Annotated in this window: 53 protein-coding genes, 2 pseudogenes and 1 CRISPR repeat array (1 of these 56 only partly in view); of the genes and pseudogenes, 16 read left to right on the forward strand and 39 right to left on the reverse strand. The window is 56.8% G+C overall.

From position 1 onward, the window contains the following. Positions 1-259: 259 nt before the first annotated feature. Positions 260-1,321: a hypothetical protein gene (locus CH339_RS24360; RefSeq protein ID WP_146610186.1), complete on the forward strand. Its 1,062-nt coding sequence runs from the start codon at positions 260-262 to the stop codon at positions 1,319-1,321. A gap of 414 nt (positions 1,322-1,735) precedes the next feature. On the opposite strand, the pseudogene CH339_RS14780 reads toward CH339_RS24360, so the two are convergent. The 6 genes and pseudogenes from CH339_RS14780 to ybiA form a co-directional block, all read right to left on the reverse strand. Then, positions 1,736-2,728 (reverse strand): annotated as a pseudogene (locus tag CH339_RS14780) (IS481 family transposase). 57 nt (positions 2,729-2,785) lie between these two features. Then, a complete protein-coding gene (locus CH339_RS14785; protein ID WP_111435134.1) occupies positions 2,786-3,952 on the reverse strand; it encodes a hypothetical protein in 1,167 nt (388 codons plus the stop codon). Continuing rightward, positions 3,952-5,865, reverse strand: a complete 1,914-nt coding sequence (locus CH339_RS14790; protein ID WP_111435135.1) for an ORC-CDC6 family AAA ATPase — start codon at positions 5,863-5,865, stop codon at positions 3,952-3,954. Before CH339_RS14790 ends, CH339_RS14785 begins: the two co-directional genes overlap by 1 nt. Then, entirely contained in the window at positions 5,865-6,986 is a 1,122-nt protein-coding gene (locus CH339_RS14795) for a phosphoribosyltransferase-like protein (RefSeq protein WP_111435136.1), read from the reverse strand. The genes CH339_RS14790 and CH339_RS14795 overlap by 1 nt, the downstream gene beginning before the upstream one ends. Further along, on the reverse strand, positions 6,983-8,923 hold the full coding sequence (locus CH339_RS14800) for an HAD hydrolase family protein (protein ID WP_111435137.1): 1,941 nt from the start codon (positions 8,921-8,923) through the stop codon (positions 6,983-6,985). The genes CH339_RS14795 and CH339_RS14800 overlap by 4 nt, the downstream gene beginning before the upstream one ends. Positions 8,924-8,946: 23 nt before the next feature. Next, the gene (gene ybiA / locus CH339_RS14805) at positions 8,947-9,495 is read right to left on the reverse strand and encodes a riboflavin biosynthesis intermediates N-glycosidase (RefSeq protein WP_111435138.1); all 549 of its coding nucleotides are present in this window, start codon (positions 9,493-9,495) and stop codon (positions 8,947-8,949) included. A 97-nt stretch (positions 9,496-9,592) separates the two neighbouring features. Here ybiA and CH339_RS24365 point away from each other — a divergent pair, with 97 nt between their 5' ends. Continuing rightward, entirely contained in the window at positions 9,593-10,075 is a 483-nt protein-coding gene (locus CH339_RS24365) for a hypothetical protein (RefSeq protein ID WP_146610187.1), read from the forward strand. Between the two features lie 216 nt (positions 10,076-10,291). Here CH339_RS24365 and CH339_RS14810 read toward each other — a convergent pair whose 3' ends face one another. The 14 genes from CH339_RS14810 to CH339_RS14875 form a co-directional block, all read right to left on the reverse strand. Beyond that, entirely contained in the window at positions 10,292-10,837 is a 546-nt protein-coding gene (locus tag CH339_RS14810; protein WP_111435139.1) for a recombinase family protein, read from the reverse strand. Between the two features lie 143 nt (positions 10,838-10,980). Beyond that, a complete protein-coding gene (locus CH339_RS14815) occupies positions 10,981-11,898 on the reverse strand; it encodes a hypothetical protein (RefSeq protein ID WP_111435140.1) in 918 nt (305 codons plus the stop codon). Continuing rightward, positions 11,895-12,182 carry a CRISPR-associated endonuclease Cas2 gene (gene cas2, locus CH339_RS14820; RefSeq protein ID WP_111435141.1) on the reverse strand — a complete coding sequence of 96 codons (288 nt, stop codon included), beginning with the start codon at positions 12,180-12,182 and terminating at the stop codon, positions 11,895-11,897. The genes CH339_RS14815 and cas2 overlap by 4 nt, the downstream gene beginning before the upstream one ends. A 7-nt stretch (positions 12,183-12,189) precedes the next feature. Then, positions 12,190-14,262 carry a CRISPR-associated endonuclease Cas1 gene (cas1, locus tag CH339_RS14825; RefSeq protein ID WP_111435142.1) on the reverse strand — a complete coding sequence of 691 codons (2,073 nt, stop codon included), beginning with the start codon at positions 14,260-14,262 and terminating at the stop codon, positions 12,190-12,192. Between the two features lie 160 nt (positions 14,263-14,422). Further along, positions 14,423-14,803: direct repeats of the CRISPR family, unit length 37 nt; unit sequence GTCAGCTGACCCCCCAGCCACCGGCTGGGATAGAAAC. Positions 14,804-15,020: 217 nt separating this feature from the next. Beyond that, entirely contained in the window at positions 15,021-15,548 is a 528-nt protein-coding gene (locus tag CH339_RS14830) for a hypothetical protein (protein ID WP_111435143.1), read from the reverse strand. Continuing rightward, complete coding sequence (gene csx16, locus CH339_RS14835; RefSeq protein ID WP_111435144.1) at positions 15,545-15,838, reverse strand: CRISPR-associated protein Csx16; 294 nt, start codon at positions 15,836-15,838, stop codon at positions 15,545-15,547. The genes CH339_RS14830 and csx16 overlap by 4 nt, the downstream gene beginning before the upstream one ends. Continuing rightward, positions 15,835-16,941, reverse strand: coding sequence for a type III-B CRISPR module RAMP protein Cmr6 (gene cmr6, locus CH339_RS14840; protein ID WP_111435145.1), 1,107 nt, complete (start codon positions 16,939-16,941; stop codon positions 15,835-15,837). The genes csx16 and cmr6 overlap by 4 nt, the downstream gene beginning before the upstream one ends. A gap of 4 nt (positions 16,942-16,945) precedes the next feature. After that, a complete protein-coding gene (gene cmr5 / locus CH339_RS14845) occupies positions 16,946-17,428 on the reverse strand; it encodes a type III-B CRISPR module-associated protein Cmr5 (RefSeq protein ID WP_111435146.1) in 483 nt (160 codons plus the stop codon). After that, positions 17,421-18,374 (reverse strand): type III-B CRISPR module RAMP protein Cmr4, encoded by a 954-nt coding sequence (gene cmr4 / locus CH339_RS14850; protein ID WP_111435147.1) that lies wholly within the window; start codon positions 18,372-18,374, stop codon positions 17,421-17,423. The genes cmr5 and cmr4 overlap by 8 nt, the downstream gene beginning before the upstream one ends. 10 nt (positions 18,375-18,384) lie before the next feature. Further along, on the reverse strand, positions 18,385-19,464 hold the full coding sequence (gene cmr3 / locus CH339_RS14855) for a type III-B CRISPR module-associated protein Cmr3 (protein WP_170138533.1): 1,080 nt from the start codon (positions 19,462-19,464) through the stop codon (positions 18,385-18,387). Next, the gene (cas10, locus tag CH339_RS14860) at positions 19,457-21,595 is read right to left on the reverse strand and encodes a type III-B CRISPR-associated protein Cas10/Cmr2 (protein WP_111435149.1); all 2,139 of its coding nucleotides are present in this window, start codon (positions 21,593-21,595) and stop codon (positions 19,457-19,459) included. The genes cmr3 and cas10 overlap by 8 nt, the downstream gene beginning before the upstream one ends. Further along, the gene (locus tag CH339_RS14865; RefSeq protein WP_111435150.1) at positions 21,592-22,959 is read right to left on the reverse strand and encodes an RAMP superfamily CRISPR-associated protein; all 1,368 of its coding nucleotides are present in this window, start codon (positions 22,957-22,959) and stop codon (positions 21,592-21,594) included. Before CH339_RS14865 ends, cas10 begins: the two co-directional genes overlap by 4 nt. Positions 22,960-23,173: 214 nt before the next feature. Further along, complete coding sequence (locus CH339_RS14870; RefSeq protein WP_276329882.1) at positions 23,174-24,055, reverse strand: type IV secretory system conjugative DNA transfer family protein; 882 nt, start codon at positions 24,053-24,055, stop codon at positions 23,174-23,176. Beyond that, positions 24,052-24,294, reverse strand: a complete 243-nt coding sequence (locus tag CH339_RS14875) for a hypothetical protein (RefSeq protein ID WP_111435152.1) — start codon at positions 24,292-24,294, stop codon at positions 24,052-24,054. The genes CH339_RS14870 and CH339_RS14875 overlap by 4 nt, the downstream gene beginning before the upstream one ends. 44 nt (positions 24,295-24,338) lie before the next feature. Here CH339_RS14875 and CH339_RS25165 point away from each other — a divergent pair. Continuing rightward, positions 24,339-24,619, forward strand: a pseudogene (locus CH339_RS25165) (IS3 family transposase); the annotation flags it as partial. A gap of 116 nt (positions 24,620-24,735) precedes the next feature. On the opposite strand, the gene CH339_RS14885 reads toward CH339_RS25165, so the two are convergent. After that, positions 24,736-25,953 (reverse strand): site-specific integrase, encoded by a 1,218-nt coding sequence (locus tag CH339_RS14885; protein WP_111435154.1) that lies wholly within the window; start codon positions 25,951-25,953, stop codon positions 24,736-24,738. Positions 25,954-26,333: 380 nt separating this feature from the next. Here CH339_RS14885 and CH339_RS14890 point away from each other — a divergent pair, with 380 nt between their 5' ends. After that, positions 26,334-27,509: a tyrosine-type recombinase/integrase gene (locus CH339_RS14890; RefSeq protein WP_111435155.1), complete on the forward strand. Its 1,176-nt coding sequence runs from the start codon at positions 26,334-26,336 to the stop codon at positions 27,507-27,509. 85 nt (positions 27,510-27,594) lie between these two features. On the opposite strand, the gene CH339_RS24370 is transcribed toward CH339_RS14890, so the two are convergent. The 3 genes from CH339_RS24370 to CH339_RS14900 form a co-directional block, all read right to left on the reverse strand. After that, complete coding sequence (locus CH339_RS24370; RefSeq protein WP_146610188.1) at positions 27,595-29,046, reverse strand: SLC5/6 family protein; 1,452 nt, start codon at positions 29,044-29,046, stop codon at positions 27,595-27,597. A gap of 137 nt (positions 29,047-29,183) precedes the next feature. After that, positions 29,184-29,888: a hypothetical protein gene (locus tag CH339_RS14895; RefSeq protein ID WP_111435156.1), complete on the reverse strand. Its 705-nt coding sequence runs from the start codon at positions 29,886-29,888 to the stop codon at positions 29,184-29,186. A 137-nt stretch (positions 29,889-30,025) separates the two neighbouring features. Continuing rightward, complete coding sequence (locus CH339_RS14900) at positions 30,026-30,637, reverse strand: tyrosine-type recombinase/integrase (RefSeq protein ID WP_210207378.1); 612 nt, start codon at positions 30,635-30,637, stop codon at positions 30,026-30,028. A gap of 408 nt (positions 30,638-31,045) precedes the next feature. Between CH339_RS14900 and CH339_RS14905 the strand changes: the two genes are divergently transcribed. Beyond that, positions 31,046-31,867, forward strand: coding sequence for a hypothetical protein (locus CH339_RS14905; protein WP_111435157.1), 822 nt, complete (start codon positions 31,046-31,048; stop codon positions 31,865-31,867). A 68-nt stretch (positions 31,868-31,935) separates the two neighbouring features. After that, positions 31,936-32,322, forward strand: coding sequence for a hypothetical protein (locus CH339_RS14910; RefSeq protein WP_111435158.1), 387 nt, complete (start codon positions 31,936-31,938; stop codon positions 32,320-32,322). 42 nt (positions 32,323-32,364) lie between these two features. On the opposite strand, the gene CH339_RS14915 is transcribed toward CH339_RS14910, so the two are convergent. From CH339_RS14915 to CH339_RS14930, 4 genes are all read right to left on the reverse strand, one after another. Beyond that, on the reverse strand, positions 32,365-32,640 hold the full coding sequence (locus CH339_RS14915) for a type II toxin-antitoxin system RelE/ParE family toxin (RefSeq protein ID WP_111435159.1): 276 nt from the start codon (positions 32,638-32,640) through the stop codon (positions 32,365-32,367). 6 nt (positions 32,641-32,646) lie between these two features. After that, entirely contained in the window at positions 32,647-32,940 is a 294-nt protein-coding gene (locus CH339_RS14920; RefSeq protein WP_111435184.1) for a type II toxin-antitoxin system RelB/DinJ family antitoxin, read from the reverse strand. A gap of 294 nt (positions 32,941-33,234) precedes the next feature. Then, on the reverse strand, positions 33,235-33,684 hold the full coding sequence (locus tag CH339_RS14925) for a hypothetical protein (protein ID WP_146610189.1): 450 nt from the start codon (positions 33,682-33,684) through the stop codon (positions 33,235-33,237). A gap of 4 nt (positions 33,685-33,688) precedes the next feature. Next, entirely contained in the window at positions 33,689-34,042 is a 354-nt protein-coding gene (locus tag CH339_RS14930; RefSeq protein WP_111435161.1) for a helix-turn-helix transcriptional regulator, read from the reverse strand. Between the two features lie 480 nt (positions 34,043-34,522). On the opposite strand from CH339_RS14930, the gene CH339_RS14935 reads away from it, so the two are divergent. Further along, entirely contained in the window at positions 34,523-36,205 is a 1,683-nt protein-coding gene (locus tag CH339_RS14935) for a recombinase family protein (protein WP_111435162.1), read from the forward strand. Here the strand turns inward: CH339_RS14935 and CH339_RS24375 are convergent. Then, positions 36,163-36,381, reverse strand: coding sequence for a hypothetical protein (locus CH339_RS24375; protein WP_146610190.1), 219 nt, complete (start codon positions 36,379-36,381; stop codon positions 36,163-36,165). The two genes, CH339_RS14935 and CH339_RS24375, sit on opposite strands and share 43 nt — an antisense overlap. 51 nt (positions 36,382-36,432) lie before the next feature. Between CH339_RS24375 and CH339_RS14940 the strand changes: the two genes are divergently transcribed. Continuing rightward, on the forward strand, positions 36,433-37,632 hold the full coding sequence (locus tag CH339_RS14940) for a type IV secretory system conjugative DNA transfer family protein (RefSeq protein ID WP_111435163.1): 1,200 nt from the start codon (positions 36,433-36,435) through the stop codon (positions 37,630-37,632). Positions 37,633-37,659: 27 nt separating this feature from the next. Here CH339_RS14940 and CH339_RS14945 read toward each other — a convergent pair whose 3' ends face one another. The 7 genes from CH339_RS14945 to CH339_RS14975 all read right to left on the reverse strand — a co-directional run bounded on the left by CH339_RS14945 (position 37,660) and on the right by CH339_RS14975 (position 44,727). Continuing rightward, entirely contained in the window at positions 37,660-38,124 is a 465-nt protein-coding gene (locus CH339_RS14945; RefSeq protein WP_111435164.1) for a class I SAM-dependent methyltransferase, read from the reverse strand. Between the two features lie 59 nt (positions 38,125-38,183). After that, positions 38,184-39,203, reverse strand: a complete 1,020-nt coding sequence (locus tag CH339_RS14950; RefSeq protein WP_111435165.1) for a radical SAM/SPASM domain-containing protein — start codon at positions 39,201-39,203, stop codon at positions 38,184-38,186. 799 nt (positions 39,204-40,002) lie between these two features. Next, complete coding sequence (locus tag CH339_RS14955) at positions 40,003-40,347, reverse strand: DUF3768 domain-containing protein (protein WP_111435166.1); 345 nt, start codon at positions 40,345-40,347, stop codon at positions 40,003-40,005. 154 nt (positions 40,348-40,501) lie between these two features. Then, the gene (locus tag CH339_RS14960) at positions 40,502-41,488 is read right to left on the reverse strand and encodes a replication-relaxation family protein (RefSeq protein ID WP_111435167.1); all 987 of its coding nucleotides are present in this window, start codon (positions 41,486-41,488) and stop codon (positions 40,502-40,504) included. 10 nt (positions 41,489-41,498) lie between these two features. Then, entirely contained in the window at positions 41,499-43,643 is a 2,145-nt protein-coding gene (locus tag CH339_RS14965; RefSeq protein WP_111435168.1) for a type IV secretory system conjugative DNA transfer family protein, read from the reverse strand. Beyond that, a complete protein-coding gene (locus tag CH339_RS14970; protein WP_146610191.1) occupies positions 43,640-44,149 on the reverse strand; it encodes a hypothetical protein in 510 nt (169 codons plus the stop codon). Before CH339_RS14970 ends, CH339_RS14965 begins: the two co-directional genes overlap by 4 nt. A gap of 353 nt (positions 44,150-44,502) precedes the next feature. Further along, entirely contained in the window at positions 44,503-44,727 is a 225-nt protein-coding gene (locus tag CH339_RS14975; protein ID WP_306461181.1) for a helix-turn-helix transcriptional regulator, read from the reverse strand. Between the two features lie 420 nt (positions 44,728-45,147). Between CH339_RS14975 and CH339_RS14980 the strand changes: the two genes are divergently transcribed. From CH339_RS14980 to CH339_RS15000, 5 genes are read left to right on the forward strand one after another with little or no spacing between them, the layout of a single operon-like run. Continuing rightward, positions 45,148-46,455 (forward strand): metallophosphoesterase, encoded by a 1,308-nt coding sequence (locus CH339_RS14980; protein WP_111435170.1) that lies wholly within the window; start codon positions 45,148-45,150, stop codon positions 46,453-46,455. A 3-nt stretch (positions 46,456-46,458) separates the two neighbouring features. Beyond that, on the forward strand, positions 46,459-47,544 hold the full coding sequence (locus CH339_RS14985; RefSeq protein WP_111435171.1) for a GTPase-associated system all-helical protein GASH: 1,086 nt from the start codon (positions 46,459-46,461) through the stop codon (positions 47,542-47,544). 14 nt (positions 47,545-47,558) lie between these two features. Continuing rightward, positions 47,559-48,599 (forward strand): TRAFAC clade GTPase domain-containing protein, encoded by a 1,041-nt coding sequence (locus tag CH339_RS14990; RefSeq protein WP_146610192.1) that lies wholly within the window; start codon positions 47,559-47,561, stop codon positions 48,597-48,599. Then, positions 48,596-49,447, forward strand: a complete 852-nt coding sequence (locus tag CH339_RS14995) for a TRAFAC clade GTPase domain-containing protein (RefSeq protein ID WP_111435173.1) — start codon at positions 48,596-48,598, stop codon at positions 49,445-49,447. The genes CH339_RS14990 and CH339_RS14995 overlap by 4 nt, the downstream gene beginning before the upstream one ends. A 37-nt stretch (positions 49,448-49,484) precedes the next feature. Next, the gene (locus CH339_RS15000) at positions 49,485-51,416 is read left to right on the forward strand and encodes a GAP1-N1 domain-containing protein (RefSeq protein ID WP_146610193.1); all 1,932 of its coding nucleotides are present in this window, start codon (positions 49,485-49,487) and stop codon (positions 51,414-51,416) included. Between the two features lie 726 nt (positions 51,417-52,142). Here CH339_RS15000 and CH339_RS15005 read toward each other — a convergent pair. Next, positions 52,143-53,048, reverse strand: a complete 906-nt coding sequence (locus tag CH339_RS15005) for a LysR substrate-binding domain-containing protein (protein WP_111435175.1) — start codon at positions 53,046-53,048, stop codon at positions 52,143-52,145. Positions 53,049-53,159: 111 nt separating this feature from the next. On the opposite strand from CH339_RS15005, the gene CH339_RS15010 reads away from it, so the two are divergent. Together CH339_RS15010 and CH339_RS15015 are read left to right on the forward strand one after the other, a co-directional pair. Beyond that, entirely contained in the window at positions 53,160-53,912 is a 753-nt protein-coding gene (locus tag CH339_RS15010) for an SDR family NAD(P)-dependent oxidoreductase (RefSeq protein WP_111435176.1), read from the forward strand. Between the two features lie 90 nt (positions 53,913-54,002). Continuing rightward, entirely contained in the window at positions 54,003-54,173 is a 171-nt protein-coding gene (locus tag CH339_RS15015) for an NAD(P)-binding domain-containing protein (RefSeq protein WP_170138534.1), read from the forward strand. A gap of 110 nt (positions 54,174-54,283) precedes the next feature. On the opposite strand, the gene CH339_RS15020 is transcribed toward CH339_RS15015, so the two are convergent. Together CH339_RS15020 and CH339_RS15025 are read right to left on the reverse strand one after the other, a co-directional pair. Beyond that, positions 54,284-55,606 carry a diguanylate cyclase gene (locus tag CH339_RS15020; protein WP_111435178.1) on the reverse strand — a complete coding sequence of 441 codons (1,323 nt, stop codon included), beginning with the start codon at positions 55,604-55,606 and terminating at the stop codon, positions 54,284-54,286. Between the two features lie 407 nt (positions 55,607-56,013). Beyond that, positions 56,014-56,475 carry a DUF1236 domain-containing protein gene (locus tag CH339_RS15025; protein WP_111435179.1) on the reverse strand — a complete coding sequence of 154 codons (462 nt, stop codon included), beginning with the start codon at positions 56,473-56,475 and terminating at the stop codon, positions 56,014-56,016. Positions 56,476-56,845: 370 nt separating this feature from the next. Here CH339_RS15025 and metC point away from each other — a divergent pair, with 370 nt between their 5' ends. Beyond that, on the forward strand, positions 56,846-57,135 hold the 5' portion of the coding sequence (gene metC / locus CH339_RS15030) for a cystathionine beta-lyase (RefSeq protein WP_111435180.1). The gene runs 895 nt beyond the window's last position; the window shows 290 of its 1,185 coding nt (coding positions 1-290); it begins with the start codon at positions 56,846-56,848; its stop codon lies off the right edge, out of view.

Genomic DNA, 57,135 nt, shown 5'->3' on the forward strand with positions numbered 1-57,135 from the left:
TCCCAACCTCTTTCCTGATTGTGCCATCGCTTCCTCCCGTCAGTGAAATATAGCACGGAAAGAAGCTTAAGAAGACACGCTGTTCTTGCTTTTGCCGCGTCGCAAAGCGGAGAGTTCAGCGATCTGGCTATTTGGGCCTATGGCGGCATCATCCTTGCGATCTCTGCATTCTTTGCATGGCGTTCGACGCGCAAGAGCAAGGGCACCTCTCCAACATCAAGCAGAAACGATACCCCACCCCCAAACGATTGAGGGCGATATGTTTCAACAACAATTGAGAGAACCAATTCTTAGACAGAGGGTCGCGAGCAGTCTTGCGGCGTTCAGAGTAGGCCGTATCCCGGTTGGATCGGCGTTTGCGGTATTGGGAATTTTGTTTGCGGCTTTTACGAACAACACCGCACGCGCTGACAATTGCTTCCCGAATAGCCTTGCCCCCGTTGTAATGCAGGAATTGCGGTCGAGCTTAGAAAAGCACTTCCGCGGGCGGCAAAAGGTCCATTGGTACAGCACCAGCGATCCTCGGCAGGCAAAGGCGGTATTGGATGTCGTCCGAAATGCATTGCCCCCCAGCACGCCAATCGCCGAGATCAATCAGATTCACTTTCTTCGGGTGCCAGACGGGCGTTCGCTGCTGCTTTACAGCGATCACCAGCAAACGTGCGGTTTTGCCGATACTGTGCTTCTCGACGACGACACCACACGGATTGCGATCAGTGCAGCTCACCGAATCCTGGAAGACGAAAGGGATAAAGCCAGAGCTCAGGCGAGCGATCGTTACCCGGCACGAGAAAAGCTCCTGCTCCTAAGGAATCTGCTCGTTTCCCATGAGCTTCGCCAGAAAGCACCAGCGCATCTTTGCCAGGAACTGAAATATGATCCCGAAATTGGAGCCGTTCCTGAACTCCTGGAACTCGAAGAAAACGCCTCCTTTCGCCGAACGCCGGTTCGCTATCTCCACAACGATCGGACAGATAGCTCCGAAGTTGTCGACGACTTGTTTCGAAACGCTGCTGGCGACGAGAACTTCGGCTCGTTCTGGCCCGTAGAACACATCATCCTTATGCAGAATGGCGACTTCACCGACATTCTCTTCGCCAATAATACCTATGTCTGCGGCTTCGGGCCGTTCGCATCATTCCATGCCGACACCGTGGAATCCTGGTTCCAACCGTTCCAAAAACCTGACCGCACGACCCGGCCGGGTGATCCCCTTTTCAATATGAGCGAGGACGAGCGGAAAACCTTCCAGATGATGCAGGGCATCATTCAGGGCGAAAAACCCGTCGAAGGGCTGCGCCCGCTTTTTGGGAACAATTAGCAGTAGGAAAGCCCCTTAAACGTCGACATTGCAGACGTTCGTCTTGGTCCGCCCAATGGTTGGCCGAGCCGGCTCTTTGCCTTCCAATTCAGGGAAATTGGTTTCGGCTGTGATGGCACTTTCGGCTGCGCTTCGCCGCAGTCCACAAAAGCCTCATTGGCGACCGCAGCGGCGAAAGTAGCCTCAACCTCTCCGTAAACGACCCCGAACCGATGCGGATGCGCGTGCGGTAGCCCATTGGCGGAATGATCTAAAGCCCGCGATCAGTGCCCCGGCCAACTCAAAATGCGTACCTCACTTCCGAATGGAAGCGCGATTCACGAGGTCTCCTCCCGACAGATCTAGGCCCTATCAAGGCCGAAAGCTAACCGCTTCCATGGAATAATGCAGGATTGCCGACTGTCGAAACGCGCACTAGATGTTTAACCTCGGCATTTTCTGGAGCGGATTGAGCTTGAAGCGTTCCGGCTGTGAGGTCCATTCTTTGCAGATGAACTCGTAGGGGGTGAGGCCCTTGAGGGTCTTGAGCCTGCGAGCGAAGTTATAGGCCGAGACGAAGTCGGCGAGGTGTTGCTGGAGCTGATCGTGGCTCTCGTAATAGAAGCGCTTGACGGTGGCGTTCTTTATCGTGCGGTTCATCCTCTCGACCTGTCCATTGGTTCAGGGATGCTTGGCCTTTGTCGTGCGATGCTCGATATCGTTGGTGGCGCAGGCATATTCGAAGGCGTGCGCCCTGAAGATTTCTCCGTTGGCTATGGCCTCTTTGATCAACGGCACTGCTGAACCTCCGGCGCCGGGCGTGGTAAACTGGATCCCATTGTCGGTGAGCACGGTGTGGATCTTGTAGGGAACCGCCTCGATCAACCGGAGCAGGAACTCTCTGGAGATGGCTGTGGTCGCCTTCTCGTGCACCTCGACGAAGGCGAACTTCGAGGTGCGATCGATGGCGACGAACATGTGCAGCTTGCCCTGTTCAGTCCCGACCTCGGCAATATCAATGTGGAAGTAGCCGATCGGATAGCTTTTGAACTTCTTCTTGGAAGGTTTGTCCCCTTCAACATTAGGCAGCCGGCCGATGCCGTGGCGCTGCAGACAGCGGTGCAACGACGAGCGCGTCAGATGCGGGATCGTTGGCTAGAGAGCATAGAGGCAATCATCGAGCGGCAACAGCGTGTAGCGTCGAAAGGCGACAATGACGGCTTCCTCTTCCGGTGAAAGCACCGTCGATTGCGGCTCACTCGGACCGGTCGGCAGATCGGCCACCGAGGACCGCTTCTTCCACTTCGCCACAGTCTTCTGGTTGATCCCGTAGCGCTTCGCCAGAACTCTCAGGCTCTCTTGACTATGTTGTATCGCTCGACGGATCGCCGCAGTCGTTTTGGCGCTCCCATGGTGAACCTGGCCCATAGCGCATCCTTTGATTCGAGTGACAAGGATGCCCCATCAAAGCCTGGGATCAAACATCTAAGCCCGATACGGGTCGCCCGTTAGCACCAAGGCGCAAAGGTCCGGCCTGGTATTTCGCAGTACAACAGGGTCCGCGACATATCGTTTGGGTTCGGCATACGGAATTGCAACGCTTGAACCCTCGCCGGTGGAAGTGACTTTCGCCTCAAAGCAGGCCAATGCGCATCCAATTGTGATAAGCTTGCTTGAAAGCGGCGTCACGATTAGTCGACTATCTCCGATTACGCCCAGCGAATCTCGGTATCGCTGCATGGCCTCGAGGAGTTGCCTGTATGCTTCAAACGGATGGCCTTCGTGCGCATAGATGATATTGCCAATTGGCGTTTGCCGTTTCGAAAATAAAGCATCATCGTATTCTAGTAGCAACCGATCACCTCGACGTGGATCGCTTGATGGATGTGGAAGGACAGGACAGATTTCAGCCCACGTCGGTACTTTGCGCTCGATCCTTAGCACCTGCCCTAAGCGGTTTTCCCCCAGAATAGGAAACCATACCATCGGTAGGTCACTCAGCGTTTCCGACTGAAATGCTTCGGAATACCCTGGAACAAAAACGAGTTCATTGGCGGGATCTTCAGCGCTGATTTTCCCGTCGAGGGCAGGATCTTCTGCTACGAGAACCTGTACAGTAACTTCCGATGCAAGTGAGCAATCTCCGTTCTTGACGGGCACAACTCGGGCCAGAACGGAAAGGAGCACCGACAGATACACAATTCTCGGAAGAGAGCTTACGTCTATGACGAGATCAGTAATACATTCTAAAGAGTCCAACATCTGCCGCACACCTTGCGTAAGCGCCATGGTCGAGCTTATGTCATCGTCGACTTCGGGCGCTCCAACGCTGATGCTTCTAACCTTCCCAATGCTTTTAAATATTTCCTCAAAATTCGCCCCATTCTCCTGTGTTATTTCTTTTAATTCGTCGTCCAAATTGTAGTTTGGGAATTCAACTAACAAGAGTGTGGCGGTCTCAATAGGGATTTCTGACGCGGCCAGACGCTCAACAAACTTACGAAGGACATCAACTGCTCGCACATCGAAACCAAGTCCAGCTATGTAAAGCAGCTGAAACTTTGAATCATCCGACTTTTTGTCATTATAGATTTCGTCCCAAAGATCCTCAACGGCGGAACCTTTGCGGAAAACGTAGTTCTGCCAAATCATTATCCGAGCTCAAGCCTCCCCACCGGCTGATAGCCCCTTTCCATCCAACTAGACAGGCGTTGAACAGTAGCTTCCTGCCACCCCCCATACTGTAAAGGGAGATCATAGTATGCGCACATCGTGCGATTAAGATAGAATACGTAACCTCCTTCGCGGTTAGTGCTGGGAGAGCTTTCTCTCATTACCAACAGGTTTTCAGCCACACATTCGAAAAGTACTCGTTTCAACCTTTCTGAGGTCGCATCAGATCGAGTGTTTAGTTGTTCAAATTTCGAAAGCTCGGATGCCGGCAATCGGACGCCCGTTACCCCAGGAGCGTAGGGCGCGTTTATCTGAAAAGTTCGATCACGGCAGAAATACCCTATAGAGTCTAAGAGCCTCTGCGCTTTTGAGCCTTCCTTGTGGCTGCGAGTTATGAAGGACCTTTTACTCGTGGCAATGTCCTTCAAGCGCTTCTGCTGTTCGACTGGAAGAAGCTCAGGGTGGGTTTTTCTGCGCAGGACTTGCTTTGCTTTCATACCTTCATAGAGGGCTGCTGCGAGAGACAGCAATTCCTCGACGTTGTTGGTCGCCATGGCGCATACGCGTTCGAATCCGTAGTAATATGGCAGGTCAATTTCTTTGTGTGCGAAAATTTCCGCTGCCGACCTAATTGACGCATTTTCTCTATCTTCAAGTTCATAACTACTTAGTGGGCTCATATCGAACGATAGCTGTCGGCTAGCCTTATCTCGGGCTATAAGGATGCGAGTCGCGTATAGGGCGACTATCGCTTCGAGACCGGCACGCCGGTCCTTGGCTTCGCCAATCCACTCAGAGTATCGAAGGGTTTTCGACTGCTCATCCGTCACTTCGTTGAACCGACGCTTTGCCGCCTGGAAAAGCTCCTCAATTTCCTGTGAAAATAGTATTTCTTGGAGAAATTGAGAAAAAGACTGACCTGGAACAACAGATTGCATCTGAAAACGTCGATCTAAGACGTTATGAGCAAAACTAATGAATTGTTGTTTATTGCTGCCACCTCCCCAAATCTCCTCCAGCGGATACTCCCGAATATCGCGGCCTGTCCGCACGCCTTGAGATAAGAACCGGTCACCAAAAGCGATCGACCTACTGGCGAGCCAGATCGGAATTTGTGGCCGCAACTGAACAAGTTCATCCAACAACTGAGATCGCTGCCCTCTTCGTAACGCCTGAACGTCGTCGATCATAAGCAATCGAACAGTGGCAACCTCCCGGTCCCTATGAAGAAAACGCACTGATTGAAGCCAAAGCACTGCCTCGAACCGGGTATGAGCAGGAGGTGAATTGTCCGGTGTCTTTGGAGCGGATATATCGAGATATTCGTAGACGAGCCGCTCTTTCTCCCGGGCCCATCGAAGCATTTCGTGAGGGGAGGAAAGGCGCGGAATCGACTGGGATCCATGTACCTCTTCCACATAATCCAGCCTAACATCGCTAAGTGGGTCCGCTGCTAGGTGGCTCAGGAATTCTTCGAGGCTTCGAAGAGCCCGCATCACGATCCTGCAATCGAGAAGTGCGCGGAATACACCGTCGCCCGCGGCCGATGCCCCCGGAGGAAGATCAGCAAAACCGGAAGAGCACGACAGCATCACACCGAGCATCAATGGCCCTTCGGCCTCGCTGATCACGCCCCTGCCAACTAAGAAACGACTAGTTTCAACCTGGCTAGGGCCCGCGTTCCAGAACGCTCTTAATGCGCTTGGGGTAAAGGCACGCATGATCGTCGATTTTCCACCACCCGGAGGGCTCCGAAAAACATGCACAGCGCCCGCGAAACAATCCTCGTGAAGTTTTTCGAGAATCTTAGGTGAGAAAAGATGCGCAAAATCTTGATCGGAGGTCGTACGCTCGGACATCCGCTCAAGGAATGGATTAGAACGATAGGCCATCACGTCTCACGATGGCGGCTTACGCGTGGGAAAAGCCCAAAAAAGGCATACTCCTCTGGCCCCCACAAAAGATAAATGGAATTATTGGGTGTGTTGTGGGAAAGTACGAGAGGAAGCGCACAATCGGCGAATCCCATCATTGCATTTTCGGTTCCGCCGATTGCAATATGCCGATCACTAGCGCGTGTGTCATAGTATTTTTCTTTTTTGGCAATTTTTATTACGTCCGAGTCCTCTGGATCGGTGAGCGCATACTCCTTCTCGATAGGATGCAAAACCACTACTTTTGGGGGCTTGAAACCGTGCTCCCCCGCGAATCTCTCACTCCAATATTCAATGTGATCTATAGCCTGCCTTGTCGCAACATATAAAAGAATGTAAACTTCATAGTATTCTCGGCTAACAAGATCGCCTTCGTGTATTCTCTCGTATATCTTTTTTATTTTCCCTTTGTAACTTCTTTCTGTATTGTCATATCTTATATATGTGTTCCCACTTCCTGAAAAATCATCAATTAGCCATACAAGATTGAATCGCCCTTCTTCATCATCGCTCCTGTTAAAATCCGATCTGAATTTCCTAACATTTTTACGCAAGGCCTCAAGCATATCTCCCGTTTTCGCTTCACCTAGTTCATAGGCCTGCCATATTTGCTCATTGCTAATTGCCCCGTTACTTGCGCGCCTTAGTTCATTTGTGTGAGCGCCGTCGCTAAGCCCTAGATACAGCGATCGAATGCGCAATTCTTCAAAACGCCAATGTCTGGACAACGCTTCAACTTTATGTAGCGGTATCTCATCTTCCTCCGCAACAAGCCTCAGCCGTTCCTGAACAATCACGTCGGGATAGGAGATTTTCACAAGATGAGACATCTCCTTTTCGGAAATAAATATCAGTTTGTCCAATATTAGGGAGAGGGCGACAGGCCGATCAGGTTCCTCAAATTGATTCAGCCATAGAGCTAAGCTCTCAATAAACTGCTTTCCAGGCCCGTATCTTTGGTATTCATTATATTTATATTCGGACAGAAACTGCAGTCTTGTCGAGTTCTTCACCACTGTTTCGGAGTCGATCCAGCCCATTACTTGAGCCAGTATCTCTTGGGCATTCACCTCCTTCATGGCGCGTCCCCTGAAATATCGAAGCGAAAGGTACGATCACCGGAGATTTTAGTGCGGTCGAGATACCATATGGTGGCATCGACATCGCGCTTCAGTTTCGGCGCAAGCTTCCAACCCCTGTCCAGCCTTCGAGATGGAGAGTCTACACTGAGCGAGTATCTGTGTTGCAGCAATGCAGCATCATTGCCTGGCCACGCGCCCAGATCTCCCATCGTCACAATCTCGTAGGGATCAATACGGCATTCTTGAATGATATTGGCAATTAGGTGCGACTTACTGACGCCTTCAGACAGGATATCAATCGAGTGCTTACTACGCGAAATCGTCGCAGTTTCAAGGCCAGCATGTTTTAGAGCATCAGCAAAGACGAACCACATGTCTTCCGTGCTCACTCCGTTGCTAAAGCGAACGCTTAATTGATAAGGTGGGTTTTCGCGTATGTTCTGGATCGGGACACCACAGGATTTAAGATTAGTCACAATACGCTTGGCATGTATCAGGAAGTCGCTCGAAACAGAATGCGGGAGAATTGACGTTCCCATTGTCCCGATCCAGCCGCCGTTGTAAAGCCCGAGACGGATCTGCGGCCATATCGATTTATCAAAACGCTTTTCAAAACTCTCGGCTATTGACCCCCCACGGCCGGAAGCGATGCCTATGACAATGCCAGCTGCAGCGAGCTTTTCTATGTGCCTACAAACGGATTCGGAAGGAGGCTTGTCCCGCGCACTAGAGCTGCAAATTGTCCCATCGTAGTCGAATACTATCGCTTTGAACCTCTGTTTTTGAAGCGAATTTTCGGCTTCAATACGCGCCCTTCGAATCTTACCGCTCGATTTAGCGGATGGCCAATGGGCGCCAAGGACTTCGTATTTCGAATCTTCACCACGAATTGCCTCCTCAGCCGGTGGTGGTATAAGATCTTGAAGGTCGGCATAGTAGAGGTGTCTTCCAAGGTCTGATATCATTGGCTTCGCAATATTCTTACAAAGCGCATTCGCGGCCTCCGATACCAGATACATACCACCAATGAGTCCGGAGATAAGGTGCGAGGGCGAAGCCCCACCGACAGACATCTCAAACACAACCACTTGACTTGGTACACGCGTTTTCATGTCCTCCCAAAGCCCCTCGACGTTTGGCTCTGAAAGGATGAGTATTGCCGTGTCTTCAGGGCGCTCGGTAAGCCAGAGGTGTCTTCCATGCGCAAACGATCTAAAATCCGCGAGTTGAACGAAAAACAGAGCGGACTCAGAAAATCTTGACTCCAGATCCTCCGCTATCGGACGAAGTAAAGGTGAATAGATAATTATCAGGCCTCGCCGGCTCTGCGCTTCGGCCATAAAGCGGCGTGAACGATCAACCCATTCCTGAAGGCTTAACTGGCCAAACCTGATGCTTGATAGATCGGTGAGGTCGAGCTCCCCCTGCCCATCAAGCTCTTTGAAGGCGCGAGCGACCAAAGTTGCGCTATAGGCGAGACTGTTTGTCGCTAGATAGCCATCTTTCTCGACTAAACTGAAAACGTGAGAGGTAACATCGTTCAGTGCGTCGACTCGGCCCATTAAAGGGCTCGTTTCCCGGTTCGTAAGAACATGGACGGCGCGAGAGCTATGCTGACGTGCGCGCTGGAGCGCTTCGATAATATCCGGATTCTTGCCCTCAGCTGAGAAGAAGAAAAGCGGGCTGCCGGAGGCCAATGTTGGGTTGCATATCAACTCCAGTGGCGTAATGGGTCGAGAAATCCGGCCTGTATATGCCTCGTGCAGACTGCAAAGAAGTGAGGCCACAGTATAAGACCCGCCCGAGCCAACGCCAATCACACTCGATTGACTGGTCGCCGCAATCCCTTGCTTGAGATCATCGATGGGAGCTGCAATAGCTTTTCTGACGGTTTCATTCAGCTGCTCAAGCTCGGCCTCATATGGAGTGGTCATGCTGGTTCTGTGTCCCGCGGCTGTCAGCAATCGTCTTCAGCACGTCCCGTCGCGCGTATTTCAGCACGTAGTTCCATTAGCATTCGCCCCAGCATGTTTTCGCCCTTCCCATTGACTTCTCCCCAGAGCCGATTAACAGCGTTATTCGTGCGAGCAACTTCCACCAGTTGAGCGTCGCCGGTGGCCGCAAGCAACTGAGCTAAATCATTGTGCTGGGTAAATTTTGCTTTTAATACAGCTCGCATTCTATCGAACTTGATCTGCGACCAGTTCGGCACGACCTCCCAAGTGTAAAGGCCATGAGCTGCCATTGCAGCTAGCGCGGGTGTCGGGGCATTCAGAATCCATTCTCGCACCGCGGGCTTAGCTGCCTTGCCTGCCTGATAGGCATGTTCAGCGGTAGGGTATTTTGTTCCTTCGAATATGACCTCTCGACGATAGAGGTTACTGAAGGCTCCATAAGGCTTTTCGTTCGCTCGATAGAACTCTATTCTCAGCCGAAATTCAGAGTCGCAGCTGTCGCTGTGATCGAATGTTTGGTCTGAGGATTTGGCATAGTTATATCGGATCATATTGCACATTTCGCATGTTATTGGATACGCTACCCACGGCCCTACAGCGCCGCGCGTTCAGCACCAAGTTGCCACTCGTTCCGCATAAAGGCGAATCATGGAAAGTCCAAATGATCATTCATTGGAAGCAATCCACCGCGATCTCGCATTGGCCAATTCCTACCGCCTTGAATTCATTAAATCACTTTTGTTCATCGCGGGAGCACTGTTCGCGTTCTCTGTCTCTTTTCGGCCAAGCTTGGTTCACGTTGAGTTCGCGCTGGCATTTTGGTTGGGATGGATCGGACTGTCGTGTTCGATGTTTGGCGGGTTCGTGCAGCTTGCAGCTTGGGAGCGCATCTACGCGAGCTATCAACGCTATGAAAGGAAAGAGGCAGACGGCACCCGATACCGCAAGCGTATGGGAAAATGGAAGACCGCCTCATTAATTGTGCAACTCGCAGGATTCGTAGTCGGAGTATCCGCGCTTGGTGGGTTCACTGCTTTGAACTTGGAAAATATAGCTGCTCCAAGCCAACCCAGTTCGCTTGAAACCGAACCACTTTCGACTAGCACCTTAGTTAATCCGCAATTATATTGATGGCGATGGCGGATTTTACAACGTTGCTGCGCAAATGCAGTCAGTCCGCTAGTGGGTCCAACTTGGTCATTCGTGCAAGTCACAGCGCATTTCTGCTGCCCGCCCAATCTGGCAATTAGATGCGTTGCCGCAAGGGGCTGGGTCGTCCGCGGCGAGAGGCGCGCCGATGTCGACGTCAATAGGTAACGTCCTGGCCGGCCTCGAACTTGAAGCACGCTACGCAACGCTCAGAATCCGGTAGACTTGCATGCGGGAACACCCCAAGGTCTTGGCAATCTCTGTTGGCGACGTGCCGTCCTCATGCATTGCCAACACCTTGGCGCGATCGATCCGCTGTTTTCCACCCTTGTAGACCCCGTTTGCTTTCGCCCGCTCGATCCCTTCGCGCTGCCGCTCCTTGATGAAGCGGCGTTCCATCTGGGCGACCATACCGAGCACAGTCAGCACGACATGGCCCATCTCGCCGCGCGTTGACACATGCGGATCAAGAATGGTGACGAGCGCGCCTTTCTGCTCGCAATCGTGGATGATGTTCAATACATCGCGTGTGTCACGGCCGAGACGGTCCAGGCGAGTGACGATCAACTCGTCGCCGGTTCTCAGAAAGTCGATGATGGTTTTGAGTTCTTGACGGCCGTCGAGCGTGGCGCCTGAAATTTTCTCCGAGCGGATGATCTCGCACCCTTCCGATTTCAACCGGGCCCGTTGAACCTCAAGGTCTTGGTCGGTGGTGCTGACGCGTGCGTAGCCGATTTTTGTCATGTGTAACCTCAAGCTTTAAGCCCAAGGCTACAGTGTCACAAATAGTCGATGTCAACCCAGATGTTACGGCGTTGACCGGAGAGTTGTTACGTCACACCAGGGTATACTCGACCGTGACAGGCTGCCTCGCGATATCTTGCCCGTTAGACGATGTGATAGCGGCCGAGGCCAAGGCTCGCGCCGCGCCCGACATGGATGACTTCGCCAATAAGAAGAGCCGCCTGAATTTGTTCGATCGGACAGGAAAGCGCCATCGAAACGGGCGGAGAAAGTGCATTGGCCCAGCGATGACCACCTTGGGCAGGACATTCGACGCTCGTCATTTGGACGTCTTCGATCGCAACTGCCCGTGCAGCCTCAATGAGCGTATCGTATTCTTCTGCCAACGATAGGCCGTACCAGGGCGCCATCAGCGCCGTCCGGCGCACGATCCGCTCAAGAATGAGAGTTGGGGACGTCAGAACGTTCCCCCTTTCAGCATCGATTGGGGTAAGGAAGACCAGTTTGAGTTTGGAGGTTGGACATGTCAGCGGCACAAGAGCCTGATCACGGAAAACGATCACTTTGACGGGCTCGACTGACTTAGGCACGAACAACGATCCATCTCTGGCGAGTTCGCGCCATTTCACCGATTGGCGCATCGCGGCGACCAGCGCGTCGGCGACAGCATCTGTGCGCTCGCGGGCCGCGCCGAAAACCGCCAGTCGCACCCGAAGTGCTCCGTCCTTTGCCACCAGCGCTTCCAAGACATAGGGTTTGGCGATTTCGCTCGAGTGATCGCCAAGCCGGATAGTTGGCCGCGTGCCGAAAAAGATTTCGGCCGTCGACGTTCTCGGCCAGGTGCAGGGCCGGCGATCGCGCACCGCGTCGGACGCGCTTTCCAGCAAAACCTGCCCGAGTGCACCGCGCAGCTTGTTGCCAATGCTTGGGGTAGCGGCGAAACCGGCCATGCCGGCAAGGTCGATCGCTACAACGTCGGTTTGCCAGATCGCCGCCAGTTCGCTGAGCGATGCGGGTCTGACGCCGCGGGCCAAGGCACTATTGAGGGCCTGACCGGTCATAGCAGGATGAATGCTCCCTCTTCCGGCAGCGGTGCGCCGCCAAACGTCCGGCTCTTCTGCAACCCTTCGCGCGTCAACACATAGAGCCTGAGATTGTCGCCATCATCGACCAGCGCCGCCGCCGCATCAAACAGCCTATAGGCGCGGCTCGGCGTCATCCGGCCTTCGAACACGCTTTGCTGCACCCGCACCAACCGATCTTCCAGGAAATCGGCGACCCGCCGCCGCGTCTTGGCCCGCGCGATGTCGTAGCAAAGGACGATCGTATGTTCGCTCTCGGCCATTCTAACCTCAATAGTCCACCTCAAATGGACGATAGGTCTTTCCATCCTCGCAATGGGCTGCGAACCGATGTGCCTGCTCGACAATCAGCCGACGGAAACGGACCCGCCGCGTTTTCGGCGGCCAGGTAATCGGCGCGCCTGCCCTGGCCTCATAGGCGCGGATCAAAGCCTCACCGCCGGCGCGGCGCATGTGCCAGCCGCCATCCAACCGGCGCTCGAACATGTCCCGGCGCAGTATGCGCCGATTGGTGACATAGACGAACAAACCCTCGATCAGATGAGCGCGGAACTCCTCCATCAGGTCGTAGACGCATGCATCGCGCTCGTCGGAGACCGCGTGCAGCGCGCCGAAACCGGGATGCAGGCCGGCCGCAAGCACGGCGATCGAGACGTCACGATGCAGCAGCCAGGCGAGAAAATTGAGCGCGATATTGGCGGGGCCTGGGTCGTCCTGCCGGTTCCGCCGAGCGAACCGGAAGTCCTCATGGGCGAGCGCCGACACCGCCGGCCAGTAGGCGGCCGTGCCGGCGCCTTCATAGCCCATGATGCCGGCGACATCCGCCGCGCCGAGAACGCGGCTGGTGTCGTTGCGCCCGATCAGGCCGGTGAGTGTCGCAATCGCCTTGGTGACCGCGACCGGCAATGTCTCGCGCTCGCGGCTCAGCTTGCGTAGCAATGCCCTTTCGTTGCGCAGCCGGGCCATAACCAGAATCCGCGCCAGCGTGAGCCGCTTGTCCTCGTCAAGAACGACCACCGCCTGGGCCAGATGCCGCTTTGCGCGGGGCTGAAGGCTGGACGCCAGAATGCCCTGCGTCATGCCGCGACCGTCCACAAAGCAGATCGGCGTCGCCGTTGCCAGGCCGTGATCGAGCGCGGCCGGCGTCGCCTCGACTTGCGGGCCGAGGTCGATCCTGTCGAGCCGCTGGTGCGGCACCGCGATCAGTTCCCGCCATTCCGCTGGGGCTCCGGTAAGCGGATCGGGACTCGCGACCATCTCCTCGACCGCGAAGGCCTGATTGCGGATCGAAAGCCGCCGACCGCGCTGCATGACGTAGAGATTACGCAAACCAGGCGCATAACCCCGGGCCTCCTTGGCCGCCAGATCGGCTTCCGTCGCCCGTTCGGCTTCTTCTTGCGCGGCATCTTCGCGCGCGATCTGCGCCAGGGTTTTCTCGGCGCTGAAACCGTCCGCTTCCTCCGGCGCCACCTTCAACGCCAGCGAGCGCACGAACATGTGGCCGAGAAACTTGAAGCCGCGCACGAAATCGGTGACGTCGGTCTTCTCCTTGTTCAGTTTCAGCCCAAAGTCACCGAGCAGGGCCGCGACGTCGTTGAGAACGTCTTCCGCCTTGTCGCCGCTGCGGGTCAGGATCACGAAATCATCGGCGAAGCGCACGATCCGTGCGCCGCGCTGGTCGAACGCCTCGTCGAGGCGATCGAGGTAAAGGTTGGCCAACAGCGGCGACAGGGGCGAGCCCTGGGCAAGCCCGCGGCCATGCGGTGCGCCATGGGACAGCCACAGCGCGATCAACTCGCTCAGCGGTCCGGGCGTCAGGCTTTCGCCGAGCCGGGTCAGCAATAGATCGTGGGGAATGGAGTCGAAATAGTCGTCGATATCGGCATCGACCACATGAACCAGGCCCTCGCGCTGTAACGCCTGGATCCGCGCCACGGCCTGATAGATCGAACGGCCCGGACGATAGCCGAAGCTTGCCTCTTCGAATTCCTCTTCGAAGAACGGCATAAGGACGGTGGCGACGGACGTCTGGATGATGCGGTCGACCACCGAGGGGATCGTCAGTCGCCGCACCCCGCCGGAGCGTTTTGGAATGTCGACCTGGCGCATCGCCCTTGGGTGATAAAGCCCCTCGCGCAGATCATTGGCGAGTGTGCCGATCCGCGCCTCCGCGCGAGCCGAAAAATCGTAGACGGTCATCCGGTCGCCGCCGGCGGCGCCGGCATTCTGCCACACCTTGGCCCAGGCCGCCCGCAACGCCGAACGTCGGCAGGCGGCATCGAACGCCTTTTTGTCATCGACGAGAACCCGCCGGGGCCCCTTGGTTCGCCTTGATTGAGCCATTTTGCTTTGGATATTATAAATTACATTGTAGAATAAGTAACATACAGGAAAGAGCTGCACAATTGTTTATGTTTTGTTCTATTTTTATTTCACTTGAATCCTCTTGCCTTGGAATTTGGCTTCGTTTCTTATTGTTCTGCAATGTGATATCGAGGGGTAAGTCAGCTGACCCCCCAGCCACCGGCTGGGATAGAAACGTGAGTGCCGCCGCGAGGGAGGCGGTAGTGATGTCAGCTGACCCCCCAGCCACCGGCTGGGATAGAAACGGAGGGCCGTGGTCAGCAGGCCGAGGTGGTGGGTCAGCTGACCCCCCAGCCACCGGCTGGGATAGAAACCAGCGGCCTGCCAGTTGCCGTACTTGAAGTACACGTCAGCTGACCCCCCAGCCACCGGCTGGGATAGAAACGCGGAAAACTGGTTGTAGAGCTCCTCGACGAGTCAGCTGACCCCCCAGCCACCGGCTGGGATAGAAACAAACACGTGACACCGACGGTGGTGTTGTGCGTCAGCTGACCCCCCAGCCACCGGCTGGGATAGAAACTCCGCGCCGCAGCCGGGACGTCGGCTTTCGGCGGTCGGCCGACTCCCCAGCCATCGGCTGGGAAAGAGGGAGAGACCGGTCGCGAAGCGAGCCGGCGAGCCGTTGGCAGACCTCAAGCGCCGGGGGCTGCTGAAGACAGTGCTCCGTGCTGAGGCGGGATTTCAGTGGGGGCGTTTGCGAGCGATAACGACGGGCGCATTACCCTGTCGTCCCTATTTCAGCTCGGCCGATTGCGGTTCGAACTCATTACGGCGTGTTCAAAAGCGATCGCGCGTTCGAAATCGACGATAATCGTCTTCTCAGCACGCGACACCGACACCCAGTTCGTTTCTTCCTCTTCCGCTGCATCGATGGTCGGAAGCACGATCCAATAGGCTCCGGACGACAACGATTTGACGAACTTCCACCGTTCGAAGGCGCTGTCGAGAAAGCGCTCGACTTCCTGCCAGAACATTTCTTGAGCATGTTCTTCGCCGCGATGGTCACGCATCAAGAGCTTCCAGCCCTCATACTGCGTTCGACGCCGCTTCTCCCGCGCAGTTTGCTGCAAGTTCATCACCGTTCCGACAAGAGCGGTAAAAATGACGAAGGCGAGGACATTGTCGGCCCACCATTTCCGGTCGGCAAAATTGTTGAAAACGTCCGAAAAAAAGCCGGTGCCGAATTTTGCGAGCGCAAACAATATTGCCACCACCAAGGCGCCGAGCAGCCACGAATAGTCGTCGAGAAAGCGGCGGATGTTCATTGCCCGATCCTCTTCACCTCGAACTCCTCGAACCTCGCACCGAACGTTTCCATATCTTCGACCGTGAGTTCCTGGCCGCGATGTTGGAGCGGGACATCAAGCCTCAAGTGCAGGTAACGCGCGCCGCGCCGATTGATCTCGGCGACGAGGTTGACCGGCAAGGTGCCCAGCACCGTGTCGCCCGATTTCACCGTCTCCACATCCAAATGGCTGACCGCTTCCGCCGCGATCCCTTGTCGCCGCGCCCATTCGACGGCGCCCGAATGGCGGGTCACGAAATAGGTGGTCATTGATCAGTCGCCGGTTCGTCGGTCCTTGAAAGAAGGTCAAGCTTAACCACTTGGTTGGACCCCTTTCCGCCACCTTCTAGCGTAACTTTCGCTAAGCCCTGTGCCGGAAACAGAGTCGCTATCGTTGCGGTCCGACCACGCAATTTCGGTGCCGGGTGCTCTTGCGATATGACAACGCGGTCATTTTCGGCCAAAGGGGCATTGGCCACATTCACGAACTGCCCGAAGCCGACCGCCGTCTTGGCGCCGGCGCCGATCCATTCCAGGGCGGCCTCCAGCAGCGCGTAGCCCTCCTTGAGGTCCGCCAGCGTGCCACCTCGGCTCCGGCCGAGGGCAAAGAGAAAGGTCTGGCCTTCCTCCACCACAAGAAACGGAATCGGTATCGGGTTGTGCCAGTCGCCGGGGGACAGGATGACCTCGGGCGCTCCCTTGTCGATCATCGGCTCCGCGCCCTTGGCGCGCCAGCCGCCGTCATGCGGGGTGAGCACCTCGCAAGCACATTTGACCGGCGCGACGGGCAAGGCGTCGAATACGATCAGGCGGCCCATGCGCGGCGCGCGCTGGTCACGTGTAACGCCACGTTTTGCGTCGTGATCGTCCTTGCGGGCCGGCCCGTAATTGCCGAACAGGTCGACGATGCGCTCGAACCAATCTCGGCTGTCCGGTTCGCCGCCATCGCCTAGTGCTTGCCAGTGATCGGCGAAGGCGCGCATCAGCCCCTTGATGCCGGAAGCTGGCAGAAAGGGAACTCCGAGCGTGTGATGAAAGACAAAGCCGTTCTCCACGCCATGCTCATAGCCCATGCCGGTAACGAAGCGCGACACCGTCTCCATACGCACCGGCTTGATGTCCGCGCCATCGGGCGTAAGCGCGCGGGCAAGGCGTTCGATCCGCTCGCAATGTGCCGCGAGTTCTTCGGCACGGCCGAGCCCGGTACCGTCCCGGACAAACCTGTTGATCCAGTTCTTCTTCTCGTCGTGGAGGCCGAATTTACCCTCTTTCTCGTGCCACTTATCGACGAATTTGTAGAACACCAGACCGGCATTGGCTGCCTGAGCGCCGATGAGATCAGGTAGCTTTCGATTTCCCGGAAGAGGCAGCATCGCGTTACGCCTCTCCCTGTTCCGGGGGGGCGATCAAGGCCTCGGCGAAGGTCTTCAGCCATTTCACATAGGCCATGAGCTCCTGTTGCGCGCGCAGCATGTCGCGCTCATTCTCGTGCATGATCGCGGTGATCAGCGCCACGGCCTTTTTCTTGACTTCATCGTCGTTGTTAGGACCATTCGGGATCGCGAATCGGACCGTCAAATATGGCGATGTCTTCCAGCCGTTGTCTCCACCGGCAAGCCACAGAAGGATGTGCGACAGCAGGGCTGCGTGGCCGTCGCCAATGTTGCCGCTGCGCGAGGCGCCGGCAAGCTCAAGGGCAAGTGTCTGCCCGAGCCCGTTCATGGTAAGAAGCAACGGGAGAGACCGCACATAGGCGCGATATTCGGTTTTGAAGCCGGCTCCTTCGACACGCTGAACACAAGCAAGCGCGTGAACGGCGCGTTGCTGGTCCAGCGTCGGTATGGGCTGCTTGTCAGGCATCGCTGCCTCCGTCGGCGACACGGACCGAGAACCAGCCTTGGCCGATCGTCTCGTTGCCGCCCATCTGGATAAGCACCTCTTCCTCGTCGTCTTTCGTTTCGCCTTGATCCGCCGGTCGTTTGAATTTTGCCAGCAGAGTGTCGACCGCTCCGGCCTTTCGCTCGCTCAAGATGCTCCACATTACCGTGTCGGTTGCGAGCGTTTCCTCCGCCCAAAGCGCTCCGCCTTTGACGATCTTGTTTTCGTCGAGCGCATTGCGCATCGCGACAGGCAGGCCGAAGGTTGCGAACCAACCAAAATCGGTATCGGACAGGACGACAAACTTTCTTCCGAACGCCTCTTCGCTGGGCGCCGATCGGCCCATCAGGTTGCGAAAGAGTTTCCGCAGTTCAGCTTTCGTCTCGCCACCGTGGCTAAATTCGCGCTCTTCAAGCCCGAGCGGCACCGGGTCTTGACCATGGCTGATCGTCTCGCCGTGATACTGCCCGTTTGTCACGTCGGGAACGTCCGTAGCGCTTTCCAGCCCCGCTCGCGCCCGGTCCCTGAGGAGGCGATTTATGATCGTTGGGCAGGTAACAAGCTTGAAACTGTCCATGGTCGAGCGAACCGGCAGGAGCGCCAGCCGCGCCTCGCCGAACAGCAGGGTTCCCGCGCCCTCGTCGCTCGCGGCCTCGCCGCCGCCCTTGCCGAACAAGAAAAGCGTGGCGGCCTTCTCCACGCGTTCTGTGCGACTGTTGCCATCATCGTCGGGTCGGGTAGCCTCCTCTAGGACTTCCGCATTGTTGAACCAAACTCGCCACGCCCCTTTGACGCCTGAGCCGGGCACATGCGGAAATCCGGTCGTGCTCTCTCGCGCAACGGGCAGGTCGATCGCCTCGGCCGCCTTGCCGATGCCCACATGCACCGGTGTTTCAGCAACCATCCCCAAAAGCACCGTCTTCGTCATCCCAGCGTCCTCAGCTTTGCGGCCAACGCCCAATCAGGCAATGACCGAATCCCCATTTCGTCGACAGCCCCACGCGAGTCCTTCCCTGCGGGGGGAGTTCATCGCCGCTGCAACGCATGAAGAACACCACCCCTGCCGGAATGACGGGTCTGAGCGGTAATGGACCGCGCGTGCGCGAATCCCAGCCGCCGAGCATGAACGGTTTAGGAATACAGGCCGATACGAGTTCGCCCGGCAGACCGTTGATGCGCGCTCCGGGTTCCGGCTCCTCCGCCAGAAGCACCGGCGAAACAGCAATTGCCGCATAGGCCCCGGTACCGGAAGGAGAGGACGGCAGGTCCGTCACCAGCGTATCCGGCCGAAATTCGGCCTGACGGTGTTCGCCGCCGAGCCGCTGCACGAAAGCCGATAAGCTATCCGGCAACCCCTTGATCGCAAGGCAGAAATTGGCCTCGTCACACAACCGCAAGAAACTCGCAGTGTAGAGCTGACCGTCATTGGCCCGGCGTGAGTCCTGCGCCACCCCGATGCCAACCCGGCTCTCACGCCGGAGCAATCGGTCGGATCTGATGAGGTCGGCCTGGTCGGGAGTATTCCCCTCAAGCACTGCCTCCATACCCTTGAAGGTCAGCCAGTGACCCTCAAGGGCCTTGAAGCCCTTCGCGCCTTTTGGCGCGCGGGGATAGAGAACCCTCCCACCATCCGGCATCGCCCAGTCGCTGGCAAATTCAGCCTCGGCGGGAAGATGAAGGAGCCGCAGAGCCATTTGATTGTCTTTGCCTAGGTGAGCGGGAGCTGGCAGCAAGAACTCGCCGCCCAACTCCATCATCAACGGGCCAAATGCGAGTGTTCCAAGCCATGTTTCTTGATCCTGCCAATCGACACCATCGCCGACAAGGTCGACTGGCCAGTCTCGTTTCGGAAACCCCGCCCGTTGCGCAATCGCAAGGCGTACCGCCCCGGCAAGCGTCGGAGGCGGTGGCGGGAACAGGCTCTCGGCCGCGCCGGCACCCTCGTCTTCCTGGTTGAACGGCCGGCCATCACGAAACATCAACGTATCGATCGGCAGGATACGCAACAGGTTAGCCATCGCGCACTCCTGCCAGTTCGTCCTCCTTACCACCGGCATCGACCGCTGTCCGTCGCTCCATGGCGAGAAACCGCACGATCATTCCACCATCGAAAGCCACCGTTTTCTGCAGTTCCGGATCGCCGTTTTCATCCCTGCATTCAGGCCGCAGGATCCGGTAGACGGCATCAACCGCCACAGCATCGTCAATGTCCTTATAGACATTGCTGCCGAACTGACGGCGCAAGTCCGCACCGATCAGCGCCTTCAGCAAGGCCCCCCCGTCCCGCAACAGCGCGTCGGTTGCCACTTCCCCCTGCTTCCGCTCGATTTCGCCCGGCATGATCGACAGGTAGCGATCGCGCAGGCCGTGGAAGAAGCCGCCGGAAAGAAGTGCGTCGACCTTTTTCGTCAAGCCGTTACAGGCCGCATCGTCGATCTGCAACGCGGCATCACTTGCGGCTTTGGCCTGTTCAGCGAAAACCGAAACCCACTCAGCGGCGACGCCACCTGGCTTGGCAATGCAAAGAGCTATCGAGTTGCGTCCGTTTTTCGCCTTCGCCGTTTCGTCTAGCAGTTCGGCGGAAAGCCGCAGCGCGGCCGTCAGCGGCGATTTGAAGTGGGAATAGACGATGGCTGCCGACAGAGTGAACTCTGCCGCTTTGACTTCGTCCTTCTTGCACGCGGTGACAAAGGCTTTTCGATAGAGATCGCGGATATCCCGTGCCGCCGTGATGGCGGTGTCGACCGGCAGCACGGCCAGCACATCGTCGCCGCCGGCATAGACGAGTGCGCCAAGGGAGGGATTGCCCTGTTCAGAGTCAGGGTGGAAATAGTCTCGCACAGATGCAGTGAAAGTAGCGAGGCCGGTCTTGATCGTATCCTGGTGATGCTCCAGCAATTCACCAATACGATCTCCGTCCATGCGAAGAATAGCGAAAAAGCCGCTCGGATAGAGACCCTTCGCCCCTCCGCCGATCGCCTTGGCGGTTTCATTCAGCGCTTCGAGGAGCGCAGATCGCGCCTTTTCAGCTTCGTTCGATTTGTCATCCGCGAAACGTTCCTTGACGAAAGCGACAATTCCGACGTCATGCAGAAGGTGCCCATCGAGCTTGAACAGTTGGTCGGGTGGCAGACCGAACAGCGTGGTTGCCGTTTCGCCCATGAACTTGCGATGGTCGGGCTCGAGATCCTCGTTTTCCTGCAGCGCTTTTTTTGCTGCAAGAAACAATCGGCTTTTCTTTTGATCGTCGATCAGGGGTGTTTTCGCCCGTTTCAACCATGGCACGGCGGCAATGTAAGAAGTTGACGGCCAGTGGCGGATATCCAGAGTGCCGGCGCCCGGTCGCCACGGAATTGCGCCAGGAAAGCCCGGCCCGCCCCATTGGGGATGGTCCTTACCGCCCGTGCGTTGCAGGTGTACCGGAAACAGCCGCTTGATCAGCGCCAGGGCACACAGATATTCGCCGTCCGGCAAGTCCAATGCACTTACACGTGCGGTATTTCGAACAGCATTCCAAAACTCTCGTTGTGACGCTTGGCTGCCATCGGTGAAACGCGTAACACCGGACAGCTCCTGCCAGATGCCCATGACCCGGCAAAGATCCTCGTGCTCGGCACGGTTCGGATCGACCCGACGCCAGTTCTTGCGCATATCGAGCCAGGTTCCGTTCTCGCCATCGTCTTCGCCGACCACCCAAGCAATTTCCCAAAACCTTTCCGTTTGGCGTTTCCAGATGCGTTTGGTCCGATTGGTCTCATGAGGCTGCTTTCCGTGAAATTCGCCTGCAGCACTCGCGACATAACGGTCCCAAATGGTCTGGCAGATGTCGCTCCACGCCGCTTCGATCGCTCTTTTGCAGGTTTCAGGAATGTCGTCTCTGCACTCCGAGACATCGGCTTTGAACCTGTTGGGCAGAGAACCGACATAGACGTTCGCTTGGCTGTCGTTGTCCAGAATTGCCTGGAACAGCGGATCACCCTCGACGAGGGGGAATAGAATTCTTGCACCCGCGTTCTTCGCCGCCACCATCGCGTGGCCGGAAAGCAGCGACAGGATGAACGAGCCGGCCCAGTAGTCCCTTAGCCGTCGAGCATCGGCGATGAAGCCCTGCACCGGCCCGAGCGTGAAGTGCATCAGGCGCGTCGTCATGACCCCGCCTCGTCGAGAAAGTTCTCGGCGGGATCGGCGTCGAAGTAACGGTGGTTCGCAGACTGCTTTTTCGTGACGCCCGTCAAATAACCCTCAACAACCGATCGATTGGGCTCGAACTCCTGATCGCCTTCTCGGCAAATGCTGATCTTGACGCTTTTCGCTTGGTCGGTTTCCGTTTCGGGAAGAAACAGATTGCCCATGTGGATAGCGACCGGAAAGTACTTCTTCCCAATCTTGGCGATGTGGAACATCAGCGGGCTGGCACGTCGGCCGAACGGGGCGTCGGCATCGACGACCTTTCCTTTTTTTGCATCATACGGAAGCGGCAGGCCGAGATTGGCGCGCGGCGGCATCTGGTTCCGCGGAAGCCTGTGACGTCCTCGCTTGGCATAGTCCAATCCATCATCGACATACCAATCGTGCTCCGCCTTGAAGTTCTGCTCAGCCGGCTTTCCGCCGATCATGTGGCCGTTGAAGGAAGCGCCCCAGGCACGAAAGAGGTGATAGCCGTGACCGAGTGCATCTATGGCCTCTATCGCGGTGTCGAACCCCTCTTTCCAAATTCGAACGGAACTCCCCAACGCGAAAGCTGAAAGTGGCAGGTCGTCGGCTTTGCGTTGCGTTGACTTCAAGTCAACCAGTTTTCGGACTTCACCTCGCCAGGCTTCCACCGTCTGTGGCGCGCTCCAGATTACCTCCGGCGTACACCGATCACGGCCGTTCACCGTTTCCACCTCGATCCTTTCAAGCGCCAGAGATCCCCAGCCGCGCCGCTTGCGCGATCCCAGGCCGCCCAGAAGACCCATAATTTCTAGGGTGCGCTTGAACTCGCATATCTGCTGGTCGGTGAGCCGGCGGCACGCGAACTCGACAACGAACCGGCCCCTTGCCCCGAAACAGGATTTCGCGGGCACCTTGCCATCGTCGCTGGCGGACTGGATGTTGCCATTGAGCGAAATGAGGCCATAGCCGAGATAGTTGACGCCGCCGCTTAAAACCCCGCTTGGTTTGAGTCCAAAGGCATCTGCAATTGGGCGGCCCGCGGTGAACAGGGGAGGCTTTTCCTCCCAATTCGCCCTTACCAGCACTGCGCTCTGACGCGCCGCCACATTACCGCCCGGGCCGCCAGACAACTCGACCTCGCGGGCATGCAGTGCTTCAAGACCCTTTCTCCGCTTCTCTTCCGCGTTTCCAAGTGTTTCATCTTCGGCATCGGCAATGATTTTCGCGGCGTGCAGAGCCCGCCACCAGAAGACCAATTCGGCCTTTATCGAGGAGGCACGCAACGTCGTTGCCTGATGGTCGGCACCACCGAGGAACATCGGCGTCACGATCTCAAAGGTTCCCGTGATGACTTTCATGCCGGCTCTCTCACCCGCCAATGAAGCTACTTAAGGTTGCCAAATCGCGCAACCTCAGATTCTATCTTCGACGGCGGCACTATCAGAATTCAACTGCAGCGCTTATCGTTGTCAAACCGACGCGCCAAAGCACGAGCGATTTCAAAAACCGAAATATATTTCAGAGCATTATGCGACCAGCGTCGGTGTGATCGTTCGGGGCCCCCGCAAGAGGTCAAAGCGAAACAAGAGGCGTTTTAGCCGATGCGACGAGCCGACGCGGTACTTCCGGGCCGCCGTCGCAGAGACCTGGAAATTCGGGATTTGCAGATGATCGAACTCGTCGAGCAGCAGATGACCGGCCGGTCGATGACGCCGTGGGTTGCAAAAGGCTGTCGAAAAGGTCGGCGTAGAAAAGATTGAGCAGGAACAGATAGTGCGTCGTCTGTTGCTGGCGGACGAGGATAAAGAGCGCGGTCTTCTGGGTGCGCAGGCCGGTAAAATCCAGTGTGCTGCCGGCCAAAAGCCGGGTTAGCGCCGGATCGCCGAGCGGGGATAAGGCGACATCGGCCGTGGTGACCGTGGAGGAGATGGTCTTGGCATTGCCGTTGGCGAGCGTCTGGTAGTCGGTGAAGGTTGCCGGATCGTTTTGCGTGGCGCTGAGCACGAAGCGGTCGATTTTGGACAGCTGCCCCGCGGCCGTCAGGTGGGTGTCAAAATTGGCGACCAGATGCCGGACATTCGGCAGGTTAATGTGATCCGGATTGCCGAGATTGTGGAGGCAGTTGACGAAGACACGAATGAGCTTCTCCGCGCCGGCATTCCAGAACTGCTGTTCGGCCGAGGGATTCGGATAGGCGGCACGGATGAGAATGCCGGCGGCCTGGGAAAGATCGATGAAGTTTGTCAGACGGGCGAATGGGTTGTACCGATCGCTGGCGCTCAGATCCATTAGGTTCAGCACGTTGATCCGGTAGCCGCGCCGGGCGAGACGCCGCTCGTGCGCTGATAGATCTCGCCGCGGGTGTCGGAGATGACGAAGGTGGAGCTTTTGCCGCGCCCCATGCCACCGACGGTGACAATGGATTCTAAGCTGGCCTTGTCCGACAGCCGTCAATGGCGGCCGTCGATCAGCAGCCCCTTTTTTCTGCCACCGATGAGACCGAACCGCTCATGAAACGCCATGAACCGGGCACCGCGCTGGCCGAACGGAATGAGGCCGGCCAGGAACGCGAACGGCAACGCAACGGTATAGCCAAGCCCGCGCAAGAGGGTGCCGATGGCACCGAGCAGCGCCGAAAACGGCTTGAAGCCGGGGATGAACTTGTAGCCCAGGAAAAGAAGGATGAGGACCAAGAGAAGGGGAGAGGCCGAAGCGATGCTGACAAGCAACCCCGGCAGGACGGTTCCCGATGAGCCGGGTCGCGGAGGCGCTCCAGGTCTCCCGTTCCACGCTCTACGACCTTCAACGCGGCTAGGTCAAGACCCGAGGGTCATACGTCAAGGCTGACGACGAGGTCTTGCTGCCGCTGTTCCGGCGCTTCGTCGACGAACGCCCCACCTATGGCTATCGCCGCATCACCGCGCTGGTGAACCGGTGCCTGGCGAAAACGGCCGGTCGCCGGCCAATCACAAGCGCGTCTACCGGATCATGAAGCGGCACGGACTGCTGCTGCAGCGCCATACCGCCACCCTCATATTCGAAACGCCCGCCCACCGGACGTTGCTGCCACCTGCGGTGACAGAACGCTCCCAGCCCAACTCTGCCATTGACTGCGATGAAGAGCTCAACGGCCATTACGTGTTGTCGATGATCTTTCGAAACCTATCCGCCGTCTGCTCACTATAGGATTGCAAGGCGTCCATGGCGTGGTCGGCGTAGCGCAGAGTTGTCTGCGCTGACTTGTGGCCGAGAAGCGCTCCGACCTGCGGCAGGGATTGACCGCTCATCACTGCCCAGGATGCAAAGGTGTGGCGGAGGCAATGCAAGTTGGCCGTATCGTCGATGCCCGCAGATTGGCGGATGCGGTACCAGGGCCGCGTCAAGGCAACTGGCTTGTCCGCCGTCAGTCCTTCAAGGATCAAGTCACCACCGCCGATTTCACGGTGGTCTCGTAAGACGTCCATTGCCAGGCCGTTGAGGGGCACCGTTCGAGCACCGGTCTTGCTGTCGCGAAGGCGAATGGTGCCGCGCTGGAAGTCAATGTCGTCCCATCGCAAGCCAAGCACTTCCCCAAGGCGCAGCCCCGTGTAGAGGAGCAAACGAATGCCGGCGATCGCGGCCGGCAATTCGGTCTGCTCGCGGTCGGCCCGCTCCAACGCCCGAGTGAGGCGGTGGATTTCGTCGGCATCGAGGAACCGATCCTTGCGCTGTTCGGCAAATTTCTTGACGCCGAGAACGGGGTTATCCGCCCGCAATCCCCAATCGACGGCGCAAGCAAACATCTTCGACAGAAGTGCGAGCACGCGGTTGGCAATCCCCTTACCACCGCGTATCTGGCGGCGGCCACGCGGCCTGGCGGGCAAACGCCGGGCAGACTTGCCGCCCCGGATATCCAGCTTCACGCGGTCGATATCGGCGCGGGTGACTTCCTTTACCTTCATCGATCCGAAGAGGGGAACGACGTGGTTCTCGATGTTGGCGCGATCCGTCGCGATGCTCCTGGGCTTCTTGTGCGCTTCGGCATAGTCGGTGAGGTAGCGAGCCGCTAGCTCGGCGACCGTTTCTGCCCGTCGGTTGCTCTGCCGCTCTGCGCTCACGTCCTTCCCTGAGGCGATCTCGTTGAGCCATTTCCTGGCAGTCTGCCGGGCCTGGTCGACCGTGAACGCACCGTGCTTGCCGATGGATGGGCGCCGTTGCCGGCCGCTTTCGCTGCGGTAGTAGAGGATGTAGATTTTGCTGCCGGCCGGCGTCACCTTCAGGCCGAAGCCGGTGACCACGCTGTCCCAGATCACGTAATCCTTGTCCCTTGGGGTTGCCGCATCGGCAACTTTTTTGGTTAGTTTCACGCTCATCTCGTCACAACCCTGCAAGCACGCCCTTTCACGACTAGGTAGCACATAGGTAGCAAAAAATCGGGAAAAGCAAGGATGTGCACCGAGCGATATTGACGGGTTTGGCGTCGAAATATTTTTTAAAACAGCGCTCTAGCGACCCCTGGGAAACGGCGGGAAAATGTGGTTAGCGATTGAAAATCCGCGTGTCGGTGGTTCGATTCCGCCCCTGGGCACCATTACCCTCCTCACAGCAGACCATACCAGAACATAAATCGTTGTTTTTCAATGGTTTATGAAAGATGCAGTGCGCATAGATGACCATGGTGCACCCTTGTTTCTCGGGCAAAAGTGGGTAACGGTTGGGTAATGGCGATCTTACCCACGGAGCGTTACCCACAATGGCTCTCTCCGAGTTCGCGATTCGCAAAGCCAAGCCGAAGGAAAAGCCTTACCGGATGCCCGATGGGCTGGGCCTTTATCTGTTGATCCAGCCGAGCGGTTCGAAGCTCTGGCAGATGCGCTACCGGTTCAACAACAAGGAAAACGTCCTCTCCTTCGGACGCTATCCTACCATTGGGCTCGCCGCAGCCCGGCGAAAACGCGACGAAGCTAAGGAACTGATTGCCGACGGCATCAATCCGGCAACGCAACGCCGGCTGGACAAGATCGCCGCCGAGAATGCCGCCCGCCAGACCTTCGGCCTCATTGCCGACGAGTACCTGGAACGCCTGAAACAGGAAGGCGCAGCGGAAGGCACCCTCACCAAGACCGAATGGCTCTTGAAGAAGCTCGCAGCTCCGCTTGCCAAGCGACCCATCGCCGAAATCACGCCGGCTGAAATCCTGCACCTTCTGCAACAGATCGAAAAGAGCGGCCGACGCGAGACCGCCCGCAGGCTAAGGGGCACGATCAGTACCGTTTTCAAGCTGGCGATCGTCACGCTGCGCGCGGAGAGCGATCCAACGATCCCACTCCATGGAGCGCTCAAGGCCCCGCAGGTCACCGGGCGGGCCGCCATCACCGACGAGAAGAAGTTCGGCGTGCTGCTGAATGCCCTCGACGACTATGACGGCTGGCCGACCATCAAGGCCGCAATCCAGTTCCTCATCCTGACCTGCGTGCGCCCCGGCGAAGTGCGCGGGGCCGTCCGCTCCGAATTCGATCTCGACAAGGCCGTGTGGCACATCCCGGCCGAGCGCATGAAGATGCGCCAGCCCCATGACGTCCCGCTCTCCCGGCAAGCCCTGGTAGTCCTACGGGGCGTCTGGTCCTTCTCCGAGCATGCGGAGCTGGTATTCCCGTCCATCCGCTCCAAGCGCCGTCCGCTCTCAGACAACGCCTTCAACGCTGCGCTACGCCGCATGGGGTACTCCAAAGAGGAAGTCACCGCCCACGGCTTCCGCGTCACCGCGAGCACGATCCTCAATTCACGCGGCTATAATCCCGACGTCATCGAAGCGGTCCTCGCTCACCAGGACAAGAACAGCATCCGCCGCACCTACAACCGTGCTACTTATTGGGAGCAGCGCGTCGTGCTGATGCAGGACTGGGCGGATTTGTTGGATAAGGTTTGAAAATGGAGCTCTTAGTACAAGGTAAAATACGATATTGCAGCGCCATTGACGCTTGTTTTTGTTGGCAGCCAATCTCGATATAATCTCACCCAGACTCTCCTATCGCTTTTTTGTAGGAAAACAGCCCAATTAAAAGGACTATTACGGCAGGAACGAACGCAAGTATTGTAAACACTGGCGCTCCAGAGCCATCTTTGCCGATCAAATCATGAGATGAAAGAACGAATATTAGGACAATATAAGTCATCGCAAAGATATCATACAGGCCGGAGCCTTTGACTTTTCCTCTGGAAAGATTGAAGAAAATCGATGCCGAAAGGTAGGTCGCTGTGGCCCCGAGAGGAGTAAGAATTGTGAACAACGTTTCAATTACTCCTGTCTTAAGATATAACAACGCAAGAGCGAGCGGAGTTGATATAAATCCTATTGCGACACATAGTACGCGTGGCCATATTGCCGGCTTATCTGAAGAAGAGTCCAGCCCAATGATATCGCCCGTCAGTTGAGAAAGAGCAACGATTGCCGAGTCTATCGTAGTGAACACTATGGAAGTGAGGCCGATTAATACAATTGCACCAACAATAATTCTATATAACTCGTTTCCATCGAGTATTTCTCTGAAAAATCCGTCCATACCGACGTTTCCGCCTGATGAAAAGATTAGACCAAGAAAAACAATCAGAGAGATTAAAATAGCTTGGCACAATCCGCTTATCCAAAAAGTCAAAGAGTTTTCGGAGCTTTGTCTTGTTCTTGTAGAGACGCTATTAATAATATTGTACAATTGCGTAGATAAAGCTGTCAGAAAGATTGCAGCCAGCCCAGCCGCAGATGTCCAACTTAAGCTCGGCGTTAATGAATAGACGGAACCGAGAATTCCCGTGGAATCCTGCGGGCTATAAGATTCAACCCCAAAATAGAACAATATTATCAACAATATTATTATTGACACGCCTTGAAAAATATCCGTCTTCAAAGCAGCAGGGAATCCGCCAATAGAGGTATAGGCGATAGCCAGCCCTCCAAGTAAAAGAGCAATAAAATACATATCATAACCCCGGCTTCCCAAGCCAAATACCGCTGCCAAATACGTGGCTGACATCCAGAGTTCAAATGCTATAAGAGCAACAAATACAACAACTCTGGCTATGTTGTAAAAAATTATAATCTTGCTGAAATTGAATGATCTATCAAAAAACCGGGAGAAATTTAATTGTCGATGTTCGTCTTTCGGTCCGCCTGCCGAATCAGCAAATCTCGAAATGAACTTTTCAAGTGAGCCCAATGCGAAATAACCTGCAAGTACGCCTAACGGGCTGACAAAAGCACCTAATCCAAAAGTAGCGCCAGATGTCGTTTGGTATGCAAACCCAGTTCCAAGCGTCACGCCGCCAAAAATGATTGAAAACAATGCTCTTGTTCTGTTCTTTACAGCGAAAAAGCCAGCAGGACTAATTGTTGACGAATATGAAAAAATGGCGATCAAAAAGTATGTACTCAGGACCGCTAAAAAGAAGTAAGTGAGCTGCTCAATCATTGCGATTTCCGAATATTAATATATTGACATTGCCACCATCAACGTCAAGGATGAGTATAATTATGTAATCTTCGCTGGCGAATCCGGCTCCGCCTACCGTAAAATAGCGAATAATCGGATCGCGTCGAGCACGCATTTCATTCCTCCTGCGCTGAATGGCGAATTTTGGGTGGCTCGGTTAAGCTGCTCGCCATGCCTGTCAATACGTCATAAGCCTGCGCCAGCCTCCATAAAGAACCACCTGTACATCCTATCATGAACACACAAAAAGTCACGAACGCGACCATGACGAACTCAACCTGAACAATGACGGGAGTTGAGAATATAACCATAGAAAGCAACCCCAGTAAAAAGCAAAAAATATCGGTAATAGGAACATTCTGAATTTCGGAGTACAAACTATTTTCCGATAATTTTATCCTTTTTAAGAGATTTAGTAAAAAAATCCTTTCGGCCACCAAAAGAAGGGAAATAAATGAGATAAATACAAAAATATAATCTGCGTTCGATGGCGTCATAATTTTTACTGAGAGGAGCAAGACCAACAAAACTCTAATGTAACGCGAAGCGTATAAAAAAAATCTATTCGGCTGAAATTGAAATTCAATATTTTGACTAGATTTTTTTTCCAGTAACAAATAGGAAGAAAATATATATAGGACAAAAGACACAAGCAGCCAATTAAGAATGGCTGGCACAAGACGCTTGCCTTCGTCGGAAAAAAGGTTGTCAAATATATTCAATGTATCTAGATCAAAGCCATTCCACATCTTTATGAGCGAAGCAATTAGCAGAAATAGATAGGCAAAAGGAAATACGTTGATTTGCTTATATTCAAACATGGCGTTTTTTTAACTCAAAAAATCATACCTGCCCTTTAGTCGCGCCGCACGCGTTTGGAAGTCGAGCGTGCATTCGCAGCCTACGGATGTGACACGGGTAGCGCAATCTTTTTTGGGGTGCATGTGGGCTAGAAAACTTAGTTTTTTGACCACATCCTCTCCGCAATCGCGATTTCCTCGTTCCCCACAACATCCGCATAGATGGCCGTCGTCGTCATGTTGGCGTGGCCGAGCCATCGCTGCACCAGATTGAGTGGCACGCCGGATTGCACGGCATGGACCCCAAAGCTGTGACGCAGTCCCTTCGGCGAGGCATGCGGACCGGCGATTCCTGCTTCACTCATCGCATGCTTCACCCGTCCCCACGCCGTCGTCCGGCTCCAAGGCCACAATCGGGTTGTCGTGGCGAGTGAGCGGTCTTGCTGGATCAGCGCAATGTGGTGGGTGTCTTCAAGCTCCGCGATCAATGACGTCGGAACCGGTACCTCGCGAACAACGAAGCGGTCGCGCTTCTTGAGCGAACGGATGGACACCACGCCGATCGAAGCCTGAATGGACGCAGGCGTGAGCGCGAGCGCCTCGGAAATGCGGCAACCCGTGTAGAGCAAGGTTTGGCAGAGGGACCGCGTTCGGCCGTCCATTGAATGCGCGGCATCCAGAAACCGCTGGCGCTCCTCGGCGTTCAGGTATTTCCGCCCCCCATCGGGGCGGTAGAGCTGCATGTGGTTGATTGGCTGCATGAGCATCATCGCGCACTCATGCACGCGCGAAGCGGCCGGCGCGCCGCCTGGGCATGGCCGTGCGTCGCAGCATTTCCGATGTAGGTGGTGGTCCAGTGCGTTTGGGGGCTTTGGGGCGCTCTGCGGCGAACGAAATTGCTAATTTCGTTCAGACACCCAACCTCCCTGCGTGCCGCCGTTTCTCGGCCTCCACGCCCTCCCTGCATACACGACACGGTGCATATGAGCAATAATAAATACGCTGTTTTCGCGTCTTTCGTGCGCGATCGAACAATATTAGCAATTTTGTTCAGATAATCAACTTTGCGATCAAAGCATGAATACCGATTAGTTAAGCTGTAACGGGATCATATATCGTAATTAGATATCTTTTCTACTTTCGGTAGACCATTCTGAGGTTTTGGAGGAACGGGGGATATGAAGTACATAGTCATTGGATTGGTGGCCGTCGCACTTCTGGGGTGCCAAACGACGGTGCCCGCACCTGCGCCGACACCGGACACGCACTCGGTTGTTGCACCGAGCGCTGATGTGCCGAGTGACGTCGCGGAATTCTCTGGCGTCTGGACCGGCAGTTGGGACGTTGCCGGAGGGCCACCACTCGACGCCAACCTCACCGTACAAACCGTCAGCGCCACGGGCCACGTGACGGCGTTGTATGCGGTTGGAGACTCCGCACGAGACCAATTCAGTGCACACAGCACACCGGTCTCCGGCGACATCACCGGCAACACCTTGACGCTCGATCCGTTCAAGAATGGCGCGCAGGCCTCGTACACGATGATGCCTGATGGATCGCTCCAGGGGCGGTACGAGCGAAGCGGTCAGACGGCTCACGGAACGTTTCTGAAACAGGAAGCCGCACCACAAACGGTGCAGCCGGCCCCAACCGCTTACGCAGCTCCCCAAGGGCCTGAACCGAGTTGCCGGTTTCGCTGGCGCATTGTGGCACCGGGCACGCAAGACGTGGTGGAAGGCAGCATGCGGGTCAAAGCGAACCAGCCATGCCGCACACGCCACATAGGCCGGGTTGGACGTCGTTGGACGTATCACAGCGTCGCCATCACCAGGCCGCCCAACAACGGACTGCTCTTAACGGCCGGCAGGATGGGCATTCGGTTCGTACCCAATCCGGGCTTCACGGGCACAGACACTGCGGACATCACCGTCACGCTGAAACGAGCCGGAAGCGGCGAATTGGTGCCGACCATCGTACGCACGAGCATTCAGGTTGAGTGAGCGATCGATGCCGGCCTCGGGTTCCGTGTTGCGAGGTACCGGGCCAGACGCTCAAAAGGGGGGCGCATATGAAGGGCTTTCAATTCATTGTGGCTGCCGGCCTCCTGGCCGGGTGTGCATCCGCCGCACCAAATGCCTTTGATATCCAGAAGAACATTGCCGCCAAGACCGAGCGCGCGAATTGCGCGGAGCTCCGCCAGCACATGGTGGCCTCGCTGAAGGCTTTGGAGAAGTCCAAGCAGACGCAGGCCACCGGAGATGCCGCCACGGTCGCCGGGATGGCCGTCAGCGCGATACCGGTCGTGGGTCTGGTAGGGCCGCTCGTATCCGGCGCAGGCATCGCCGGACAGGTGGACGGCACCTACGGAAAGATCGAGCCCGAACTACTCTATCGCGAAAGCTACCGCCTCTACGAGGAGAAAGGGTGCAGGCCGCGCGTCACCTTTGGCGAGTGAGCATATGCCCAGATTCAACCGGACATCGAAGGGCTCGCTGCGCTACCCGAACAGGTCGGCGTGGCTGCCGGTGCGCTCAAACACGACGGTGTTTGCTTCGTCATCGAGCCAATAGATCAGGAGCCAGTCGGGCGCGATGTGGCACTCCCAATATCCGGAATACGCTCCCGCCAATTTGTGCGGCCGCAAGGCATCCGGAACGTCAGCATCATTTTCAATCAGACGAATAGCGTTTTGCAACCGGCCAAGGCGCCAGCCACGCTTTGCGCACAGCTTGTAGTCCTTGCGAAATTTGTTCGTGAAAACGGACTGACGCATACACCGTTAGCTATCCGATTCCGCCGCGACTTCCTCGTCCATTTCCTTGAAAAACGCCTCGGACGAGCGGTACGTCTTGAGCCGCCCCGCCTTGTAGTCCGCCGCACTCTCTTTCAAAGCGGCAGCGGTCTCTTCGTTTGGAATGCGGGCGTCAAACGGCAGACCCTTCCGCATGATGAGCTGGCGGAACGTCATGCTGATGAACTCCGACGTCGAAAGGCCGAGCTGCTTCAAGACAGTTTCGCCTTCCTCTTTCAACTCGGGCTCGACCCGCGCACGGATCATCGCCGTTTTTGCCATTTTGACTAAGCTCATATCTCGTTTGTTATTGAGTGCGTGTATTGTAGCACGAATGGGGAACACGGCAAGCTCCGGGGTCTCCCCCCCCCTCCACCAAACGCTAGCAACGCTCCCGCGCTCCCTCAAGGACAAGCCCTCCGGGTGGCTTCGCCATCCTTGACCGAGTGCGGGCGCCTTGCTCATCCGGTTGGCAGGGTCGGGACGAAAGGATGGGCGCCCCGGTCGAACCAAAGGATGAAACGGAAAACCGCCGGCAAGATGAGATGCCAGCGGTATGAAGCGGACATGGTGTCGTTAGAACTGGTGTGGCGATCCGTCGATGATGCCGAGCGCCAGCGCCAGGGCGTCGATGTAGACGGCATTTCGCGGTTCGCTCTCCCAGATCGGCGGTCGCTTCGGCATCCAGGGGCCGATCTCGGGGAAGCGTTTGGCAAGCGCAGCCGCTTCTTCATACTTGTTCTTGTACGTCCGAATCCGTGGCAGGACGATGTCGTTGAGGACGCGGTTGCGCGCCACCCGAGCAACGGCGGCGATCACCTGCCGGGTGCGCTCGCCCTTCCGCGAACCCTCTGGGATTTTCTCCGTAATCACCACATCCGGTCGGAGCTCATCAATCCAACGCTTGGCCTGCGCGGCAGCAAACTCCGGCGACCGGCTGGCCTTTCCGGACATCGCCCAGTGCTTCAACGTCTTTCCTACAAACAACACGTAGCCGATCCGTCCCGTCCCTGCGGCGACGGCCATGACCCTAAGCCGCCCCATGGTCGCGTGTGTCTAGGGTGTCTAATCGAACGGCGAGCAGGTCGAGCGTGTGGGTGCGATTGAGACCGCTCAGCCGTGGTCCGGTCTCGGCCGGCAAGGTCGCCAGCCGTTTGCGGAGCGTCGGGCGCACGTCTTCACACGCGCTCCCGAACAGGCTTTCAAACGGTCGCCCGTAGAGGAGCGTCAGGATGCAGATATCTTCCACCCCGAGCGGATGGTGACCCTGTTCGATCCGCGAAATCTTCGAGCGGTGAACGTCTAGCAAATGTGCGCAGTCTCGCTGCGACAGACCCGACTTGTGGCGCGCCACTTTCAGGTCAAAAGCGAAGCCTTTGGACATAAGAAGTGATGATGTTTATGTGCTGATACGGTGCCAGTGTACGGGACAGAATCCGCCATCCTAGACCACACCGTGTGCACAACGCGCACATCGAGACGGATAGGACACATCACACCACCCGGTCTCGATGATCGTTTCCGTGGCGGAGGGGTGGAACCCCTCCGCACCGACCACCGAGACCGGGTGGTGATGCTACCCTCTCACGTGTTCCCTGATGCCGGAAAGGCTACCGGATCAGCACACCATCACAAGACGGCACGCTGTTCAGTGCGCGCACCAAAGGCGGTCTTTCCGCCATTCGCCGAGACGCTACCCTCTACGCATGCGCAAGCACGTTCCTCTCTCGCGGCAAGTCGAGCGGCACCTCGAATATTGCCGGCAAGTCGCAAAAGACATGATGCGTTCCGGCACATGGCCGTGGAAGCACGATTCGACTCTTTCGGAGGATTTGTTAGAGTCCGAGGATATTGATCCGCATGTATGAAATACTTCATCTACTGCCGCAAATCCCAGGAAGCGGAAGACCGCCAGGTCATGTCGCTGGCCTCCCAAAACGAAGAGATCGACCGGTTGATTGAGGGTGATGGCGAGGTCACCATTGTCGACCGCTACGAGGAGGCCTTCAGCGCCAAACAACCCGGCCGGCCACTCTTCGACGAGATGATGCGCCGGATCGAGCGCGGCGAGGCAGAAGGGATCATCGCCTGGCATCCAGACCGCCTCGCCCGCAACTCCATGGACGGCGGACGGGTGATCTACGCCCTCGACCAGGGCACGCTCAAGAACCTCCTGTTTTGCTCCTACGCCTTCGAGAACTCCTCGCAGGGCAAGTTCATGCTGAACATCATTTTCGGCTACTCCAAATACTATGTGGACAGCCTCTCCGAGAACGTGAAGCGTGGGCAACGGACCAAAATCCGCAATGGTTGGCAGCCGAACCTGGCGCCAATCGGCTACCGCAATTGCCGAGAGACCGGAACCATCGTGCCGGACGGCGAACACTTCGAAATCGTACGGCGGATGTTCGGCCTCCTCCTCACCGGCAACTACTCCGTTGCGGAGATACACCGCGTTGCCGCGAATGAATGGGGCTACATCACGCCAACCGTACGAACGCGCGGCGGCAAGAAGCTGGGGCTCTCCACGACCCACAACATTTTGAACAACCCGTTCTATGCCGGATATATCCGCTGGCAGGGCGAGCTACATCCGGGCCGCCATCTGCCGGTGGTCTCCAAATCGCAGTTTGAACGAGCGCAGCAGATTCTGGGGAAGCGAACGCAACCACGTCCGCAACGGCGAAGCTTTTCCTATGGCGGCATCTTCACCTGCGGTGCCTGCGGTCTGTCCGTGACTGCCGAGCGAAAGCGAAAGCCAAGCGGACGCGAGTACGTCTACTACCACTGCACGAGGGTCCATCGAACGCCCCGATGCACCCAGCCATCCATCGAAGAGCAGGAACTGCACCGCCAAGTCCTCGCGTTCCTCGACGGCGTTCGCCTGCCGGAGAAGATCGGCTCGTGGTTCATGGAAGCAATGCGAACATCAAAGGACTCCTTTGCCGATGCGAAGGCCGAGGTCGCCAAGAAGCTTTCTGACCGAATGACGAGCCTCAAGAAGCAGCTTTCCAATCTGACGGATTTGCGGGTGCGTGAAGTGGTAGGCGACGACGAATTCGCAGAGAAAAGGGAAATCCTCACGCGAGAACTCGCCAAGACCGAAGAAAATGCCGAAAACGCCAAGCACGATCAAATCACGTTCGAACCGCTCGAAATCCTTCAATTGTTGTGCAGCAAAGCCAAATGCTGGTTTGAAGAAGCCGACAATAAGACCAAACGCGCGCTGCTCAGAATCCTGTGTTCGAACCCGATCCTCAAAGACAAAAAAGTCATACTCCAAGCCAGGAAACCGTTCGTCGAACTCGGTCTGTTGACTGGTTTTTCACATCTGCGGGGAGACGTAGACGACGTTCGAAAGGACCACGCGGCGTGCGAGAAACGCACACGCTTGCGCAAAAGGCTGCAAACACTTGCTGCCGATCCGGAGACCGTAGAGGTCGCGAAAGAAGCCCGCGCACTCATTGAGCAGATCGATCCCGATGCGCTGAAACAGTTGGACGACTACGACCGATCCTTCCGGGCAATTCGGCAAAGCAGCTCGTAGAACTCCAAAAGATCGTCGGCCATCACCCGCGCCTCTTCGAGCGTGACCGGCTCGCCGAATTCCGCCTCCACCAGGCCGCGCAACTCTTCAATTTTTTCATCAGAAAATAAGAACGTCACGACGTGCATTTTCGATGAAGCACCGCCGCGACGGTAGACGGCCGATGGTGCGGCCACTGCACCGAATGCCGTCTGGGAGACTGGCCTGCGACCTCGAATAATTGGGGAATGAGGTCTGCGAGCGAGATCATCACTCAGTTGGCGCAAACGCGCGGCAGGCCGCCGGACTGGCCCTTCGGTATCAAGGCCTTGGATCGATTGTTTCACCAGTACATCATCGGACAGACCGGTACCGGCAAATCTACGTTGATGCTCCAAATGATGCGGCAGGACGTGGAAAACGGACAAGACTTCTGCCTCATCGATCCGCATGGGGACTTGAGCCGAAGCCTGGCCGCCATGTGCCCCGAGGCGATTGTCTGGCGACCCGCCGATCTCAACTGTCCCTACGGATACAATCCCCTCACGAGGGTGCAGAACAGCTATCGCTATCTCGTCGCGGCCGGCCTCATCGATACGCTCAAAAAACAATGGCGCGATGCCTGGGGCGCCCGCATGGAGCATCTGCTTCGCTACGCACTTCTGGCGCTGTTGGAACGGCCGGACGCGACGCTCGCAGACATCATGCCGATGTTCCTCGACCGTTCATTCCGGCGCACGGTGATCGCGGGATTATCCGACGAGCAGGTTAGGGAGTTCTGGACCACCGAATTTCCCAAGATGAACTACAAGACCGCCGCCGACGGGATCGCGCCGATCGCCAACAAGCTCGGCGCGTTCCTGGCACATCCTGCGGTGCGGAAATCCCTCTGCGCACCGGAAAAACCGCTCCGCTTCCGCAAAATCATGGATGAAGGCCAAACATTGATCGTCGATCTCGCCAAGGGGCAACTGGGTGCCGATGTGGCCAATATCCTCGGCGGCATGATCGTTTCAACAATTGCCCTTGCCGCATACAGCCGCCAGGAGCTGGCAGAGCGCGACCGGCGGCCGTTCTTCCTTTATATCGACGAGTTCCACTCCTTCACGACGGCTGCCTTCGCCGACATGCTCTCGGAGCTGCGGAAATACCGCCTCGGCCTCATCCTCGCGCACCAACACACATCGCAGATCGACAAGGACACGTTCGAAGCGATCTTGGGGAATGTGGGGACGCTCATGGCGTTTCGGGTCGGGGCAACTGATGCCGGCATCCTGGCCAAGCAGTTCGCGGCGGACCTTCCACAGCCGCGTGACCTGATTAATCTCGCCAACTACGAGCTGTTCGTGAAGCTGATGATTGATGGGCGGACGAGCAAGCCGTTTTCGGGCCGCGCAATATGGCATCATAGCGACATCAAGATATTACAGTCAAAAAATCTAGTTTAGATAGATTTTTTATCGAAATTACCTAATTTACATTATTGGCTTTTTGCCCACCGCCTCCAATATTACATGCCAGTGCTTATGCCGCACCTCATCGTCCCATAGCTCAATAATCCTTGTTGAAGTATCGACGAATTTACTGAGCATTCTGATAATTTGAGACTCATCGAACCCTTTAATATTTTCGTCAGTTTTATGGAACGTATGGACAAAGAACCAACCACCATCTTTGAGATTGTTGTAAGCCGTTTCGAACAATTGCTCCTTATTTCTCAAAAAATGCAGTACGTAATTGGAATACACAAGATCAAATGGGCCGCCACGAAACAAGTGCGGCGTGTTAAGGTCGGTGCCTGTTTTCTTGTCCACTCCATACCCGCTCCAACCGCTAGCACGTAGAGATTCCACGTCACACATGCTTCCAGCTCCAAGATCGATAAAATTTCCAGGAGAACTGTAAGTTTTATCAACAAACTCCTTCAAATATTCATTCATATACTCCGGATATTAACATAAATACTAAATATTTTTCGGAAAACAAATTGTTGTAATTATTATTTAATCCAACAACCACTATCTTCTGCTAGGATATCACCCGTTTTAGCATATGCGTAGGCACGACAGCCGCCACATGCGTAAAGGTAGTTGCACGTGCCGCACTTGCCTTTCAGATTGTAACGAAGGGCGCGAGCGACCTTAAGCATCTCAGAGTGTTCCCAAACATACTCAAGAGAATTCTCCCGCAAGCTGCCGCAATAAACTGGAAGATACGGGCAGTATGAAATAGTGCCATCTTGCATGAGGTAGAAACTGTTGATACCAACCGCACACCCACCTATGACGCTACCACCCATCGCTTGGGTGTGCTCAGCTTTTTTTCTTTGTTCATCGTTGAATGTTATTTGGCAAAAATAGTCGGCCGATGCGACGTGTTGACCGATTGATCTACCATAGCTGATCGCATCGCCGAGCACGCTACGTAACTCAATGCTGGAAAGCTCGCCAACCTTACCCCCAGATGCGGCGTTACCACTTGGTATAACTCGGCGCATATATGCGCCGCAAAGATTCAAGCGCTTGGTGAGGTCAATGAAATCACGCACACGCGGCGCAGTTTCCCGACAAATTGTCATACGTACATCAACTTGCAAACCTACCTTCTGTAGCGCTTTGATCGCCGTCATCGACCTAGCAAACGTTCCCTCACCTCGAATGTAATCGTGTGTCTCTGCGTCTGGGCCGTCGATACTGATTTGAACGTTTGTAAGATACCGCCTTAAGCGTTCGGCAACAGTGGATGTAATAAGTGTTCCATTTGTCGAGAGGACAAGACGTTTGAACTTTCCTTGAGAATATTCCAGAATGTCCCATATCCGCCGAGCCAGCAAGGGCTCACCACCAGCTAGGGAAAGCGTGTGAGTGTTGAATGCGACAATTTGATCAATAACCGACCGAATTTCGCTTGCGTTGAGGTCGTACTTCGGACTTGAGGCTGTCGGTTTCTCCCGGCAGTGTGCGCAATCAAGGTTGCACACAGAAGTAATGTCCCACTGCACATAGTCTAAGCGGGGCACGCTCTAGCCTTTCCTTCATTTCTGTAAACCGACAGACCGCTCGCAAGCTTCTGAAGCGGATCACACTCCGCCCGTCTCGCAAAGACAGCATTCGCTGCATATCGTGCAAGTCGGACCTGTAATCGATATCGAGCGGTCGCCGCTAGTTATATCGAAAGTGTCTGGGTCGAGGTTGAGCTCACGCACAGAGATCAAGCCTCGGCACACTGTGTGCATTTCTTTCGCACGGAGGTCATTTTCTATGCTCATGATCTAACTTCACCTTCAGTGTTTATTTGTTCGGAACAGAAGCGTTTTCACGCGCCTCATCAATGCCTTATTGGAAGAGAGAGCGGTCGATCTCGAGACCGGACGTTTGACGCTGTCTCGGAAGACCAATGAAATGTTAGCTTCGCTCTTCGGCGCCAAACAACGTAGGCAGATCATCCCGATCACAACTTTGGAAGTTCAGATGAGTGTCGCCAGCGTCTCATTTTGGCACTTTTCATCGAAAAACTCAAGCCCGTTCGGCGTTTCACTTGTGCTCGACCAGAGCGGGGAAACAGTATGCATTGCCGAGTGCTATAGCGGCGTATAATCCCGGTCATCGGTAGTGAGGATCACGTACATGCCAATCCATTTATTGGGCATCTCCGGGCAAAAACAACCTCTTCCGTACCATGATATGGAAACGGCTTGCTCTACGTGGACAAACTTAAATTTAGCAAATGTTGCAGCATATTGCGACATGAGTTCCCTGTTGACACCCATCCAAATAAAAAGTGCCCCGCGTACCTGCGGGGCATGACGTTGGTGTGGTTCAATACTCCTCAGCCAACATCACCGTCAAAACACGGCAAGTGGCTTCGGGATCACATGGATTTTCCGACCCATATCGCATCGACTGATCATAGTAGTCGATCTTCCAAAAGAGCTTCTGCCCCCGGATACTGAATGCACCGAAATCGTGCTCCCGATGCGGGTCATTGTCTTCCGTGAACTCGTTGAAGGCGCGTACCGACGCCAATGCTTTGGCGACAAACTGCGGTCCGAGCGCTTCGACGCCGGCGGTCATGAGAACCGTGCCACCAGTCAATGTTGTTCTGAACTCATCGTTCAGTTTCGCAATGATCTGGGCTCGATCTCGGTGAGTAACTTCATTCATTGCCTTGCTCCGTGGTGCGGTGCCAGCGCTGACCATTCAGCGTTGGCAGACACCACCGAGCGGTGCTCACGGGCATTCTGCGATCATGATAGTTGTGGTCGATGGCCCGGATAGACCACCTAATGTGCAGCTACTGCACATACGATTTGCGTGGTCACGGCAGATCGATCCGCAGTGACGGTCTGGCTGCCCGCACCCACTCGCCTCGCAACAACTGCGGCATCGGCTTCGGCGGTGTGAAGACGCGGCCGAACTGCTCGCAGGTCTGGAACAGCTGGTATGAAATCCCCTGGTCTGAAAGCTCGTTCACGAGCGTGATCATGCGTGCCTGCGTTTGCTCACTGGTCGAGACATTCAGCACTAATAGGGGTGCGGAAAGATTGAGGTGCCGTTTGTAGAGGCCGTTGCCGATGTACTCCCGGTACTGCAACAGGTTCCTCAGGTGGCTCTTGCGGTTGAACCTCGACGCCTTGCTCGGCTCGGTGCCCCGATCAGCCTCCACAACGAAGAACCGATACATGCGTCCGGTTCGCTGCCTGTATTCCAACCCGAACAACGCATCTGGGATCAGGTCACGCGTTTCCCTCCGTCCGGTTTGCGAGTCGGTAAGCGGCACCGGATAGCGGAGCGCAGTCTTTGCCCGCGCCAATATCTCCGCCTGTGGGATGTATGCCAGGGAGGCATCGTCGAGGGTTGCCAGTTCGATCGACGCGGTGATGGAAGACACCATGTACCGGTGAAGCCAAGGGCCGGACGGTGCGGCGGCGTAGTCGCTCCATAGTCCGTGTTCCTTGAGTGCGGTTTCAGCGGCCGACGCCAGATCGTAGACGAGGTCCTGGTATCGCGCGTCGAAGGTCTTGAACTGCTGCCAGGGACGATCGAGGTAGGGACCGCCATGCGGGGTTTCGGCCTCGTGGTAGAGGTCGGTCAGGCGATCGAGCGCCCGCTTTTCGCTGCGATGTGTACCTTTCGAGAAGGTATGGAGATAGGACGAAGACAGCGGCCCATGTCGGTGGATCATCCGGAACCACAGAAGATCGCGATCCTGAAGCGTGATCCGCTTGCCGGTCGAACTTCTCTTGTCCCGGTGTCGCCGCCGCGCTGCGTGGTAGGGTGAAGGCGTTCGCTGTGTGCCGGGCATCGTCAAGGGCTCACCAATTGGGCGACGGGCGGGTGTCTATGTCGTCGGGATTATCGGCCGGCTGGTTCGGCTGCTGCTCGGCTGCCGATGTCGTGTCACCATCGGTCGGCTCCCTATCGTCCGTTGCACACTCCTCCGGTTCGGCCGCTTCCTCCGTCTCTTCGAGCTCCGTGTAGTGGACGGCGTAGCGGGAGCGCATCGCGTCCCGCAGCTCGCGCGCTTCTTCCTTGGACATCCGTTCCATCGCTTCCATCCGGCCAAACGGAAACCGGAGCGGAACGGCGGACTTGGTCACGCTCCTGATGGACGCAACGAAGCTCCCCTTGGGCTGTTCCTCAATGAGTGTCGCCTCGCATCCCATCATCGGGGCCAGGATGCGCGCGTCCTTGGCCGAGACCCCGCCGGCGAACTTGATCGCCGTATTGGCGGCAAAGGCCTCCTGGAGCTTGGGGTCGAGCTGCCCGAGATACTGGTGCGCGAGCACCATCCCCACATTGTATTTGCGCGCCTGGCTCAGGATGATGCCGATGTTGCGGTCGAAATAGTCGGCGGCTTCGTCGATGTAGACGATGGTCGGCATGCGCTGCCGGACCGGGAGCGTCGCCCGCTCCTGGGCGGCCTGGGCGATGAGGGCAATGAAAAACCGGCCGAAGATTTCCGTGCCGCTCTCCTTGAGGAGGTCTTTGGCCGTGTTGATAAGGATCACCTTGCCGGCGTTCATCTCCGCATAGAGATCGAGCTTCGATCGCGGATGCGAGAACATGCGCTCGAAGGTGCGGTTCTCAAGAATGCCCCAGAGGCGCCGGAGCACCTGCTTGCGGGTCTGCTCGAACTCCTTGGAGGGAAACTCGGTCTCGAAGAAGTGCCGGGCAGTGCCGTGGAGCTTGGCGATGTGTGCGGCGAATGTCACCTCGCTCTTCGGCTCCATCAGCTCCCGGAGCGTGTGGATGGTGGCGTCCGGGATATAGAGCATGAGGCGGGTGACGTAGCGGAAGATGACGCTCTGCTTCTGTGTCATCTCGGCGGCAAGGAGCGAGCCGAGCACGAAGTCGTAGAGTTCGAGGATGGAGTTGGTGAGGCGCTCGCGGTCGAGCTGGGAGTACCGGTCGAGCCGTTCCAGGCCGACGTCGAAGAGGTTGAGGGACACCGGCCACTCGACGTCTGTCGGGTCGATGACGACGATGCGCTCGTGGAGCGGCTCACCCGGCGCAAAGAGCTTCAGCCGCGAGATGGTGTTGATGAGGTCGCCCTGGCTATCGAGGACGATGACGGAGCGCTCGCCGCGCGCGACCGCCTTCAGGTCTTCGGCGATCAGGTATTGAAGGGTCTGCGTCTTGCCGTGACCGCTGCCGGCGACGATGTGGTGGTGCTCGAAGCGCGACCGGGTCGGTATGGCAAAATCGACCGATCCGATGAGCAGGTTGTGTATCGGCGTGCCGCCGAGATAGGTCGCGACGAGCGTTTCCGGATCGCGAATGTCCGACTTAGTGGGCAGCTTCAGCGGTTTTGAGAAACCGCGCGGATCGCGCGGGTTGCCGCCGGAGGCCTCGATCGCGTTCGCCTCGATGGTTCTCTGATGGCGTTCGAAGAGATGCGCCGCGGCAAGGTCGTCGTCGACCAGGACCGCGCAGATGTGCTCGGTGATCTCCGCGACATTGCCAATCGACCGGATCAGGTCCGCCGGCACCACGATGTCTCCGGTCGAGGGACGAGGCTCGGCCACGGCCGGCGCTGCCCGGACGATCGGGTCAAGGCAGTTGAGGAGCGCGGTCGCGAATAGCGCTGTTGTTCGGTCGAAGTCTTCGAGCAGCCTCCGCTGGACATTGAGCACGTCCCGAAGCTCCCAGTATTCGGAGACGCTGTGCCGCTCGCTCCAATCGACGCGAGGAAGCCGGAACATGTCCTCATACTCAAATATCCGCTCAATGAGGTCGGAGAGCGTTTCCTGGACATTCGGTTGAATGTCTGAGGAGACCTGCGCGAGCACCTGCTCGGCGATCTCTTCGGCAAGGCGCGCGCGGCCCGGCGGATGGGTCAGTTCGTGCTTTGCGAGGAGGCGCGCGACTTTGTCGTGGAGCGTGCGAGTGAGGACGGCATCCGACGGCGTGAAGAGGCCGTTGATGAAGGCGTGGAGGCGAGCGGCAAGATGGATCATAGCCCTGCAATGATCACGCGGCGGGCCTCGTCCTTTGGCAGGGCTTCGATGTCCCGCGTCTCCGTCCCGCCCCAATGCTTGGCGCTCTCCATCACCTGGCGGAGGAACGCCGTGACGAGGCCGAGCCACTCCTCCTTCCGAGCCAGCTCGACAACGCTTCCGCATTTGAACTGGCGGCCGTGCATGAGGTCGCGCACGAAGATCGTCTCGCGCTTCTGGTGGAAGTAGACATAGCCGGCGATGCCACCGACGATGAACCCGAAGAACAGCGCGGCTTTTGCGGTGGCGAACGTCAGGAGGACGATCGAGGCAATCGCGAACACCAGGAGCCCGGTGAGCGCCGAATTGCGGACCAGATGCTCCTGCCCAGCGTCGATCAGGATGGCGTTGTCCAGGCGGTAGCGTTTGATGATTGCGAGTTCGTCGTTGTCCAGTTCAACTTTGCCCCAGAGCCCGAAAACGATGTTGCCGAGCTTGCCGGACGACTGGGTTCGTCTGAAGAGCAACTTCATCATATCCCCCCGCATCTGCATTGATTGAGATTATAAGGAAAATACAACCAATGCGAGTCTGCGATCCAGATGCGGGGATAGTGGGAACCGCGCATGCGGGGGGGGGGCGCGAAGTTGCGGCTCGATCGGGGTGGGGTTCGCGGGAGTGGCGCCGAATGGCATGGAAAGGGATGAAGTCGCGGAAATTTGGCGCTGATTTTCTGTGCCTATGTTCGCCTATGCGCCGTCGCGTTTGGGGGTAGGCGATGGGGATACAGGCGGTACATGGCTATCCCCAACGTTTGCGATCCCAGAACGTTCCCCGAAACGAAAGAGAGCCGGCGTTCCGGCCGGCTCTCTCGCTCCACTCAAGGAGTGTCTTGCGATGCATCTCTGGCGTCGATCCTGGCTCGAAGCCAGTCCAGCACTTCCTCCTCAACCCATCCGACTCGGTTGCTGCCGAGCTGTACCCGCTTGGGGAATTTGCCGGCTGCTTCCAGCCTCGCAATGTGTTGCGGCGAGTAGAGGACAAGCTCCTTCACCTGGCGCTTCGATAGCATTCTCATCACGATACTCCTCAATCTGAGGAGCATCGCGATGCCCCATGGGTTGACCGCCCAGGGCAACTCAAGGTTAGCATGATGGAAGAATTGGGTTCAATTACTTGATGTGATGATTTGCCGAGCACAATTCGGCTTATGCGACAAATGAACTCTCGGTCCATGCCCGCTACTCACCAGTGGCGCTTGTCGCGGCATTCACGCCCCTGACATCGGACTTTCTCTGCGCTTGTGAACCCGGGTGTCGAAGGGATCCAAACTACGTGAAGCTTCCAGACTGATGCTGGCGCAGCAAATTTCTTCCCAAAATGCCTTGTAACACCAGCCTCGGGCGCTCGAAAGCGCCATACCGATGGATCAACAACCGACGATGCACTATTGATCACCCCAAACAACCCAGTGAGTGCCAACCACCACACCCTATAATCGGAGTGAATGCAGGGAGTTCAAGGTATGTTGATTCTACACATCTCAGACATCCACTTCCGCAAAGGCGAGTTCGGTTCGGCAATGGACCCAAACCACCATCTGCGAACAACACTGGTGCGGGACGCCAAACAGCAATGTGAGCAGCTGGGTACTACGCCAGATGCGATATTGGTATCAGGAGATATCGCGTATTCCGGCGATCGAGAGGAGTACCAATTCGCGCAAACATGGTTCGAAGAACTGTGTCGCGAAGTGGGATGCAATGTCAGCGAGATATCTGTCGTTCCCGGCAATCACGACGTTCAGCGAGACGTTGCAAAGAAACCGATGATCCAAGCCGCCCATAAAGACATCCAAAACACCGAGCCACAGCTGCTGGGAGGCAAGCTGCGAGGGTACCTTGAGGACGAAGACACCGGCAAACAGCTCTACGGCCCGCTCGAGAATTACAACAACTTCGCTGGCCAATACCTCTGCAGCCTTATGCCCCCTGACCGGACCAAAACGGAGCGGCGCTACAAGCTGAACGATGGATCGACGCTTTGCGTGACCGGCTTGAACTCCGCGTTTGTGTCTAGCCACGCCGACGAAGAGCGCAGTCTATTCGTCGATCCGGCCAGCTTCACGCTGACAAACGAATACGGCGTTGCGCACCTTGTCTTCTGTCATCACCCCTACAACTGGCTTGCAAACGGGCAAGAACTCGCGGATCACCTTGGAGATGTCTCTCAAATCCAACTGTTTGGCCATGAGCACACCAACCGCGTAGAACTGAATCGGGACTGGGTCCGCATCGCCGCCAGCGCTGCACACCCCGATCGCACGGAGCGCGGATGGGAACCGGGATACAACCTTCTGCAGTTATCGGTCCACCACGAAAACGGCGAACGGCGGCTTGACGTCACTGCACATGTCCGGGTCTGGCAAAATCGACCCGGCCAATTCACAGCAAAACGAGACAAGACTGAAGATTATTTCTTTCAGTCAATCCGTTTGGAGCCGTGGGAGTCCAAAGAGGTTGAAACATCCGAAACAGAAGGGAGTCAGCTGGTTAAAGCGACCACCATCCCTGATGAGTCGGCAATCGAAGAGGACGCCTCAATGACATCGTTGCGCGCGCTTAGCCTCAAGTACTTCAAACTCACCTTCAGCAAAAAGCTTGCCATAGCGGGAAAACTGAACCTTCTCGAGGAAGAGGACACGAAACTGCCGGACTATGAACGCTTCCGGCAGGTCTTGCTGCGGGCGCGCGAAAGAGGTCTGTTGATTGAGTTCGAGACTGAAATCGATGGAGCCAATGGTGGCATCGAAGTGGCAGAGAAAAAGGAATAGACGTTGAAGGAGATCTCACTTGCCGATTGTTACGGCCACGCTGGCCTCACGTCCGAAGCGACGAACATTGCCCTTCGCTTAAAGCCTTTTGATACGATCTCAAAGGCTGTGGACGCGGATCGCATCCTCGACCTCGTAAGGTTCTATTTTGGAATGCCCGTGGCACGTGACACCGACTGGTTCTCAAAACCGATTGTCGATGCTGATCCGGCATTTTCGATGGTCGTCAACAAGCGTGAGGTGTCCATCCTTGCGATGGCGCTTCTGGCGCATGAGGTTGCTGTTGAGGAAAAACCCGTCGCGGCCCTTGCGGTGCTGGTAGCGAGCGCGTCTGGCAGACGTGAGCCGGCGATTTGGCCCCAGTTTGTGGAGGTTATTTCTGCAGCTGCCCGGGATCTGGCCATCTCACAGCGCCGTGCTGGACCGCCGAAGCAAATTAGGGCGCGCGCGCTCAGCGACGACCTCGGTGGATCGAAAGAAAATCTAATCACAGCGGCAGATCCGACCGAACTCAATGCGGTCCTAAAGAAGCTGAATGTCGATAGCCGAGAGATGGACAAACATCTTGCTGCTCAAGTCTCGGCGGCGCTCCAACCGCTCCGTGACGAGATCGCAAATCTTCGCGAAGAGAAGGACATGCTTTGGTGGCTGATCGGAGGTCAGAGCTGCGATCTTCAACGGACCTATGCTTCAATGAGTGAGGGCAAAGCTGCTTACATGATTGGCCTCGATTTTGCGAAACGTTGCAGAACACCGCTTGGCCCCCATGCCAGCGAGTTCCTCATCAAGAAGGCACTCGGCGAGGGACGTGATGGTAAACTGGCGAAATTCAGAGTCGATGCGTTGCCCAATCTCTTTTCGGACAGCGAACTCAAGGTAATCTCATGCTCCTCGGAGATCGATGGTCTGCGTGACCTTTGTTTTCTGAATAACGCGATGAGCCGTGCGAACGATCTTGGCCTCCCGAACTGCTGGAAGAAGAAATACGGTGAGGACGGCAGCCTCTCAGACAAAACATCGTTTGAAGCCGAAGAGGTTGCCCTTCAGAGTTTCCGAGAGGCGTTGCTGCTCCGGACGTTGACTGAGTAGAGTGGGTTTAGGCATTGAATGACAAGCTAACCTGCAGCACTCTTGGCTGCGAAGTTGCGATCGATGGTTCGTGCCTTGAAGGGCACGACCCCATTCAGTCATGCCCACATTTCGGCCAGCCAAACCCTGTCAATGGGCCTGAACCTCCGGAGGGCAGCCCCGACACATTACAGGAGGCCAACCCAGAAATTTCAAAGGTGCGCCTGCCACACGGCGAGCCGCTTTCGCAGCTGGATGTTGATGCACAACAGCTGCAACGCGCGGGGCGCCTAGTCGCAATCATGGGCGACACTTCGAGCGGCAAGTCAACTCTCTTGTGCTCACTCTACGACAGGTACCTCCGGGGTGCGTTTGCCGATCGGAGCTTTGTCGCGAGCACGACGCTGGGGGCATTCGAAAAGCTGGCGCATCTGTCTCGCGCAGTTTCAGGTGCGAGGACACCGGACACCAAACGGACTTATGTTTCAGACGGGCTTCAGTACTACCACTTGGCGCTAGTAGGCCAAGAGAATCGCGCCCGCAGGGTCGATCTGTTCCTATCGGACCGAGCCGGAGAGACATACCGCTCCGCGATGGACCACCCCGATGCGTTCGTGGCGCTTCCGGAGCTCTCCGTCGCCCGCGTTGTTACTCTTCTCATTGATGGTGCGCGACTGGCCCAACCAGAGGAATTGCATGAAGTTCTTGGAACTGCCGGCCGGATGGTGCGTGCAATGCTGGATTCATGTGCCCTGAACGATACACAGCATCTCCACCTGGTCGTGACAAAACGCGATGAAGTGGAACGCTCCGAGAACCGTAGTGCCATTGAAGCACAGGTAAAATCGCTGGTGCATCGGCTGCGAACCAATTTTGGGCCGCGTCTCGCGACGATCCAGTATTTCGCGATTTCAGCCCGTGATCCAAAGGGAGAACATGAACCCGCAGACGGATGCGATGCCTTGCTGTCGGCATGGATCGATGCTGCGGAACCGCGGGTTCGGGCCGTCGAACAGAACGAAGGCCCCGCCACCGAGTTCGATCGCCTTGCAACAATTGAGCGAGCCCGCGCATGAGCAGCCAGCGCCATATTATTTTGGGGTATCCTGAGTCCGGCAAGACAACCTTTCTTGCAGCGCTGTGGCATGTCATTGAAGCGAGCCCGGAGACTACCTCGCTAACCCTCGAGAGAATCACAGGGGACGCTGAGTACCTCAACAAGATCGTCGAAGCGTGGCTTCGTTGCGAAGAGGTGCCCCGGACCTACCTGTCGGACGAGCAGAGGGTCTCCTTGCACGTCCGCGATACCAAGACAGGCGACAAGATAGTCCTCTCCCTCCCAGATTTTTCGGGAGAGACATTTCAGGAAATATTTGCGGATCGGCACTGCGAGGAGGGGCTATTCGGTGACCTCGACGAGGACGGCGGGATCCTGTTCTTCGTCAACGCAGACCGCGCCAATGACACGATGTCCATTCTCGACCATGCCTTTGACGGCGATGACGACGATCCTGCGAGTTCAGAGCCTGACGATATTCCGCGGGAGTTTGATGCCCGGAGAGTTCCTGAACAAACGCGCATTGTGGACCTACTTCAACTGCTGCAAACGGCTCCGTTTACCCGGCGCAACAGGAGAATCGTGCTTGTCGTTTCGGCTTGGGATGTCACCCTTGACGATGGGATCTCACCTCAAGAGTGGGTCGCCAGAGAAATGCCACTCCTCGATCAATACTTCAGAAACAATGTGGAGGTTTATGAAACCCGGTTCTGCGGCGTCTCCGCCCAGGGCGGTGTACTGACCGCGGATACCCGCGAGTCGCTCCTGGCAAAAGACCCAGCGAAACGTGTGATCTGTCACTGGAATGGCCAGCCCGGACGAGACATTACGCTGCCTTTGCGGTGGTTGGGCGCAGATGACGACTAGCGCTCCCGCCCGGTCACAGACGGTTCGTCTCCAGCAAATGTTGTTCGGTTACGATCGTGGTCACCGTCTTCTCGCGTCCAGCCGGGGTGTTCCTAAAACGCTGGCATCGAAGATCTTAGGTGATACCGACTGGGACTCAAGAGTGCCAACTAAGGTCGACGGATATCTCTCAGCCCGCCCGGTGCGCGACGAAAAATCTTATGTGGTGCTGAAAACCTGGCGCGCGCCCGAAATGCCCCGACCGGGGTGTGTGTGGACGCATGTTTTGGTCCTTTCCGAGGCAGACTTGTCGCGCATTTCGGACCTCAAGGTCCTTGCAGCTTTCATCAAGCGGCCGGACCGAACGGACGATTTTACCTTCTACAGAAATGAAGTCGACGTTGAAACGCCGCACTGCGACGAGTTGTTGGACGAGGTTGACGAGCGGCTGGTTCGCAGGCTGGTCGAGCTCGTATATGCAGGCATCTACAATGCCGGTCAGATTGAGCGGTTCGACAACCTCGAGCACGCTATGCTAGCTCTCTGGTCGCAGCAATGGCCGGCTTTGCGAAGGCGTTTTTCGTTCCGTACCGCCCCGCTCTCTCCAGCCAAGCAATCGCGCCGCAGTGGCTATGAGGTAGAGCTGGCCGACACGATACCTTCGCTAGATCTCAATAGGAAGGAATGGTGGAACAATATCGCCTATCTTGTCTCCCGCGATATTGTGAACGGTGGCACGACCCCGTTTCGGCGCTTTTTGTGGCGCTATGGTGCTGATACAAGTGGCGAAAAAGAGGACCTCTTGTTTCTGGCTCGCATCTATCAGATGCTTAGCGTGGCCTGGGACGGCTCGACAAATGCGGCGGCACTGATTACCGAAATTGGAAAAACTTTTCCAGAGTATCAAAGCGCCCAACTCCTCAAGTCAGACCTGACCCAACTGACGGATGCGGACTATTCGCTTCTTCCAAAGTTTGATCAGCTCGACGTTGCCCTCGGGATACAGTCCTCTCGCCACGCATCGTCATTTCCTAGTCTCGGCAGGGTCCGTCAGGATACGATCACTCAATGGCTCACTAACCGGCGCACTGAACTCGCCAAGTTGCTGACGACTCTCCGCAACGATCAAAGCGACTTTGCTGCGAGCGTCTTTGAGCATGTTGCGACGGCCAAAGATCAAGCGTTCATGTGGCAGCTTCTCGAAGTTTCCGAAAAAGCTTTCATTCGCTGTGTGAGTTCTTCGCCCACATTTCTGGACGACGATCGCATTGGAAACATCAGCGACGAAGGCCTTGTTCAGATATTCGAAACGGCGCAACCGAAGAACGCAAAACCCTTGAAAACCCTTGTGCCGAGGCTGCTCTCTCGGAGCAATACGGAGCTCATCTCAGCTGTATATAGCGCAGCTCCAAAGCTGGTCACGGCGGCTGTCGTCGATAAACTCGCGGACGAACTTGTTAAGAATTGGTCTCATAGCTCAGTTCAGATGAATTGGATCGAATGCGTAAAAGGCAATAGCAAAGAGATCGTATATTTTGTGGCCAAAAGTGTTGAGACGCGGGCACAGCTATTGGTATGTCGCCAGCTACTGAGCACAGATGCTCGGAAAGTGCCCCTTCATGTTTGGTCGTCGAGACTTGACCACATCAAAGGCGACCTGCCTTTGTCTCATCATTTGGATTTTCAAGTCTTTCTCCTCATTCAAGCGCTTATCACACCCGATGAAACAGCACCGGTTATCGTTCAGGATACGTTTGACGATGTCTACAAGGCCTTGTCCGGCAATAGACTGCGTTACCGGACGGAATCTCAACTAGCGGAACATCTGCCCAGCATTGGCTGGTTACAAAATTGGGACAAATGCTTACGGTTGCAGATCGCAATCGTGCGTATCTATAAGAGCCTTGGCCTTTCAAAGAAGAAACTTCGAAAGATCACATCTGACGATGATGTAAGAAGTCAACTTGAAGAAATATGGTCACGCGCGTAGGCTGCCGTTCAAGCTCCCGCGCCGAGACCATTGCATCTCAGAATAAGTCTCCAGGAACAAGCTTTCTGTCAGCTGAACACGCCTTCTGCCGCAGATTCGTTTTTCACAATGGAAAACTTCAGGTTAGTTTTTGATTGCTCGGCATGCTCTTGCTACCTTGCTACGGCTATCATCTGGATCAATCAGACTGGGCGGCTCTGTGAGGCGCTCTAGGCCGGTCACGATACGGGAAAGACTACAGCCATACGTGTTCGAACCGCGCATTTTTGGCGGTCTCTCATTGAAATTCGATCGAACGGCTGCTTTCCCACGGTCTGAGATATTTGTTTGCTATCGCAGCGAACAACCGCCCTCCGCCCAAACCTCAGGTTTGCGAAAGTTCCCTGTGCTCAATCTGAGGATGCGAATTCGACTGAACATTTTGCGGATTCTGAAATGTTTTATATCATGGCCGCTCGCGAGATCAGCACGGCGCAGAAAACTGCAGATTACGTGTATTTTGGAATCGAACCACCGGTACGTTGCAATTTGTGGGTAAGATTAGGGGTAAAAAACGAATATTGTAATATGAATATATGTTGTTACACCAATAGCTTGCATTAATTATTCGATTCCGCCCCTGGGCACCATTACCCCTCCTCACAGCAGACCATAGCGGAACATAAATCATTGTTTTTCAATGGTTTATGAAACATGCAGTGCGGCGGCGCTTGTTGTTCAAGTTAATCACCGCTCGTTGCTCAGCACGTTCTGCGGAAATCCGCGGGCAAGATGGTCGATGAACAATCGCACAGCTGGCGGTAGCCCTCGTCGCGTCGTGAAGACCAGATGAACGATCCCTTTCTGCCCGCGCCATTCCGGGAGGATGCGCACGAGCTCGCCGGCTGCGAGTTCCGCGCGACAGACATGATCGGGCAACAACGCGACACCAAGACCGCTTTTCGCCGCCATTCGCGTTGCCGAAAAGTCGGTGCAGCCCATCCGAGCCTGTTTTCGGAACGTGCGGGTTTCTCCCTTGTCGGTTTCGATGTTCCATTCGACCTCATTCGCGCTATCGCTTGTCGATAGCAATGGGAATTGGTCCAGGTCTTCGACCTCATATACGTTCTTCGCAAGCCTTGGGGTCGCGACCAGAATTCGGATTGAGGTGCCGATCGTACGCATCGTCAGCGAAGCATCGCTGTCCAACGCTGCGCGTACGCGCAAGGCGAGGTCAATTCGCTCCGAGATCAGGTCGAGCGCCCGATCGGCGGCTACGAGCTGTAGCCGTACCTTGGGATGACGAGACAGGAAGTCCGTGATCAGTGGGACCACGACATCGACGAGGCCGGTAGGACATCCGAAGCGGACCAGTCCATGTGGTTCGGCCCTGGCTTCAGCAACCAAGGCGTGGGCCTCGTCCGCCTCCGATTGCATGCTACGGCACCGCTCATAGAATTGCTGCCCGATGTCGGTGACCCGAAATCGTCGACTCGATCTTTCGATCAGCCGCACACCCAGGCGTTCTTCAAGTGCTGCGATGCGGCGGCTGAGTTTTGACTTGGGCTCACCGATCGCGCGACTAGCTGGTGCAAAACCGCGATGCGCCACCACTTCGGCGAAATAGGCGAGGTCATTCAGATCCTGCTGCATTCATCGTTCTCCTCATGGAACGATAAGTGCCAAAATTGCCCACTACAGGCAAGATCGTTCCGTGAGTATCTCCATGTCATCGGCAATCGGGCCGTCAGGCAGGAGAGTGAAATGACACATAGCTTCGAGAACAAGGTCGTCGTCGTCACTGGTGGCACCAGTGGGATCGGGATTGCAACGGCAAGGGCCTTCGCATCGGCGGGGGCATCGGTCTTCGTCACCGGCCGCCGCCAGGCGACGCTCGACGATGCCGTCAAGTCCATCGGTGGGCGGGTGACCGGCGTGCAGGGAGATATGTCCGTTCTGGCCGATATCGACCGCCTCTATGACGCAGTCCAGCAGCAGCACGCGCAGATCGACGTGATCTTCGCCAATGCCGGCGGAGGCTCCTTTGCCCCGCTCGGCGAGATCAGCGAACAGCACTATCAGCAGACATTCGACACCAACGTGAAAGGTGTCCTCTTCACCGTGCAAAAGGCGCTGCCGCTCCTGCGCGACGGGGCCTCGATCATCCTGACCTCTTCGACCACGGGCACCGCGGGCACGCCAAGCTTCAGCGTCTATTCCGCAACCAAGGCCGCAGTGCGCAATTTTGCCCGCAGCTGGATACTCGATCTGAAGGATCGCAACATCCGCGTCAATGTCGTTAGCCCTGGACTGACCGAGACCGCAGGCCTGAACGACCTGTTCGGCGGCGGCGAACAGGCTGCGGGCATCAAGAAGCAATTCCTTGGCAACATTCCCTCTGGCCGGATCGGTCAGCCGGAAGACATCGCCGGCGCAGTGCTCTTCCTCGCCTCCGAGGATTCGAGCTTCGTCAACGGCGTCGAATTGTTCGTCGATGGCGGCATGAACCAGGTGTGAATCCGGATGGACAAGGCGGTCCGAGCCGACATCCGGTTTGGCCGTCTCGCCCATGCTCTCGCTTCAATACCGTCTCAAGGAGTACCTCCAGTGGATATCGGAATTCTGGGCGCAGCGACGGTCGGACAAGCCCGCGCCCGGCACCTGGCCGATACCGGGCATGATGAGACCGTCGCCAATAGTCGCGGCCCCGAAAGCCTGCGCGAGGTCTCACGCAACTGGAAAGCCGGGTTACCGCCGGTCACGTCGGGGATGCGCTGAACGACCCGGTCGCATCGGTTCGCCGGCGACCGGCGGGATGCTCGGAGACCACCGCCGCGCGGGCGTGGAGGCAATAGCGGCGGCGGGCGCGCCGGAGTTCGCGGTCCGGGTCAGGCGGCGCTCTGGTCGGAGAGGCCGGCCGGGCGGCTGACGACCACCCGGTTTCTGCCGTTGGATTTCGCCTCATAGAGCGCCGCGTCGGCGTTCTCGACGACCCGGTTCTGATCAAGGTCATCGGATGCTTCGGACACGCCGATGCTGATGGTCACGCCAAGGCTCTTGTCGTCGACCGCCACCTGCATGGCTTCGGCCGCCCGCCGGAGGCGTTCCGCGATGGCGCGTGCGGCACTGCGGTCGGTCTTCGGCAGAATGACGGCAAACTCCTCGCCGCCGATCCGGAACACCTGATCGGACGGCCTCTTGTGATGGGAAATCACGTTGCCGAGGGTCCGCAGCACCTCGTCGCCCGCGGCATGGCCGTAGGTGTCGTTGACGCGCTTGAACCGGTCGATGTCGATGGCCAAGAGGCAGCACGGCTCGCCATAACGCTCAAAACGCGCCCAGGCTTCGCGGAACGCCTGATCGAAGGCGCGCCGGTTGTTGAGGCCGGTGAGGCTGTCCAGGTGGGCCAAAGCCGCCAGGGCCTCTTCGGACTCGCGGATGCGGCCGATCATGTGATTGAACTCGTCTGCCACGCGCCGCAGTTCGGGCGGCACCTGGACGTCGATCCGGTGGTCGCGGTTGCCCCGGGCAAAAATCGCCGCGCCGGCGACCAGACGATCCACGCTCGCGCCGATGATGCGACCGATGATGAACACGCCGCAGATGATCGCCAGCAACGAAATCCCGCCGGCAATGCCGGCGATCCACAACGACCGCTCATAGGCCAGGACGGCGACGTCATGGTCTTTTTGGATGGCACCGCTCAATTGGCCGAAGGCTGCCTGGAGCTTGTCCGAGGTCGCGACGATTTCGCCATGAAACCGCTCCATGGCTTCGATCCGCCGCGGGTCGGCGGGGTCAATCGGCGACGAGATCAGGCGCGTGGCCAGCGCATCGGCCGAGGTCCAGCTCTCACGGGCCCTTCGCACCACCGTCTGCGTTGTGGGATCTTCCTCCACCGCGTCGAGAAGCCCGGCAAATCCGGCTTCGATCTGCGCGCGAAAGCTCTGATATGCCTGCCGGTGGAGCGGATTGCCGTCCTCGACATACTCATCGACGGGCGTCAGCGTATTCCAGATCAGAAGCTCCAGCCTCTGGGCGGGAACGATCTGATGGCGTTGCCGGAAGGCAACGTCGTGAACGGGCGCGATCACGCCCCGATCGAGCAGCACGTAGCCGACGCTTGCCGATATCGCGAGCGGTGCCAATGCGAGGATCATCCCGACGGTAATCCAGAACCGCAGGGATTTGCCCTTCAAGGTCTCTTTCATCGATCGCGCTCTTTCGGGCCGGTCTCAAGTGATGAAGTCCCTGACGACGAATCTTCAGCCTACACAACCGGCCTGTCCAAGCGGTTAACCGAACCGATAAGATTAAACGGACACTTTTCATAAGAAATAGGATGGCGTCATAGCCATTCCGGCATCGACGCTCTCCTCCACCAAACGCTAGCAACGCTCCCGCCGCCCTCAAGGTCAGGCCCTCTGCGGCTGGCTCCGCCACCCTCGACCGCTTGCCTGGACCCGATCGCCGGCCGGGACGGGCCGAACCAGTCGGCCCGTCCGCACGGTTTTTCACTCTCGGGTCGGAGAAGCTTCCAATCTCCGGCTCGGGCGATGCGCCCGCCGATTGGACGAGAGCGCCGAAGCGGCGCATCGTCGGGGTTTGGGCGACCGGGCTAGTTGCGAACGACGCCGATGACGTTGCCGGTCTGCGAGTCCACGATCAGCGTGTGACCGTTGACGTTGGCGTATGCGTAGGTCGGATAGTCCGGAACCCGGATGACCTCAACCGTCGACGGCAGCGGCTGGCCGATGATCACCGGCCCATCGACCGTTACGGCGGGAGCCGGCTGCTCCAGCGCATAGACGCCGACGCGGGACGGGACTTCCTTGACGACATAGGGCTCCGGCGGGGGAGCCGTGGTGGCCTCGGCGTTGTCCTCGACCTTGTCGGCGGAGGCCCCGATCGTGCCGCCGGCGATGGCGCCGATGATGGCACCCGGAGGGCCGCCGATGACCGCGCCGGCGACGGCGCCGCCGGCAACACCGGTGATGGTCGCATCCTGGGCGGAGACGGGCGTTGCGGCGACGGCGGCAAGCAGAACGGCGGCCGACGTGGCGGTGGCGAATTTCAACATCTTCACTATCTCCTCGTTGTAGAGCGATGGCAAAAGAACGCCGCCCAGCGAGGAACGTTCCCGCCAAAGACTCACATTCCATTTCAAATTATTTCTTCTTTTTCCGGAAACCCTCACGATATACGTTTACTGACAAACAAACTGTGTCAACTGACTTTCATCAAAACTGTTCAAGCCCGAGCATCGCGCAATATGTCTCGCCATCTATTTGAAACAGGCGATCGATGCGGAATGGCACCTTGCCTGGCCGCGCCCATTTTCGCCCGACCAATCCCGTCCATTTAATATGCATGCATAAAATTTAGGCTTGAGCGGTGCAAAATGGCATGCAATATATCTGCCTAGAACGCCATTTTGGATTGGAGCCGCCTTGTCGACCGCCCGTGAGCCTCTTCTTCAGACCCGCCTTCTGCACAGCGGGCGCTGCGGCCCGACCGTCAATGCGCCGGTCACCCGGGCGTCGACGATCCTCTTCGACACCGTCGCCGAGCTGACCGAGGCCAAGGCGAAGCGCTTCGACAAGGGCACGACCTTCTACGGCCGCTTCGGCACGCCGGACGTCTTCGCCTTCGAGGATGCCGTCAGCGTGCTTGAGGGCGGCACGGCCTCGCTGTGCGTCCCCTCGGGCCTCGCCGCCTGCGTGCTGCCGCTGGTCGCGTT

The organism is Rhodobium orientis (assembly GCF_003258835.1).
GTDB lineage: Bacteria > Pseudomonadota > Alphaproteobacteria > Rhizobiales > Rhodobiaceae > Rhodobium > Rhodobium orientis.

What these genes read in the sequence shown, in the direction of transcription:
- CH339_RS24360 (WP_146610186.1), top strand. Translation starts at nt 260, where the DNA reads ATGTTTCAACAACAATTGAGAGAACCAATTCTTAGACAGAGGGTCGCG.
- CH339_RS14785 (WP_111435134.1), bottom strand. Translation starts at nt 3,952, where the DNA reads ATGATTTGGCAGAACTACGTTTTCCGCAAAGGTTCCGCCGTTGAGGAT.
- CH339_RS14790 (WP_111435135.1), bottom strand. Translation starts at nt 5,865, where the DNA reads ATGGCCTATCGTTCTAATCCATTCCTTGAGCGGATGTCCGAGCGTACG.
- CH339_RS14795 (WP_111435136.1), bottom strand. Translation starts at nt 6,986, where the DNA reads ATGAAGGAGGTGAATGCCCAAGAGATACTGGCTCAAGTAATGGGCTGG.
- CH339_RS14800 (WP_111435137.1), bottom strand. Translation starts at nt 8,923, where the DNA reads ATGACCACTCCATATGAGGCCGAGCTTGAGCAGCTGAATGAAACCGTC.
- ybiA (WP_111435138.1), bottom strand. Translation starts at nt 9,495, where the DNA reads ATGATCCGATATAACTATGCCAAATCCTCAGACCAAACATTCGATCAC.
- CH339_RS24365 (WP_146610187.1), top strand. Translation starts at nt 9,593, where the DNA reads ATGGAAAGTCCAAATGATCATTCATTGGAAGCAATCCACCGCGATCTC.
- CH339_RS14810 (WP_111435139.1), bottom strand. Translation starts at nt 10,837, where the DNA reads ATGACAAAAATCGGCTACGCACGCGTCAGCACCACCGACCAAGACCTT.
- CH339_RS14815 (WP_111435140.1), bottom strand. Translation starts at nt 11,898, where the DNA reads ATGACCGGTCAGGCCCTCAATAGTGCCTTGGCCCGCGGCGTCAGACCC.
- cas2 (WP_111435141.1), bottom strand. Translation starts at nt 12,182, where the DNA reads ATGGCCGAGAGCGAACATACGATCGTCCTTTGCTACGACATCGCGCGG.
- cas1 (WP_111435142.1), bottom strand. Translation starts at nt 14,262, where the DNA reads ATGGCTCAATCAAGGCGAACCAAGGGGCCCCGGCGGGTTCTCGTCGAT.
- CH339_RS14830 (WP_111435143.1), bottom strand. Translation starts at nt 15,548, where the DNA reads ATGAACATCCGCCGCTTTCTCGACGACTATTCGTGGCTGCTCGGCGCC.
- csx16 (WP_111435144.1), bottom strand. Translation starts at nt 15,838, where the DNA reads ATGACCACCTATTTCGTGACCCGCCATTCGGGCGCCGTCGAATGGGCG.
- cmr6 (WP_111435145.1), bottom strand. Translation starts at nt 16,941, where the DNA reads ATGCTGCCTCTTCCGGGAAATCGAAAGCTACCTGATCTCATCGGCGCT.
- cmr5 (WP_111435146.1), bottom strand. Translation starts at nt 17,428, where the DNA reads ATGCCTGACAAGCAGCCCATACCGACGCTGGACCAGCAACGCGCCGTT.
- cmr4 (WP_111435147.1), bottom strand. Translation starts at nt 18,374, where the DNA reads ATGACGAAGACGGTGCTTTTGGGGATGGTTGCTGAAACACCGGTGCAT.
- cmr3 (WP_170138533.1), bottom strand. Translation starts at nt 19,464, where the DNA reads ATGGCTAACCTGTTGCGTATCCTGCCGATCGATACGTTGATGTTTCGT.
- cas10 (WP_111435149.1), bottom strand. Translation starts at nt 21,595, where the DNA reads ATGACGACGCGCCTGATGCACTTCACGCTCGGGCCGGTGCAGGGCTTC.
- CH339_RS14865 (WP_111435150.1), bottom strand. Translation starts at nt 22,959, where the DNA reads ATGAAAGTCATCACGGGAACCTTTGAGATCGTGACGCCGATGTTCCTC.
- CH339_RS14885 (WP_111435154.1), bottom strand. Translation starts at nt 25,953, where the DNA reads ATGAGCGTGAAACTAACCAAAAAAGTTGCCGATGCGGCAACCCCAAGG.
- CH339_RS14890 (WP_111435155.1), top strand. Translation starts at nt 26,334, where the DNA reads ATGGCTCTCTCCGAGTTCGCGATTCGCAAAGCCAAGCCGAAGGAAAAG.
- CH339_RS24370 (WP_146610188.1), bottom strand. Translation starts at nt 29,046, where the DNA reads ATGATTGAGCAGCTCACTTACTTCTTTTTAGCGGTCCTGAGTACATAC.
- CH339_RS14895 (WP_111435156.1), bottom strand. Translation starts at nt 29,888, where the DNA reads ATGTTTGAATATAAGCAAATCAACGTATTTCCTTTTGCCTATCTATTT.
- CH339_RS14900 (WP_210207378.1), bottom strand. Translation starts at nt 30,637, where the DNA reads ATGATGCTCATGCAGCCAATCAACCACATGCAGCTCTACCGCCCCGAT.
- CH339_RS14905 (WP_111435157.1), top strand. Translation starts at nt 31,046, where the DNA reads ATGAAGTACATAGTCATTGGATTGGTGGCCGTCGCACTTCTGGGGTGC.
- CH339_RS14910 (WP_111435158.1), top strand. Translation starts at nt 31,936, where the DNA reads ATGAAGGGCTTTCAATTCATTGTGGCTGCCGGCCTCCTGGCCGGGTGT.
- CH339_RS14915 (WP_111435159.1), bottom strand. Translation starts at nt 32,640, where the DNA reads ATGCGTCAGTCCGTTTTCACGAACAAATTTCGCAAGGACTACAAGCTG.
- CH339_RS14920 (WP_111435184.1), bottom strand. Translation starts at nt 32,940, where the DNA reads ATGGCAAAAACGGCGATGATCCGTGCGCGGGTCGAGCCCGAGTTGAAA.
- CH339_RS14925 (WP_146610189.1), bottom strand. Translation starts at nt 33,684, where the DNA reads ATGGCCGTCGCCGCAGGGACGGGACGGATCGGCTACGTGTTGTTTGTA.
- CH339_RS14930 (WP_111435161.1), bottom strand. Translation starts at nt 34,042, where the DNA reads ATGTCCAAAGGCTTCGCTTTTGACCTGAAAGTGGCGCGCCACAAGTCG.
- CH339_RS14935 (WP_111435162.1), top strand. Translation starts at nt 34,523, where the DNA reads ATGAAATACTTCATCTACTGCCGCAAATCCCAGGAAGCGGAAGACCGC.
- CH339_RS14940 (WP_111435163.1), top strand. Translation starts at nt 36,433, where the DNA reads ATGAGGTCTGCGAGCGAGATCATCACTCAGTTGGCGCAAACGCGCGGC.
- CH339_RS14945 (WP_111435164.1), bottom strand. Translation starts at nt 38,124, where the DNA reads ATGAATGAATATTTGAAGGAGTTTGTTGATAAAACTTACAGTTCTCCT.
- CH339_RS14955 (WP_111435166.1), bottom strand. Translation starts at nt 40,347, where the DNA reads ATGAATGAAGTTACTCACCGAGATCGAGCCCAGATCATTGCGAAACTG.
- CH339_RS14960 (WP_111435167.1), bottom strand. Translation starts at nt 41,488, where the DNA reads ATGCCCGGCACACAGCGAACGCCTTCACCCTACCACGCAGCGCGGCGG.
- CH339_RS14965 (WP_111435168.1), bottom strand. Translation starts at nt 43,643, where the DNA reads ATGATCCATCTTGCCGCTCGCCTCCACGCCTTCATCAACGGCCTCTTC.
- CH339_RS14975 (WP_306461181.1), bottom strand. Translation starts at nt 44,727, where the DNA reads ATGCTCCTCAGATTGAGGAGTATCGTGATGAGAATGCTATCGAAGCGC.
- CH339_RS14980 (WP_111435170.1), top strand. Translation starts at nt 45,148, where the DNA reads ATGTTGATTCTACACATCTCAGACATCCACTTCCGCAAAGGCGAGTTC.
- CH339_RS14995 (WP_111435173.1), top strand. Translation starts at nt 48,596, where the DNA reads ATGAGCAGCCAGCGCCATATTATTTTGGGGTATCCTGAGTCCGGCAAG.
- CH339_RS15000 (WP_146610193.1), top strand. Translation starts at nt 49,485, where the DNA reads ATGTTGTTCGGTTACGATCGTGGTCACCGTCTTCTCGCGTCCAGCCGG.
- CH339_RS15005 (WP_111435175.1), bottom strand. Translation starts at nt 53,048, where the DNA reads ATGCAGCAGGATCTGAATGACCTCGCCTATTTCGCCGAAGTGGTGGCG.
- CH339_RS15010 (WP_111435176.1), top strand. Translation starts at nt 53,160, where the DNA reads ATGACACATAGCTTCGAGAACAAGGTCGTCGTCGTCACTGGTGGCACC.
- CH339_RS15020 (WP_111435178.1), bottom strand. Translation starts at nt 55,606, where the DNA reads ATGAAAGAGACCTTGAAGGGCAAATCCCTGCGGTTCTGGATTACCGTC.
- CH339_RS15025 (WP_111435179.1), bottom strand. Translation starts at nt 56,475, where the DNA reads ATGTTGAAATTCGCCACCGCCACGTCGGCCGCCGTTCTGCTTGCCGCC.